A 57,671-nucleotide genomic window follows, 5' to 3' on the forward strand; every position below is an offset into this window, starting at 1 on the left:
CGGACGTTCGTCGATTACAGGTTCATGTTCAGGATTTTTGTCAAAGACGCGGATGGTCCATGGTCACGCTCATGCTCGAACGCGGTGAAAAACCAGCGTGGCCGGAAAATCTATCCGAACGGGGCTGGAACTGAGGCTGCCCTGCCATACGATGTGATCCCAAGGGCCGCATGGCGGTCAGCATGCCCGAGCGATGATTTCGGATTGGATCGTGCTTGCGGTGTACAGCGAGACATCCAGCGGCAGATTCCCAAAAGCAAGCTGACAAAGCAGGTAGTTGGCACCTGCCTCCTCCATCTGGTTAAGAAGGTCCTGTCGCACGGAAGATGGCGTTCCGACGACGCACAACTCACTCTCAAGTGCCGCATCGAAGGTCAGCGGCAGGTTAGGTGGTGTGGGAATGGCATTGAGCTCATAAAGAAATTTAAAGCTCTCCAGCCATCGTTGGTAAGCCGTTGCCGCCAAGGAGTAGGCGTCCTGGTGGTCGCGCGCAATCACAACCATGCGGAGCAACCCAAGGAATGGCTCCCGATCGCTCGCCTCAGCGCTGTGCGTTCGATGAGCTCGGAAGGCGTCCGTGACTGTTCGCACGATTGAGGAGGGACCTACACATGCGAGATTGGCGCCGTTCGCGGCCGCCCAAGCCGCCGACTCGGCTCGATTGCTGGCGATCCATGTCGGCGGATTGGGACGCTGATGAGGCCTCAGCGTCACAGGGATGCCCCTGAGTTCAAAATGCTGCCCCTGATAGGACAGTGAATGCTGTTTCATCGCGCTCGCAAGGATTTCGCTGGCTTCGTCATAGCGGCTCGGCGCGACGTCGGCGCCAATACCGAAATAGCCCAACTCGATCGGCACCGAGCCTCGTCCGATGCCGAGCTCGAGCCGGCCGCCGCTCAATTGGTCCAACATACAGACTTCTTCAAACGCGCGTAATGGATGATAAAGATTGAGCAGCATGACCAGAGGACCAAGGCGAAGGCGCCGCGTGCGCTGCGCGACACTTGACAGGAACAGATTCGGCGACGGACCTCTGCCGTGTGGGGTGCAGTGGTGCTCTGCCAGGTGATACGCGTAGAAACCAAGAGAGTCGCACTTCTCCGCCAATGTGAGACGGTCCGCGTATTGCTGAGCTGCGTCGCGGCCGTCGTCATCCAGATGGTCGAAGATGCCGCAGGTCAACTTTGAAGGAATGCCGTTGTTCATTCGAATTGTCTCCGATTGTAGGTTACTGCAGGCCGGCCCGATCCGCGCCGTCGAAGGAGCAGTGTTATCGACGTTCATGCATGCGACGGCTTGTCAGCATTCGTTGCCTCTTTGGCCGGTTGCACGATGCGCAAGCGCGAAGATGATCTCGGCCGCCCGCCGCCGTCACCCGGCGTTGGTTTCTACTTGTCGTCACTGTTTGCCGTTTGGACATCTGCACCCGCTGCATAACGTTCGCGCCTGGTTGCTGGCCGTCTTCAAGTGTGCGGAAATCGCGTGGACCGCGGCGAGAAACGCATCGATCTGGCTTGTTGTCCCGATACTAATGCGAATGCTGTTTTCCAGACCCTTGTCGGCAAAGAAGGCGACAAGGATCTTCTGCTTCTCCAGGGCTGCCTGCCACCATCTGCCGTCTTGTGGTCCCGGCACGCGGGCAAGCACGAAGTTTGCGTGGGACGGCGCCACGCAGAAGCCAAGCTGCGACAATTCGGCGCTAACTCTCTCCCGTTCTTGCTTGATATGCCGATGATTGGCTTCATAAGCGCTGCGATGTGCAAGAATGCTGATGCCAACCGCGTGAGCGATCACATTCATATTGAAGACGTTCTGGATGTTACGGAGTCTGCCAATGAGCTCGGGATGACCGATACCAAAGCCAACGCGAATGCCCGCGGCGGCATAGCTTTTCGAGAGCGTCCGCAGGATGAGAAGATTTGGATAACGGCTAAGGAGACGCAGGCCGTTGTCAGGAGCGAAGTCGACATAAGCCTCGTCCAGAACGATCAGGCGATCGGATTGGGCCAGCAGGCGTTCGATATCGGCGATCGGAATGAAGAGTCCGGTCGGATTATTCGGGTTCGCCAACAGAAGAAACTTGGCAGCTGTTGCAGGCCCGGACAGAAGCTGTTCGATCGGCAAACGCTGAGGAGCTGCGCATTCGACCTCTATCAATTGGGCAGCTTGCAACATGGCGAGCTTGCGGTTGAACGTGAAGCCTGGGGCGACCATTGCGATGCGGTCGCCAGAGACAAGGAAAGCCTTGTAGATCAAGCCGAGAAGTTCAGATGATCCGTTGCCAGCGATCACATGATTCGTCGGGACGCCGTAGGCGTTGGCGGCTGCCTCCCTCAAGCGGAGGTTGTCATGCTCCGGATAGAGATGCTGCCGTTCAAGGGCCGCTAGCGCGCCTTGCATAACAATGGCGGGCATGGGGAAGGGATTCTCGTTCATATCCAGCTTCACGTAGCTTGTGTCTGGAGCCGCCCGGGCAGTTGGCAGAACTTCCAATCCGCGCGCCACCGGGCTGAGGGCGGAAAGCACGCTTCGCAGTTTATCGTCCGACATGGTGTGTTCTCCCTATGAATAGCCAAGTGCCGGCGCAGCGTATGCGGGTCGATTGAGCTGATGAGACGTTGCAGGAGATTGATGATTGTTATTCGCGGACGACGCTGCAGGTAAACCAAAGCCTCGCAGCGAGGGGAGGTCGAACCAGGAGTCCTCGACGCGAAATGACCGATACCAGACAGACTGTGACGAGCTCGACTTGTCGGCGCGAAGCAAATCATGACTCGTTCCGCGAGGAAGCGCTTCCGCGCCTAATCAGCTTTGGCGTCAGTGTTCCGGGTGCGAATTCGTCGTTCGGCACATTGGCATCAGACAAGTCCGATAGCACGACAGCGAGCACAACGAACGCGATGATGATCGCGAACGCCACGACAATCGCGAGGATCGCAACGCCTAGGTCGAGAGGATGTCTCGTCATGCGATGGCCTTGCTCAATATCCAGGCGCTATTCGGATCGGGACGATCAGTTCTGCTCGGCGGCTTCGATGGCGTTATCGTGCCAGCGATAGACGACGAAGCCTGGAGACGCGTTGTCTCCATTGGGATCGAATCGGACCGGGCCGATCACCGTATCGATCGGCTGCGAACGAAGCGCAGCGGCCACCCGTGTCGCGTTGAAGGATCCGGACCGTTTCACCGCTTCGGCCCATGCTTGGACGGCTGCGTAGGCGTAAAGCGTGTAGCCTTCGACGGATGAATTCGAAGCTTTGAGCCTTGCCACGACGTCGGCTGCGCTCGCGTTCTTGGCGGGATCTGGCATGAAGGTGAACAAGGTACCGTTCCCAGCACTGCCCGTGATGGCCCAGAATTCAGAGGTCATCAGTGGATCGTTCCCCACCACCGTCAGGCCGGTACCAGCTTGTGCCGCCTGTCGCACAATCAGCCCGATTTCAGTGTGATAGCCGCCGATATAGGCAATCTGGATCCCGTCCTTTTTCAGTCTCGAGACGAGTGCCATGTAGTCCTTTTCGCCGGCCACATAGCTTTGCCGCACGACACTTGCGCTGCCGTCGCGAAGCCTTGCCTCGACAATATCGGCAATGCCCTTGCCAGCTGTACTCTTGTCGTCAAGGACAGCGATCGCCTTGTTCGGATAGTGCCGCAGGATGTATTCGGCTGCCACGATGCCTTGGTGGTCGTCGCGGCCGCAAATGCGAAAGACGGTCTTAAGTCCGCGCTCTGTCAGCCGCGGATGGGTGGATCCAGGCGAAATCTGAATAATTCCCGCCTCGGCGTAAACATCGGAGGCTGGAATCGACGAGGACGAGCAGAAGTGGCCGACGACCAGCCGGACCCGATCGATGGTCAGCTTGTTTGCAACCGCGACGGCCTGTTTGGGGTCGCACGCATCATCGACGACACTCAATACGATCCTGGTGTCGGCAAGCAGGCCCGATGCGTTTAGCGCATCGACGGCCGCAGTGGCACCATCGCGCATCTGCTTACCGAATGCAGCGCTGCTTCCACTCATTGGACCAGCTACCGCAATGGAGACATCGGCGGCAGACGCTGCGGAAGCCAGGGCACAACACAGGATGGCTGCGCTTGCAGCGCAACGGGTATGCCAACTCGACATTGTGGAGCTCCCGATGTTTGCCTTGTGCTGTCAGCCTGGTCGCTCCGATCATGGGCTGGTCGGTGCGATGGGCCAGGGTTATCCCCGATCGTTCGTCGAAGACCGTGGGACCCGGGTTAGACCGTACAATTTGACGCTAGGTGCGTTTCAAGCCCCTTATCGGGAGCGCGCGATCAATAAGTCAAAAATTCGTCGGCTGATGAAGCTACAGTAGAAAGAGATATGCGATAGCTCGCTCACCCCCCCCCCCCCGCGAAGGTCGGAAACCGGAGGTCAGTGACATCAGCATCAGGAGGCAGGTCGGCAGTCTCGTATGATCAGGCGGCGCCGCTCAGTACGGCTGATCCTCCAGGGCGGCGAGTGCGAGATCGAGATACTGCATGAGATTGGGATCCCAACCAGCAAGGCTCTGAGGCGCACTCAATCGCGCGAGCACTTTCAGGATTTTTGGGACGGTCGAATCGGCTCCTGCGATTTCGCCGATCAACTGGCGTGCCTCAAGAGCCACCGATCTTGTCCGCTCGCTGCATGGATGCTCGTCGCGATCCACACAGTCACGCAGTTCATCGCGGATTCGTCGCCACCGCTCCTCGCGATCCGCAGCCAGGGTGCACGTGCATGGTCGTGGCTCGGTGCGTTTCTCCACCCGCGCCATCGCATCCAGCGTGGCGGGCAGCTCATCTACACTGACGCGAACTTCGCCATCGGTTGTCATATTGCGTAAGCGGTCTCGCAACAGAGTCGCACGAGCAACTTGCAGCTCGATACGCTCCAGATGCTTGCGCAACAAGTCAGTAAGCGAGGTGCGTCCCTCCATTGCTCTGCGGATCTCCTGAAGGGAGAAGCCAAGCTCGCGCAGCGCTCGAATCTGATGGACACGTTGCATGCTTTCGCGATCATACATGCGATGACCGCCATCCGTGCGCCCCGAGGCGGCAAGGAGTCCGGTATGCTCATAGTGATGCAGCGTGCGTACCGTTACTCCGGTAGCATCTGCAAGTTCGCCAATGCGCCATCGACGCCTTCGTTGTGTAGCTTTGGTCATGTTCTTTCGATTTCAAAGCCTACAACCTGACGTCACGTGAGATTCAAGCTATTTCAATGACCTAGCTGAATCTTCTTCCATTCCGGCGCAAGCAAGGGGACGATCTTAGGGTGCCGCTCGATCAAGCGGCAGGGGAAATAGCGTCCATCAAGCTGATCAGGGACGCCAAGCCAGCTTCGCTCGTCGCTGCTCGCTCCAGAATGAGCTTTGCGATTGCCGTTCGGTTTTCAGGAGTGCGCATCGAGGCGGGCAGCGCAGTGACGGCTTTGTCAAACATCGTTCCCAGGACTGATAGATCCTCGGGATCGAAGATACCATTGTGCTGCTGCAACGTCGGGCTCCCTATTTGTCATTGTGCGAGGCGCGCGCCCATGGCCAAGACGTTTGGCTGCGGTAGGGCCAAAAGGAGACGGGCTGGCGGCGTGCAGCGGCGATGATGCGGTATGCCCTCAAGTGATGCCGTCGAGCAACACAATCGTGCATCGCTTTGTCTTGATGTCTCGCGAGCGATTGAGCGAGCCGTTCTTCGCACAATCTATCAGCTGACGACATTGGAGTGGCCGAGCAAAGCGAGAATAGCACTATATTGCTGCCGTCGGATGTTGGGCTCTGTTTCCTGAGCAGACTCTATTGCCGGCTGAGCGCCGTTGCTCGGGCGGGCGGCTCGATAGCAATTTGCGACGGGCTGCACAATAGGGTGGTGCAAGTGGTCAGTCTGAAAGCTGTCGCGCGCGAGACGACAATAGCAATCGGCAGAGTCCAAATGTCAGGCGGTTGAGGTGGCCAAATCCGGCATCCGATTCACGGGTGTGGCGCGCTTTATGGAATTGCGCTCACGATGAATGGGAGTCCGCCCTCACGAAGTATCCGGACGGGCGCTGATTGGTGGGAAGAATGGCTGAAGCGAGGTGCCGACTGGACTTCGAGCGTTTAGATGCTCGCGCGACGTCACGAGGAGGGGACATGCATGACGCTTCCTGTAACAGTATGTCTCGCATCCATATGCTTGCTGGATCACTATTGTGAAGAGCAGGCCACTGGACGGCTTCAGTGAATGCGGGAAGCGAGAACGGAAGTGTCACAATGCGCAGTGGCGTCGTTTTCTCGAAGTGCTTAACCAACCGTAGAGGCATCATTCCGATTCGGTCAGTACCTATCAGCATCGGTGGGATCATGCTGAAGCTTTGCACGACGAGGTCGACGCGGCGCTTGAGCCCATGTCTAAGCAAAAAATATTCTTCGATCGAGGGCTTTCGCGTCAGATCGCATCCAACGGCGACCTGCCCGATAGACATATATCTTTCGAGTGTAAGCCGACGCGATAGCCGCTTGTTCGTGTGACAGCCGACGCAGACGAGCCGTTCCTCGAATAGCGCTGCTTTAGGATGCCCGTTTGACATGAATGAATCCGGAAAAATCAGAAAGTCGACTTCCCCACGCCGGAGCAGCTGATCGTGGTCGTCGGCGACCGGCAGCAGTTCGAAGCTGACCGTGGGCGCTTCCTGCGCAACACGTTCCACGATCCGACGAAAAAACACCAGCGTGACGAAATCGGAAAGGCTGATCCTGAACCGGCGCTCCGATTGGGCTGGATTGAACGCCTCCCGCGAAATCACAGAAAGCTGGATGTGCAGCAAGGCCTCGCGAACGGGACCAGCAAGCGCTTCCGCTCGCGGTGTTGGGACAAGTGTTCGGCCGCTCATCGCAAACAAGTCATCGCGGAAATAGGCGCGCAGCCGGGCGACGGCAGCACTCATGGCCGGCTGACTGAGATTGATTCGGCGCGCTGCCGCGGTCAGGTTGCGCTCGGTCATCAGGGAATCGAGGGCGACGAGAAGATTCAGGTCAAGGCCCTTGAAACGCATATCTTTTCACCCCGCTGAAAGCGTTTGCGTTGCACTCCTTGAGCCGCAACGGTTAGGTCTGGAACGATCGCGCTAACCGTCCAGGAGGTCTCGATCTGGCGGCGCGATCGTGAGAAACAGCTCGCGTGTTTGGGCCAACAGGCTGATCGACCCGAGGTGGAGCGGGCGAGGAGCGTGTAACTCGGCGGTTTCGGACCTGATCGTTGCCGCACTCCGGCAACAACATCCCTCAGCGTGAAGACCATTCTAGGTAGAACGCTGGTGTTCACGCCGACAATGTCGCAAGTGCGCTATCGACATCCGTGTGACGGAGCGTTGCTCACGATTGCCAGCCTACAACCTGACGCAGTGTAAGGTTCAAGCGTTTTCGTTCCACTGCTGTTGTTATGGTCCGTAAAGTGGAGCGTTCCTAGGTCTCTGCCGCCTTCGGCGAAGGCGCACGGTCGAATCCAGAGCATCACCATCGTGCAAGAGCCGATCGTGGTGCTTGCTTGGCAAGGTCTGGCAGCATTGGCAGGCGGGAGGCGCCCGCCAAAACCGGCTTGAGATCTGGATGAGTGGGACGTCGGCACCGGAAAGCTCGGCGGGCACGTTGGGTCCGCGCCGCGGCTATCGTCCGATCGAAGCCGGCCCTGCCAAGATGCCGTGAACGCGGTCCTGCTGAAACGTCGCAGGTCAGCGACCGAAGGGCCTTCGAATGCTCTCAGGCGCAAATCAGTATCCCCGCCCGCAACGGCTTGCGAAGGTTCGCGATCAACCTAGCAGCGTCTGCGACGTGGTGGCGTCTCGGGTGGCAAGGTCATGCTTGACGCTTCCTGCAGCAATATCCGCCGCATCCAGATGCTGGCCGGATCGGTATTGTGGGTGGCAGGCCATTGGATGGCTTCGGTGAAGGCGGGAAGGGCCAGCGGTGGTTCGACGATCCGTAGGGGCACCAGTTTTTCAAAGTGCCGAGCCAATCTTAAAGGCATTGTTCCGATCCGAGTGGTGTCCAATACGACCGGGGGGATGAGGCTGAAGCCCTGCACGACGACCTCGATTCGTCTCTTGAGGCCGTGCTCAAGCAAATACCACTCCTCGATATTGGGCCTCAGGGCTCTGCCGAACTTGGCCGCGACATGTCCCATCGACATGTATCTCTCGGCCGTGAACTTGCGTGCGAGCTGCTTATTTGTACGGCAGCCGACGCATACCAGTGTTTCCTCAAACAGACTGGCCTTGGGGTGCGCGCTCGACATGAACAATTCGGGCACGACAAGGAAATCGACTTCGCCACGTCTGAGAAGCTCGCCGGGTTCATCTGAGAAGGGAAGCAACTCGAAGCGGACAGCGGGAGCCTCCCGAGCGACGCGGTCTATGATCTTTCGGAAGAATACGATCGTCATGAAATCGGAGAGGATAATCCGGAAGCGCCGGCTCGATTGAGCCGGGTCGAACGCGTCCCGCGAAATGATGGACAGCTGGATGTGCAGCAAGGTCTCCCGAATTGGAGCAGCGAGCCCTTCTGCGCGCGATGTTGGGACAAGTTCGCGACCCCTCATCGTAAATAGTTCGTCGCGGAAGTATGTCCGCAGCCGTGCGATCGCGGCGCTCATGGCCGGTTGACTGAGATTGATCTTGCGTGCCGCTGCAGTGAGATTGCGCTCGGTCATCAGAGCATCGAGCGCAACGAGAAGATTTAGATCAAGGCCCTTGAACCGCATCTTGTGACTCTATCCATCGTATGGATGTGTTCTATCAAAACAATCGATTTTACCCAATCATGCCGAATGTTGGATAGCAAACATCAGTTGGAGAAAGTGAATCAGGCATAGCAAGATGGCTGTCGCTCTTCGCGCCGTGGTTTCCGAAAACAGTTCCAGGGAATGCGCGCAGCGTCAGCCGGGCCACGCTGGGCCGGTCTGTCTTGCTGGACTATGCGAACTGAATTCCGTCAATTTGGTTCGGCGGGCGCTTGGAAAGATCGACAGGCACCTACTTTCGATAAACCTTGGTATGGTTTTTTCATGCCTTTCCATACCGGCGATTTACCCGCGTACACTTGAGGCAACGATCGTCATTGACTTAGGTTCGCGACGACACGGCAGACGCGGATCGCGCGCGCAACTCTCCGTACCACCTGCGAAATGGTTCGCGCGTCCATCGCGTTCAAAGTGTATCGAAAATGCAAATGACACTCATAGATCGGCGGCCTGCGGTGCAGGAGATTGCAACCATCGCCCGTGCCGATAGCTCGTTCGACAGACCGCGAGGCCGTCGAAACGCTTCCGTGCTTTCGGCGTGTGATTGCCGGTCGGGCGGACGTGGTTGGCGGACTGCTCACGTCACCGAGGCCGCTTTCGAGCCGCTGTCGAAGGAGAGCACGCCATGAATATTGCTGTTTCAGGCTCGACGGAAGGTGTTCCCATGCGCTCTCAAGTGCAGTGGATCGTGCGCTGGGAAAACGAGCTCCAGCTCGCCGACCATATCGAGCTGTCCGAATTCTTTCGAAAGAGCTACGGCCCGACGGGCGCGTTCAACGCGCAGCCCTTCGAAGGTGGTCGAAGTTGGGCCGGTGCGCGGCCTGAGCTGCGCATAATCGGCTACGATAACCGCGGCGTGGCGGCACATCTCGGCTTGTTGCGGCGCTGCATCAAAGTCGACGAAGTCGATCTGCTCGTCGCCGAACTGGGACTCTATGCTGTACGACCGGATCTCGAAGGACTCGGCATCAGCCATTCACTGCGCGTGATGTATCCGGTCCTCCAGCAACTCGATGTCCCATTCGGCTTTGGTACGGTTCGTCCGGCGCTCGAGAAGCATCTCACAAGACTGGTCGGCCGACAAAAGCTCGCGACCCTGACCCCTGGAGTTCGCGTACGGTCGACCCGTCCAGACGTGTATCTCAATGTGCCGCCCACTCGGATCGAAGAGGTCATCCTCGTCGTGTTCCCGATTTCACGCGCGATCAGCGATTGGCCGACAGGCACCTTCATTGATCGGAACGGGCCCGAGCTGTGAAGCGGCACGATTGCTTGTCCGTGGTGCGAAGCGAGTACCCGGACATTGACGGGAGTCGGAGCGTCTATTTGACGTTTGACGACGGCCCAAATCCGCTCTGCACACCGGCGATCCTCGACGCGCTGGCGGAGCACCAGTGTCCGGCGACGTTCTTTGTGATCGGCGTTCATGCAGCCGATCAGCCTGGGCTCGTCCGACGAATGATTGCCGAAGGGCATGAAGTAGCAAACCACACAATGACGCATCCCGACCTATCCCGATGCGAGCCCGCCGACGTGGAACATGAAATCGTCGCGACAAGCAGGCTCATCAATGCGGCGTGCCCGCAGGCTTCGGTCCGGCACGTGCGCGCGCCCTATGGCCGATGGACCGACGAGGTTCTCGCTCTGTCAGCTCAGAGCGGGCTTGCGGCCCTCCATTGGTCGGTAGATCCACTGGACTGGTCTCGACCGGGCGTTGATAGCATCGTGAACACGGTACTGGCAGCTGTCCGGCCGGGTGCAGTTGTGCTGCTGCACGACGGATGTCCGCCTGGTGAGTTGGAGCTGGACCATCAAGCTGGTGATCGCGACCAGACCCTCATTGCGCTATCGACTCTGATCCCCGCGCTGCGCACGCGCGGGTTTGCAATCCGTCCGCTTCCTCAACTCCACTGAACAGACTGGCTTCCTATGGATTTGCTCGCCGCAACCAGTACCGTCGCTGTCTCGTCTTATGCGCTGCTCTCGACGGTCTATAAGAGCGTACAGGCGCTCTATGCCACGCCGACAGAGACGCCATCTCCACCGCCCGGACTGCGGCAAACGGCTGCCGGTCTGCCGAGTGTAGATGTCATCGTGCCCTGCTTCAACGAAGACCCGCAAATCCTGTCGGCGTGCCTGCAGTCCATTGCAAATCAGGATTATGCCGGCAAGCTCCAGGTCTTTGTGGTCGATGACGGTTCGGCAAACCGGGATGCGGTTGGGGCCGTCCAGAGGATCTACGCCGATGATCCGAGGTTCAGCTTCATTCTGCTGCGCCAGAACGCCGGAAAGCGCAAAGCGCAGATCGCCGCCATACGCCGCTCATCCGGTGATCTGGTGCTCAACGTCGACTCGGACACTGTCATCGACGCCGACGTGATCACGAAACTCGCATCGAAGATGAGCGATCCTGAGATCGGTGCGTCCATGGGGCAGTTGACTGCCAGCAATCGGAATGACACCTGGCTGACCAGGCTGATTGACATGGAGTACTGGCTGGCCTGCAACGAAGAGCGGGCCGCACAGGCCCGCTTTGGCGCGGTTATGTGCTGCTGCGGCCCATGTGCGATGTATCGCAGGTCGGCGCTCGTTCTGCTGCTCGATCAGTACGAAGCGCAGTTCTTTCGCGGAAAGCCGAGTGATTTCGGTGAGGATCGCCATCTTACGATTCTCATGCTGAAGGCAGGGTTTCGAACCGAATATGTTCCTGACGCTATCGCCGCAACAGTGGTTCCGGACAGGCTTGCGCCGTATCTGCGCCAGCAACTGCGGTGGGCGCGGAGCACCTTCCGCGACACGTGGCTGGCGATGCGCCTGCTGCCCGGTCTCGATAGCTACCTGACGCTGGACGTGATCGGACAGAATCTCGGCCCCCTGCTTCTTGCTGTGTCGTTCCTGACCGCGCTCGCGCAGATCGCTGTCACGGGTACAATGCCATGGTGGACCGTGCTGACGATCGCATCGATGACCATGATTCGATGCAGCGTGGCAGCGTTTCGCGCTCGCGATATTCGATTTCTCGGCTTTTCGCTGCATACGCCGATCAATATCCTTCTCTTGCTTCCCGTGAAAGCGTACGCCCTGTGTACCTTGAGCAACAGCGATTGGCTGTCGCGTAAGGTCACCAGTCTACCGGCTGGCGGTGAAGAACGCCTCGCCGTTCATCAGGCCAACACTCGACGAAAAGCCGCAGCGGGCGCGGGCACTGACGACGCCGTTCGGCGGGTCGATCTTTCGCGCAGGCCGTCAGGCTTGGTGACGAGCGACAACGTTTGCAGCGGCGAGTGACCAAAAGACCGACAACTGGATGGGGTTTCTCGTGACGCAGGGCGCAATGTACCACTTGCTGGAGCGTGAGCTCGCGGCCGATGATCCGTGGCGGCTCGACGGTAATCCGTTCGAACACGAGCGTCACGCGCAAATGCTCCGGATGTCGCTTTCCAGAGGTGCAATTGCAAACGCACTCGAGGTCGGCTGTGCAGCCGGAGCGTTCACGGAAAAGCTGGCGCCCAATTGCCAGCGGCTCACAGTGGTCGACGTCATGCCCCGTGCGATCGCGCGTGCGCGTCAACGAATGAGCAGATGGTCGCACATCACGTGGGTCACCGCCAGCATCCAACTGTTTTCACCCCCGGAGCAGTTCGATCTGATCGTGGTGGCGGAGGTTCTGTATTACCTCGAAGACATACCCCAGATGCGCGAGGCCATCGCGAAGCTGGTGAAGATGCTGGCGCCCGATGGACGTCTGGTGTTTGGGTCCGCGCGTGATGCCACGTGCCGGCGCTGGGGGCACGCGGCCGGTGCCGAGACCGTCATTGACATTTTCAAGGAGACCTTGATCGAGGTCGAACGTCTGCACTGCCAGGGGGATCTGATCGACGAAGGCTGCCTGCTGGTCCAGTTCCGCAGTCCGATCCAATCTTCAGACCAATCGAATCGCCGCGACTAGGCAAGGGGGACGTATGCGTATCTGTGGTATCAAACTAACCCATGACGGGGCGATTGCTGTTGTCGACGACGGGCGGCTTGTCTTCTGCACCGAGCAGGAGAAGCGGAGCAACAATCCTCGCTACCAGCTCATCGACAACCTCGATGCAGTCGTGACTGCCCTCACCGAGCATGGTCTCGATCCGCGGGATATTGATCAGTTTGTCATCGACGGCTGGGACGGGGAAGTCGAGTCCAAATTCCAGGTTCTCAGCGGGGCGGTACCCATCACGCTCAAAGGGGGGCCCTATGTCGAGCGCCATGGCGAGGGACTGCTCGATTCGGTGGACGGCTTTGGCCTGATCCTGGCCAATAAGGTCTTTCCATATAAGAGCTATCCGCATGTCACGGGCCATGTCGCCTCCGCATACTGTACGAGCCCATTTGCCAAAGCCGGGCGACCCGCGTTCTGCCTGGTCTGGGACGGCTGCATCTTTCCGCGCCTTTACTATGTTGAACGCCGCGGCGCGCGCCTCATTGACTGCCTGCTTCCCATGATCGGTCACGCCTATGCTGTCGCAGGCCATCATTTCGGACCTTACAAGCAGGCGAACCGCAGCAATTGGGATTTAGGCGTCGCCGGCAAACTGATGGCTTACATCGCTCTCGGAGCCGTTGATGAAACCATCGTGGCGGTGTTTCAGGAGCTCTACGAAAAACGCTTTGCATCCGATACGGACGAAGCTCGTCGTTATCGTGCCGATATCAACAACGCGGAGTCCTCGCTTGCGGCTCTGCACGACTTCTTCGACGCATGTGCGCTGCGATTGGGCGAGAAGCGGCCGGAAGATGTACTTGCATCATTCCATGAGTTCCTCGAACGCCTGCTCGTGCGGGAAATTGCGCTTGTCTTGCTGCGGCACTCATCACTTCCGGGCGCACGAAATCTCTGCGTCGCCGGTGGATGCGGCCTCAATATCAAATGGAACAGTGCGCTACGCGCGACCGGTCTGTTCGATGATGTCTGGGTGCCGCCGTTTCCGAATGATAGCGGCTCGGCAATTGGGGCTGCTTGCGCTGCAATGGCGGCGCAGAATGGCTACGTTCCGCTCGAATGGTCAGTCTACAGTGGTCCGGCCCTGCAGGCCGGAGAGGTCGCCCCGGAATGGGAGGCCACGCCCTGCAGCATGCAGGAGCTTGCAGCCATTCTCGCCAGCAACAAGCCCGTGATCTTCCTTACCGGACGCGCCGAGCTCGGACCGCGGGCTTTGGGTGGCAGAAGCATCCTTGCAGCCGCAACGTCTCCCGAGATGAAGGATCACCTCAACGACATCAAGCGTCGCGAACACTTCCGACCGGTCGCCCCGATTTGCCTTGAGGACCGGGCACCGGAGATCTTCGATCCTGGAACGCCAGATCCGTACATGCTCTTCGATCATCAGACGCGAGCGGAATGGCGCCATAAGGTCCCCGCTATAGTCCATCTGGACGGATCTGCGCGATTGCAGACCGTTCCCAGGACATCGCAACACAAAGTCGCCGAGCTCCTTGTCGAGTACGAGCGCCTCACAGGCCTTCCTTTGCTTTGCAACACCAGCGCCAATCACCACGGACGCGGCTTTTTCCCAGACGCTGCCGCGGCCTGCCAATGGGGTCGCGTTGAACACATATGGTGCGACGGCCTGCTCTGGACCAAAGCGGTTGTCAGGAATCCGTTGTCGCCTGAACCGCTTCTTTCAGCCTAAGGTAAACATGTCGAGCGTAGCAATCGACCTTGCCGGCGTTAGAAAGTCATTCGACGACAGGATCGTTGTCAACGATCTGTCGTTCAGCGTGGCACGAGGGGAATGCTTCGGTCTGCTCGGGCCGAACGGCGCCGGCAAGAGCACGATTGCGCGGATGGTCATGGGGATGATGGCGCCCGATGCGGGAAAGATTACAGTCCTCAACGAACCTGTGCCGGCCCGCGCTCGGGTGGCACGCCTGCGTATCGGCGTGGTGCCGCAGTTCGACAACCTTGAACTCGAGTTTACGGTACGAGAAAATCTGCTGGTCTTCGGTCGCTACTTCGGCATGAGTTCACGTCAGGTCGAGGCGGCCGTGCCGGAACTGCTCGATTTCGCCCGCCTCCAGAGCAAGGCCGACGCGCGCGTCGCCCAATTGTCGGGCGGGATGAAACGGCGGCTGACGCTGGCGCGTGCGCTGATCAACGATCCGCACCTGCTGGTCATGGATGAACCAACCACCGGTCTCGATCCGCACGCGCGCCATCTGATTTGGGAACGTCTTCGAGTGCTGGTGGCGCGCGGTATGACGATTCTCCTCACCACCCACTTCATGGAGGAAGCCGAGCGGTTATGCGATCGGCTGTGCGTGCTAGAAAATGGAGTCAAGCTCGTCGAGGGCAAACCCCGCTCGTTGATTGATGAGCAGATCGGGTGCGACGTGATCGAAATCTACGGCGGCGACCCACACGACCTGCGTGCGCTGATTGAACCGTATGTACGGCACGTCGAAGCGAGCGGCGAGACGCTGTTTTGCTATGCGGCAGATCCAGGCCAGGTTCGCAGCAGACTGCAAGGTCGGGCGGGGCTTCGCCTTCTGCAGCGCCCGCCAAATCTCGAGGACGTCTTCTTGCGATTGACTGGGCGCGAGATGGAGAAATGAGGATGGTTCAAGGTTATGCGGCGACCTTGCCCGCCAACGCATATAACTGGATCGCGGTATGGCGACGCAACTTTCTGGCATGGAGGAAAGTTGCGATCGCATCCGTTCTCGGCAATCTCGCCGATCCCCTCACCAATCTGTTTGGTCTGGGCTTCGGCCTCGGCATCATCGTTGGTCGTGTCGAGGGTACCTCATACATCGCATTTCTAGCGGCCGGAATGGTCGCGACCAGCGCGATGACGTCGGCGACCTTCGAAACAATGTATGCAGCGTTCGCCCGCATGGACGCAAAGCGCACCTGGGAAGCGATCCTGTCCACGCAGCTTACGCTCGGCGACATTGTTCTGGGCGAATTGGCGTGGGCGGCGAGCAAGTCCGTCCTGGCGGGGACGGCAATCGGAATTGTCGCGGTCATGCTGGGCTATGCGCCGTGGCGCTCCGTTTTCTACGCAATGCCTGCAATTGCCTTGACCGGCGTCGTATTCGCGAGCCTAGCCATGGTCGTGATATCTCTCGCGCCCAGCTATGACTACTTCGTGTTTTACCAGACGCTCTTCATCACGCCCATGGTATTCCTGTGCGGGGCAGTCTTTCCCGCCAGCGAACTGCCGGGCGCATTACAACGCCTGGCGAGCTTATTGCCGCTGGCGCATTCGGTCGACCTCATCCGCCCGGTGATGCTTGGGCGGGCCGATGGTGGCATTGCCCTGCACATCGCAGCGCTGTGCGTATACGCGATATTGCCGTTCCTGGTTTCGACAGCACTGTTCCGTCGGCGCCTGATGCGTTGACCTCACGTGAGGCTGAAGGAAGAGGTTACAAAGGATGCGGCCTGCGGTTGGGGTCGCGGCACCTCGGAACGCCGCAGCATGACACGTCGGGCGCACACCTGTCTTCGGACGGACAATGCCAGTCAGTGCCAGGTCGCAGCCCAGGGCATGCCGTCTCGGCGCCACGAAGCAAGAGAGGCGCGATTGATTGATCGCAAGTCGCCAAGTCGGGCGAGACTTGTGAGGAGCTCGGTTGGGATGTTTGTCGCGCGGGTTTCAGGAGGACTTCGAGGGGACAGCCCAATTTATTGTGGGATAGGCAAATCCCGCTTCCGCGACGCCTTCTCTTATCCAACCCATATCCCGGAACGAGGCAAAGCAAATGCTCACTGGTAACTCGACGAACGATCGCTTCGTTGTTTCTCGACGACGCACAGGGTTCGGTGATTGCCTATGGTCCCTGGCCGCAGCGTGGCGGTATGCGCGGCGAACCGGGCGCACGCTTGCCATTGATTGGCGGGGCTCCTGCTATCTCGATCAACCATTCACCAATGCATTTCCAGTGTTCTTTGAGCCGGTTCAGGAGATCGCCGGTGTGCCGGTCATTTGCGATGATCGGATCAATCAGTTTGCATTTCCGGGCCCGTTCTTTCCGCAGTGGTGGAATAAGCCACCGATCGAGTGCGTTTATCGGCCAGATGAGCAGATTTTCCGAGAGCGCGACGAACTGGACAAGCTGTTCCAAAGCGAAGAGGACACCGACGCCAATACGGTAGTGTGTGACGCCTGTCTCATGTGGCGTTGCGATTCTGACGCCGAGCGGCAGATATTCCGGAGTGTCAAACCGCGATCGGAAGTGCAGACCCGGATTGACGCGATCTACCGCGAGCACTTTGAGGGGCGCAGCATCATCGGAGTTCACGTCCGTCACGGCAACGGCGAAGACATTATGGGACATACGCCCTACTGGGCGGACCCGACACTCGCTTTGCGCCAAGTCTGTGCGGCGATTGATAAAGCCAAGGCGATGCCTCACCCAAGACCCGTACGGGTGTTCGTGTGCACGGACAGTGAGCTCGTCCTTGAGAAGATAACAGGTATATTTCCTGATGCTTTCACGACCCCAAAGCGGTTCCAGGCGCCTCATGCCGGACCCTTGCATAGTGCAACACTCGGAGCAGACGGCGGCTTTTCGGCCCTCATCGAGATGTATCTCCTGGCGAGGTGCGAAACTGTGGTTCGGTTTCCGCCGACCAGCGCGTTCACCCGCTATGCCAGCCTGTTCGTCCCGCGTGTGATCGAGTTCGATCTAAATGACCCGAGCCGCTTGATCGTGATTGAACAGCCGGCGACGGAGTGTGCCGATTGATGGCGATCACAGCTGTGCATTTGTGAGCTCGGCAGCATCCGCGTCAGTCGCCCCGGCGATCCTCCATTGCGAGAATCTGTCCCTTCACAATAGATGACGCTGGGTGCAAGTGTGATTTTTGGCGGGGCGGTAGCTTGAAAGGCGACGGCCTCATCAAGCTGACGGAGTGCGAACAAATGGTCTTGCTTATGCATGGCGCGCGGCCAACGCGTGCGTACCAAGCGAGGCCGGAAAGACCAATCGCGACCCGGCCGATCTGACGGGTCTCCATCACGAAATCTTACGCATCGCGTCCGACGCCGGCATCCAAGAGCCTCAAGCCGGAGCGTCAACGTATCAATGGCCGGTTTCCGACGCCAAATCGGGGAGCGACGCTGTGCGTGCAACGGTCGTGCACACTCGTATGAACCGACGCGCAGTGTAGAGTTGTTGCGGGCGGATCAGCTTTACGACGTCTCCCTCGTTTCGTGGTGTTAGCGGCAGACCAAACTTTGCAATGTCATATCGATGCAAAGCGCAGTCGTAGGCAAACCTGACGTAGAAGCATGTCGCGTCAGATTTGTGCTTGCGATCGTGCGCGGTTGGAAGCTGCGGCGACGCGCCTTCTTGACGCAGCACTCCGATCCGGCCAGAAGTAGCTCGTCTGCGCTCTCACAACCAGCTTGCGGATGCGATCGGGCGAGGCCAACTCTATCGGGTCAATGAGCGTGGGCCGGCAGCCTGTCGGGCACGCGCGAATTATAGATGAGTTCGATAGCGCGCGACGGGCAAGATGTGTCGGTTAACGTCGGATGGATCACATGGCGCGCGCCGCCATGCTCAAGGGGAGGGCGCGTGCCCTACGGTTTGTCATTGTCAGAATGCAAACGCGCAATGTCTGGAACAGAACAGGCTGTGCGCGAACGCGACATTGGGCTGCAAAACCGACGCGGACATCGTCTGCCTTGCCGTGGCCCAAATCCTGCAATGCATTCGGGAGCAGGCTGAAGGATGGGGAGGCGTGCTTGAATCTCAATTTCGCAAATGCCGATCCGGCAGCCACCGCGCCTTTGGTGAGGGGCGTGGCTTGCCCGTTTCATGCCGATCAAGCGCGCGTCCGACCGGGAGAACAGAAAACGCTGTTGCTGACAGGGGCATCGCGCGGCATTGGCCATGCGACCGCCAAGCTGTTTTCGGACGCGGGTTGGCGTATCATTTCCTGCGCGCGCCAACCGTTTGATGGCAGCCGGTGCCCATGGGAATCAGGGACTGACGATCATGTCCAGGCCGACCTCAGCGACCATCGGATGCTCCCGCGCGCCATCGCCGAGGTCAAGGAGCGACTTGCAGGGACACCGTTGAATGCGTTGATCAACAACGCCGGCATGTCACCGAAGACACCAGATGGCACCCGCTTGACATCATTGGCGACGTCTATCGAAACCTGGATGCAGGTGTTTCATCTCAATCTGGTGGCGCCGATCCTGCTCGTACAGGGTTTGTTTGACGAGCTGAAATCAGCGTCAGGTTCGGTCGTCAACGTGACCTCGATCGCCGGCTCACGGGTGCATCCGTTTGCGGGCAGCGCCTATGCGACGTCGAAGGCTGCGCTTGCAAGTCTCACGCGCGAAATGGCGCACGATTATGCGCCACACGGCATTCGCGTGAACGCGATCGCTCCTGGCGAAATCAGGACCGAGATGTTATCGCCGGACACGGAAGCCCAGCTTGTGCCAAACATCCCGCTACGTCGGATAGGCACGCCCGAAGAAGTCGCCAAGGTCATCTTCTTCCTATGCTCAGATGCGGCAAGCTATGTCACGGGTACCGAGGTGCCGATTAATGGCGGCCAGCATCTGTAGCCGGCAGGATCCGGCAATTCATAACTTGATTTGAGCAGATCAATGGATCTCGCGTTCTCCGCCGATAACGTGCAGCGATCCACGAACATGAAGATGGCGGATCAACGCTTTGTGAAGTTGCTGTCGCGCCATGAAAGGATGTCATCTATCTATGTCATCTCGTCAAACTGGGCGCTAGATTGAGCATGACATGCAACACGAAGCTCGCAGACCCGAACAAGATGCCAGGCAGGATGATCATAACAACGGAGACCTTCGCATGCTGCATATGGCTTGCGCGCGCGAAAGATCACAGTCAGAGACAGACCGCGAGATCTGTGTTGAGCCGCGGCGCGAGAGTGCGCTGAGCGGCATCTTTGAAATATCGAAGGTGCTCGCCGCTCCGTGCCGGCTCGAAGTCACGTTGACCAATGTCGTGGATCTGCTGCAATCGTTTGTGCAGATGCGACACGGCATCGTCTCGCTGTTCGACGATGATGGCATGCCGGATATCACGGTCGGAGCCGGCTGGAGCGAAGGCAGTGATGAGCGTTATCGGATGCGTCTGCCACAGAAGGCGATCGATCAAATTATGGCGACGGACAGGCCGCTCGTCGCTCAAAATGTGGCTGCTGAGCCGGCCTTTACTGCCGCGGACCTGGAGGTGCTTGGGGCGTCCGACAATCAGCCGGTCTCCTTCATCGGTGTGCCCATTCGCATCGACGCAAAAGTCGTCGGGACCCTGACCATCGACCGCATTCTCGACGACAGGTCGGACGTTTTGCTCGATTACGACGTACGTCTGCTGACCATGATCGCCAATCTGGTCGGGCAGACAGTGAAGCTGCATCGCCTGTTCGCCTGTGACCGCGAGCGACTGATGACGGAAAAGGACCGGCTGCAGAAGCAACTGCTCGAGCTTAAGCCGCCCGCGCGGGAACGTAAGAAGGTTCATGTTCAGGGCATCATTGGCGACAGCCCGGCTCTGCGAGGCTTGCTGGACAAGATTGCCGTGGTTGCCAAGTCTAACAGCACGGTTCTGCTGCGCGGCGAATCCGGAACGGGTAAGGAGCTGGTCGCCAAGGCTATTCACGAGCTCTCGCCGCGTGCCAAGCGGCCCTTCATCAAGCTGAATTGCGCTGCCCTCCCGGAGGCGGTGCTGGAGTCCGAGTTGTTCGGTCATGAGAAAGGTGCGTTTACCAGCGCGTTCAGTTCGCGCAAGGGACGCTTCGAGCTCGCCGACAAAGGCACTCTGTTCCTTGATGAAATCGGCGAGATCTCGCCCTCGTTTCAGGCAAAGTTACTACGCGTCCTGCAAGAGCAGGAGTTTGAGCGCCTCGGCAGCAATCAGACCATCAAAGTCGACGTTCGCGTGATTGCGGCAACCAATAAGAACCTCGAAGAGGCGGTCGTAAGGAACGAATTCCGCGCCGATCTGTATTATCGGATCAGCGTGGTTCCTCTGCTGCTGCCGGCGCTGCGCGAAAGGCGCAGTGATATTCCGCTGCTCGCCGTTGAGTTTCTCGCCGCTTTCAACAAGGAGAACGGCCGCGCGCTGACGTTCGATACCAGCGCGATTGAGGTGCTGATGAACTGCGGATTTCCTGGCAATGTCCGCGAGCTTGAAAATTGCGTCGAACGCACTGCCACTCTGGCGCCGGGACCTTCAATCGTCAGGAGTGACTTTGCATGCTGCCACGGTCAATGCCTTTCCGCGATGCTGTGGAAGAGCAAGCCGGAAGAGGCGACGCCCCAACCGGGACTTGCTGCGCCAATGTCGGTGAGGCCGGCCACGCGGCCCACTGAAGCGGCTGCGCCGCTCGTACCTGTCAGCGATGATCGGCCTCCGCTGCCTGCTGCCGGCACAGCTCTCGTGGCGGGCGGGAAGACGGCCGATCGCGAGCGCGTCATTGCCGCGATGGAACGGTCGGGCTGGGTGCAGGCAAAGGCAGCACGGCTGCTTGGACTAACGCCGCGGCAGATTGGCTATGCATTGAGGAAATATGGAGTCGAGATCAAGCGCTTCTGAACGCAAGAGCGCGTCGCGACGGCAATCAAGTGAGGCAAGCGGTCGGCACAGAGCAAGGCTCAAGGGTTCGCGCGGACTCCTGCATATGATTAGTCGCAGCGGTGAAGCGCGTCAAAGGCTGCCCGTAGGTAGTTAACTGGACGCTGAGAGCGCCGCCAAAGCGGCGCGATCACCAACGGCCCACCACGTCAAACCTGTCGTCCGTTGGGCGCTGCGGCCTTGCTGCCGCTGCCGGACCAGCGTCGGGATTGGCGCCAGCAACACAGATTCCATTTTGAATGGTGCGCCGTAGCTGGCAGGTCAACTCCACATCAAGCAGGCCGAACCTGCTGTCGCACCCACGACGAATGTCGGAGTTCTGTCGTCGCCGGAGCTTGGGCTGGTTATGCTGGAATCTCATAAGTCGCTGTATTAATTGATCTATTCTTGGAGTCTGCAATGGTACGACACTTGCTGTTCCCGTTGGCTGTCGAAGCCTCCGGAGAACAACATGCACACCGTCGTCTGCATCAAGCAGGTCCCCGATTCCGCGCAGATCCGCGTTCACCCAGTCACCAATACGATCATGCGCCAGGGCGTGCCGACCATCATCAACCCGTACGATCTCTTTGCGCTTGAGGCCGCACTGGAGCTGCGCGATCGACTCGGCGGTGAGATCACGGTGCTTACAATGGGGCCGCCGTCGGCGGAGGATTCGTTACGCAAGGCGTTGACCTTTGGCGCCGACCGCGCCGTTCTGCTTACCGATCGCTGTTTCGCCGGCTCCGATACGCTGGCAACGACTTACGCGCTGGCGACTGCGATCCAAAAGATTGGTCAGGAATATGGCGCGCCAGACGTCATATTTACCGGCAAGCAGACCATCGACGGAGATACCGCGCAGGTCGGGCCCGGCATCGCCAAGCGGCTCGGCGCCCTGCAGCTGACCTACGTCGCCAAGATCAGAGATCTGGATTTGACAGCGCGTACGATCGAAGCGGAGCGACGCTCCGAAGGCGGCGTCCAAGTTCTGCAGACCAAACTGCCATGTCTCATTACGATGCTCGAGGCGACCAACCAGATTCGCCGCGGTGCAATGGCCGATGCATTGCGCGCCGCTCGCGCGTCAATCGTGAAATGGAGCGCGCAGGACGCCGGCGTCGAGGACCTCTCCAAATGCGGACTCAAGGGCTCGCCGACCGTCGTCAAGCGTGTGTTCGCTCCCTCTGCGCGCGCTGAAAAGGCGGCGCTGGTGGAGGCGGCCGAGCAGCCGGCGCAAGCGTTGATCGATGCCATTTTCAAGCACCAGCCAAAGCTTGAGACCGATCTTGCGACACTCGTCCGCGATGTCTGATCCGCAGGATCGTTAGGCGATGGGCCACGTTGTCGGAGCAGCGCGTTGCCGGCGAGTGAGCATACCCTCGTCAAAAGGGCTGTTCAGTGCGTACAGCGCAGCTCGCGGGTCGCGAATATTCTTGTATCGCATGACGGCTCGCTGAACTGTCTCCCCAGCAGAGCGCGTGTGGTATACCATCACATCACTTCAAGGTGGCGCGATACGTCGGCCCCTGATAATGAGTTCGCTCTGTTTCAGGCCGAGGATGCAGCCGGGTCGAGGCCGACCTCTGCGAGGTGAAACGGAGCGCCTGCCAGCCGAGCCACAGTCAGGTCAGAGGCCCAGCGATACCGATCCACGAATCTTAACCGGAGCAAGTCGATGATCGCGATGATGGTCGTGTCCTCGCGGCGCGGGCGTCAGCACCAGCAGTGCGCTGATGGCGATCGCGAGCGGGGTCGAGAGTCCATCCGCCAAGACGGCCCCTGACGATTCGCGTCAGGGGCCGTCATGACGGCCAAGCGATTGGGGCTAGCGCGGTGTGGCTTGCAAAGCCCCGGTGGGTCGTTCGGGCCGCGCCGGCTTCGTAACTCTCGAGGGCTTTTTGGTTCCGGGATAGACGGTAAGTGCCGCAATGATGCCGAGCAGGGCCGCGAACATCAGCCAAAAGCCGGGCGAAGCCTTATCGTCAGTTTGATTGATGAGCCAGGTCGAGGCAAATGGCGTAAAGGTGCCAAACAGGGCGGCCGCGAGCGCAAAGGCCAGGGAGAAGCAGGTGGTGCGCACATGCGTCGGTACGATCTCAACAAGCGCGCCCAACATGGTGCCACTGTAGATGCCGAAATAGAATGAGAACATCATCGCCACTGCCAGCATCTTGGCGAACGAGGGCGCGCTGACGAGCCAGGACAAGGCAGGATAGGTGGTCACCAGCGCGAGCCCCGCAATGGTCAGCAGAACCGGCTTGCGGCCGATTCGGTCAGAAACGGCGCCGCCAACCGGATTCCAGATGAAATTGGTGACGGCAACCAAGAGTGTCACCAAGAGAGCGTCCTGGCTGGACAGTTTCAAGACACTCTTGCCAAATGTAGGCATGTAAACCGTGACGAAATAGAAGGTCGTCGTGGTCAGGATTGCGATCATCATGCCGAGAATGACCACGCGCCAGTTGGCCAGCGCCGAAGCAAACACCTCGCGGGTCGTGGGATGCTTCTTCATGGCCAGAAATTCCGGCGTTTCCTCCAGCGTCCTTCGCAGGAAGAAGATTAGCGGAATAATGAGGCAGCCGAGAAAGAACGGGATGCGCCAGCCCCAAGCGGCCACCGTTTCGGCCGGAATCGATTCGTTCAGGACGTAGCCTATGATCGCTGCGACGAAGATCGCGACCTGCTGGCTGGACGACTGGAAGGAGGTGTAGAAACCGCGCCGGCCCGGCGTTGCGATTTCCGACAGATAAACCGAAACGCCGCCAACCTCGACGCCGGCAGAAAAGCCCTGCAGCAACCGCCCGACCAGCACGATGATGGGCGCTGCGATGCCGATTGTCGCGTAAGTCGGACAGAAGGCGATAATCACGGTGCCGATTGCCATGATCGAGAGTGTGACGATCAAGCCTTGCCGACGTCCGAGCTTGTCGATATAGGCTCCGAGCACGATCGCGCCAACCGGACGCATCAGGGCGCCGAGCCAGAACACGCCGAAGGTGTTGAGCAGCGAAGCTGTTTCGCTCTCCGAGGGGAAGAACGCCTTCCCAATGGCGCTGGCGTAAAAGCCGAACAGAAAAAAGTCGAACTGCTCGAGGAAATTGCCGCTGGTCGCACGCAAGATCGCGCCGATGCGCGACTTGGCCGTTGCATGCGAATTGGACGCTTGTGACACCGCGAGTTTCCTTCCCATCTGAAATGGCCGGTTGCGGAAGACCCTCTCGCCGGCCGAGCTGTAATTCGGGCCGGGAATTGCCATGATTGGGTATTGCCGACCGGTCGGACAGCGCCTGATCTTTTCGGCATATTTTCGGCGGTTGCCGCGTGGTTACACAGATTATCAAGACCAGTTTTTTTCTGTTACGTCAGGAACCAATCGCGGAGGAAGTGGCAGCTTTGGCCGTTGGTAGGCGCACATCATCGACCGCCCGCGCAAACTTCTCGCAGCTGCGCGATCGTCAAGCTGTTTAGCCGAATCAGGCCTGCCTGAGCAGGTCAAACCTCCAAGGCGATCGTGCATCTTGTGATGGACGGCGTGGATGTGACCGTTCTCGTCGATGACGTAGCTGCACACCAAATATGCAGGTGCAACCCAAGGTTCACGTCATCAATCGGCGATGTCCTCATATCGGCGGTCGAAAATCGAGAAGCCAACGGATGCGTACAACTTCACCGCCTTCGGACTGTCGAACTCGTCGGTCCGAAGCCAAATCCGGCCTGGCTGGCGAGCCCATGCAATTGTAAGGCATTTCGACAGAAAATAACGTCCAAGTCCTTGCCCTTCCAGTTGGGCATCGATGCCGAAGAACAGGAGCTCGACTTCGCGGTCGGATTGTTGGCGGAATTCACATAGACCGCGGGCAACATCGCTGACACGCAGCACGAGCGTCATCAGGTCGTGCGCGCTGATCAGCTGCGCTACCTCGGCCTCGGATGCCTTGGTGCGAAGGTCCCATTGAACGCGATCCCCGACCAGACGGAATAGGCGCAGGTAGTCCTTCACAGCAAGTCGCCGTCCGGTAATCGAGAGCGGCAGCGCTGGCGCTGGAAATCTCATGACCTTCGATGGATCTGTCATCTCAAGATAGGTAACCCACGCCTTCATTGGCTTCGACCGTGTGAGCTGACAACAAGCGGAACCTGGTCGTTCAAGGCAGAAGGCCCATCGTGGCGAACGATCGCAACGACAAGCACCGTCGCCGGAGGTGGGTTTTCTGGACCGCCTTGCTCGTCAACAGTCACCGGCTCGCCAAGGACATGATAGTCCGTTATCGGGAGGCTGGATCGCAATCCGATCTTCAGGTCGGCACCGCGCGAACTGCCGTTATAGGCTGAGACACTGGCCAACTGCGGCACGGCCAAGACCGACGATAGATCATCCCTGATCCGATGCTGACAAAGTCTGATCCGGGAAAACGAGGTGATGTGAAATGGAAGCAGGAGCGTGGTCAGTCCGCCGACGCCTTGGACGACCAGGTTCATCTGACTTGTTCGCTTTCGGGGGAGCGGTCTTTGTGCGGGCCCAAGCGGGCTGCGCGCGTGGTGTCTTTCGTCGCGCTCTGGTGGGCTGCGACGGCGTCGGGATCAATTGGGTGGGCGATTCAGTTCGTCTTGCTCTGCGGCTGTGAGCGGCTTTGCGATATTTCTCAGGATCGTGGCGCGGCACCTGGCAAGCATTTCCTTCGTGTACACCCGGCCGAAGTAGTCCAGAAGGAAGGTGCCACGATAAGTCGGATCATTGACGACGCCGCTGATCAGGCGATCGAGAATTGCGCCGGCTTCGCGAACGCGACCGCGATAGCGGGCACGGATAACATTAACAGCGTTCATCGAATGAACCGCCTCGTCGGCGATCAACTCCCTCAGCCAACAAACGAAGCTCTGGTTCTGAAATACGGCATAGAAATCCTTATCCGCAGCGTAAGCGCGGCAAGTACACATTTCATCGAATGCGATCACGACCATCAGTGCGAATTCGTCCTTCAGAAATTCGGTGATGTGACTAAAATCATGCGGTCGAGCGTCCAGTCGCTCCCAAAGATCCCTTTCGGATCCACCAGCGACCAGTTCAATGATGCGGATGAAGCCATTGGTGTGGCGCTCCTCGTCCACCGTCCAGGCATTAAGAAACGCCTCGGCTTCGCTGGTCGCAATCAAGTGGCGATTGGATAGCTCTGCCTGCAGATACCTTGCATCATATTCCGTGTACAGGTCTGGCCACAATTTGTCCCAGCGAGCGCGGACAACTGGTGGTTCGGCGGCGAACATCGCCGGCGTCAATGAATTGAATAACCCTTTCGCATCCCAATTCCGCCGAACCGGCGTGATCATCTGATTGCTCCGAACCGGTGCAGGCGATCTGCCAGACGCTTGTTATCTTGTTGAATGATCGCCGCGCATACTGTGCTACGCACAACATGCTGTCGCCTGTCGATTTGGGTGGGATGCAGCTTCGCATCGATGCTCGGTGAACGCGTCGGGCAGGCTTCCTGGATGAAGCAAGCATGCGCCAGATCGTCGCGAGCAATTTGGCGGGCACGGAACCGGTGCGGGCGTGACAGCGTCACTTCGCAAACCTGACCTACGAAGTCGTGACGTTCGATAGGGTTCAGAACCGCTTGCGAGCCGCTGCGACAGCTGCTGCTGTCCGAATGTGAACGTTCCTGATGTTTGGAATCCGCCAGGATGTTCGCGAACACGACATCAGGCAAGTCGGCCAGTTGCGTGGTCTATGGTTCTTGTAGAGGAGAAGAGTATGCAACTCAGTGGCAAAGGCCTGTCGATCCTGTTGTCCTTGCTTATGGCTGCAGCCGTGAGCCCGATCGCCAAGGCCGATGAACCATCGCCGAAATACGTTGAGGTGCTCAGTGCACTGCAAGCCGGCAAGAATGTGAAGCTGATCCTGGACCTCAGTCGTTGTGCCACCGTCGATGGGGGCAAGCCGGGGCCGGCCACGCAGGGAGGGCTGGTAATCAGTGCCTTCAGGGTGACCAGCCAGAATGGTATTAGCTTTGCCAATGCGCATCAGACCTTGGATAGTTCCGGACGCCCGGTGACGGAGTACATCCGCCACAGCCTCAGCCGCGAAGGCAGGCTCACCGTGCGGGCCGCTAAGCTGGCCGCGGGGGCGACCGAGGTCGTGAACCAGGGCGAATTCGTCTGCGAACTGCCGGACGGCGCCAAGTTTATCTGGTAATTGGAGAAGCACCGCGCACCCGACGGGTGCCGCTCTTCCAGCCTGATCCGCGAAACGTTCGTCGCAGCCATGTCTCGGTGGCCGCGATCGCAGGTACGTCCGGATAGTTTTTTGGCCTTCCTCTCGTGGCGGCTAGCCGCCACGAAGTTGGTTCAGTTTGGCGAGGCCGCACTCGACCAGGTGGTCCTCCGCATAGAGGTGTTTGTCGAGCGAGTATTGGACGGACCGCGCGGAGAGGGAGGTGGCATGAGCGTATGTCGGCTGCTGCGCCGCGGACGTCATCTGTCGCGACATCTGCGATAACTTCGGTTGGGCTCTCTCGAGCGACGAGTTCGCTTGGGGAGCGGCACCTTTTATCGGGATCTGGATCCCCTGTTGTCACTGGGAGGTGCGCGACTAGATTAATCTTGCCGCTTGCTCGCCACCAGGGCCGCTCCTCTAATCGTGCTCGTCGGCTGTGCGAGCTGCATGCCCAACAAATTGCTATTGATTGGCGGCGCCTTACAAGCGGGCGGCGACGGAAATATCCGTCGCTGCCCCATCAAATTGAAGGCAATCCGCCTCAGATCCGTGATGCCGTCAGATTGTCAAAATTGACGGAATTGCGAGGGCGCCGCGACGCTTGTGGCGGTCAGCGAAGGCAAATATCGCGCAATATACGCGCACTCTCGCAACACTGATGTCGTTTGCGGGTTCTTACTTTCCTCTTGCAAACCTGCCTTGTCCCGCGAGGTGCGCCGTATACCTATCCGGTTGATACCCGCACCAAGTCGTGCCACTGTTGTCACTGGAGACGCCGCAATGACCGAATCTGTTCGAAGCGCAGAAATGCTGCGGCTCGCGGCCAAATACGTCTGGTGGACGCCCCCCCGACATCGTCGTGTCCGAAGGAATGTCAAGGCTCGTTGCCAATGTGATGGAGATGGGTACGTGGGAAGACGGCACCGCGCTCATCGAATGCGTCGGAGTTGACGCGTTCAAGGAGGTTCTGAAATCTCCGCCAGCCGGCGTAATCTCCAATCGATCGCTCGCTTTTTGACATTTTCGATTGGGCGAATGTGGAACATCGCCGAGGTCGAGTCGCCGGTTTTCCTGAAACTGGACTTGCTCATCGTGCCACGGCGTCAGCCCGCAGCACCTGCAAGCGTGCCTCAACGAGTTCAGCTTCCGGTTCGGCTATTCTGTCCGTTAACGGCTTCCGCGCTCTGCTCGGGGTCGCTGGTGAAGCCGGCGCGCCGGCTTACGAAGCGCCTCATTGGGGCGAGGGGCATCCTACATATCGCCAGATGAGTGAAAGAAGCTGATCGGGCTCTTGCTCGTCGTGAGGGCGCAGGCGCTAAATTCACCGTATCTTGTTTCCCCATGAATGGCGTCCCCTGCGCCAGCAAGTGGACTGTGCGTTCATGTGTCCGATTCCTCGGGCTAGTTGGTGATCTGTGAGCAGCGCTTTGAGCACCACGATTTCAACTACCTCTGGTTAGCGGAAGTGGCAAACCGTCGCTTCTTAGCCGTCGCCATTGTTCACTTTCTGACCGCCCATCAATCCTGTCGGATTCAAAACATTTGGCGTGATCGGTTAGTTGCGCACCTTCAACGCATACTCAGTGTCTTACAATGTGAGGACGGGTTGGCACGGCGGTTGCTCTGAGCATGCTACAACGCGGAATGAGGCGAGGGCATGCGGAGGCGCGCCGCTTTCCTTCATCTTAATGCGTCTCACATGCGTGCAACTTTTCGCAAAGCTGCCGATAGGAGAGTAACATTGCTGCCTGCCGCTCGTCCCGATCTGCAAACATGCGGCACGCCGATAAGGAGGTCGAACTGACCAAGACGCTGGCCACGAAGCTCAGCCGCAACTCGCTGCAACGCGACAACGTCGTGAGACATGTGGACTTGCATCGCGCGATGCATGGGCCGACCGGGCGATCACAGCCGCAAGCACACATGTCGGACGACGTTCTACTGGTCTCTTTGGCTCACCACGATCTCTTGCCAACCGCCAGAGCTATTGAAAACGAAAGGCACCCATCTTGGTTAGCTCCTGTTTTGTGTCTTTCCCGCTTATCCAGGGAAAGCTCTCGTGCATAGTTGGGGTCGCATGACGTCGTCTCTCGCTTCTCACTCTAAGATGCAGCAACCTTCCGGGCTATCAGCCGGCGATCACCCGGTGCACCAAGCTCGGGCCAGGTTCGGCCCCCATCCGTTCGCTGCGGAGATGTCCAAAGAGCAGCTTGCGACCCTACTGCCTGAATACTTCGCGATGTCACAGGCGTTTCCGTATCTGCAATCGGGATCACAAAGCGATCTCATCTTCGATGCAATGCATCGCAATCGAAGCGTGCCGAAGGACGTTGAATTAACCAGCGTGGTCGCAAATTTCATCTGCTGGGACGAGACGGGAGGCCATGGTCGCGTTCTCAAAGGCGGCAACGCTGCGTTGCCCGATATTCTGGACACAGACAGCTTTCACGCCAATCTCTTTAGAAGAGACGCGTCGCGGCTGCTCGGCCGGCCGATACAGCCTAGTTACAGCTCCACGACGCGCCGGTACCTGCGAGCGCTGTATCATGGCTTGTCATCTACAGACGCCATAGTGCGTTGCGCCTACATGGTCGCGTTTGAGCTGCACGCTGCCGAGATGATCCAGGCGCTGTGGGGCAGTGTGGTTAAAACCTTTGATGTTCGCTCTGACGACCTTGAGTATTTCCGAATCCACGTCGGTGGAGAGGATCCCGCGGAGAAGTACCATGGTGAGATGACAAGCCGCCTTATCAGCGAACTGGTCCCCATCGACGCCTATAGCCGTTTCTCAGATGAGTACGATCGTGCGTACCGCCTCAACTTGGAATGGTGCCGCAACGTCGCTCGATCCGGCTCTCCTGGTGGAGACGATCGGCTCGAGATTGAGCATTACGGTCGCTGCCACTGCGGATCTGTCAAATTTTGCGTCCGTGCGCCGCAGGACGTAGCTGCAGTGAGCTGCAATTGCTCAATCTGCGATATGTCCGGATTTCTGCACCTGCTCGTTCCTGGCGACAAGTTCAGAATCGAGTGCGGCGAAGAATTCCTAACGACATACAAGTTCAACAGCAATATTGCTCATCACACCTTCTGTCGGATTTGCGGCGTAAAGCCATTTTACCGGCCGCGGTCAAATCCTGCAGGATTCAGTGTGAACGTTCGCTGCCTGGATAAGACCACCATCGAAAGCATCACAGTGGATGAGTTCGACGGTGAGAATTGGGAGCAGGCGATCCGCTCATGGCAGATACAGTAGGCTTCCCTAAATTCGAATCGTTGAATGAACCTGAAAGGCGTGCACAATGAACGATAAATCCAGCCTGCTTATAGAAGAAGCTCTCGCGAAATACCGAGGCGAGCTAAGAGATAAAGGTACCGTCCTGGTTAGTCCCGGGGTGCTCTTCACCCAAGACGACCTGGCGGAGATCAATCAGCTGCAGTCAGATATCCCTGAAGAGGTGGTTCTACAGGGAGATGCTGGAGACTCTCACAATCTGTTCGTGAGGCGGCTCCGCACAGATCACCCCGGCCGTCGTCCCAGCAACGTAAATGGGAAATCATCAGCGCGGATCATCGAACTTCTCGAAAGGAAGGACCGTAGTTCCGTGCTTAAGAAGATCTTCGGAGCATCGTCAGAGTACGTCGTCCGGCGATGCCAAATGCATCGCATGCCGCCTGGGTCCTTTGTCGGCATTCATTTGGATGCTGAGAGCGACCCAGACTTTGAGTATTCTGTGATTGTTCAGCTCGCGAAAGACTTCGAGGGTGGTGAGTTCGTCGTATATCCAACCGGGCGCGAGCCCGAAATATTTCGTCCATCGCTAGGTACGGTGGTTATCACCACGTGCAAGTTCCGCCACGAGGTCAAGCCCGTGCATAGCGGGGAACGCCGCTCATTGGTGTACTTTTGTTCGAGGCGCGGCGGTGCAAACCGCCGGATGATCGAAGACGTCGTAGTTGCCGGATAATCCAGGCCAGCTGAGAGGAACGGTCGGATTCGGATCCGGACGAGGACGATTGATGTATGCCGGCAATCTCTGGCATGCTGAATAGGCTCGAGCTGGGCCTTCAAGTCGTGCATGAACGCCGTACCGGTGTGCGAGCCACGGTTGCCCACATGCCAAGAAACGATCAGTTCGGAGTCTGGATCCATCGCGGTCCACGTCCAAACGTCGCCAGCATCGGCCGGGGCTGACTTGGCGAACTTGACATTCCTGGCCTTGGCGTAGCTGAACGACCAGATTTCATCACACTGGACGGGCTTTGAGGGCACGTTGCGCCGGTTGCGTCATACCCCTCGCGGATTTGGACGCGGGTTTGGAGCGACAGCTTGTTCATGCCCCGAGTATTTATGCTTAGCGTCAATGTGAAAATTCATTTACTTGACTTCCCGCAACTCCCTCTCTCCCGGACGGCTCTCCGGACCTGCTAGGTTCCAAATCAGTCCTTCAAGCTCATCAAGGGGCAAATGGAGGCTTTTTGCGATGTCGTTCTTCGTAGTTCTCTCGCTCCATAGCTGTGTAAGCACCTTTCGCCAAATTGCTGACGTTTCTCTTTGAATGCCATTCGGTTCTCCGTCGCGATATCCCCATTTGCCCAAGTCCATGATGATCGACTTGTAACGCCAGTCTGACAGCATGCCTAAGGCATGCAGACGATATGAGAGAGCCATCGCGGAAACGCGCCACCTGGACTTCGCTCCTAAGATCGCCTGCGTGGAGATTGGTCTTTGAACTTGGGCCCGCACATCTCTTGAAGGCATCAAAAATGCGGACGCGAAACCGTTGGCCTCTCGTTCGGCAGCTCTCGTTTCTTTAGGGTCACCGTGCTTGTGCATTACGAGATGGCCAAGCTCGTGAGCCGAGTCAAAAATACTGCTTTCCGCTGTCTTGAAATTGTTCAGGAAAATATACGGCTTATTATCTCGCCAGAATGAGAACGCATTGACTGACGCGGTGTTCTCGGCAAGGGAAAAAATCCGCACTCCTTTGGTTTCCAGAAGGGCCAGCATGTTGGCTATTGGGCGCTCGCCCAGTCCCCAGTGCTGACGAAGCGCCGCAGCAGCGGATTCCGGCTCGGTCTCATAGCTTAGATCTATCAAACTCGGCTGGGGAAGCTGAAAGCGCTCTTCTACCCATGCGCTCAACTGCAAGCCCATCGTGCCAGCGGCAATAGCCGCATCGCGCTCCTTCGCGCTCATTTTAGTGAAGCTGCGAAAGCTAACCGCGCCTGTGTCAATTTCTTCCGGATCACGGTCGAGGAAAAACTCACGCGGAAACTCTAAAGCCTGCACAAGTTTGTCGAATGTTGCGGCATCAGGCACGTTGGTGCCCTTCTCCAGCCGAGATATTGTTAACTCGGCTAGCCCTGTCTTTTCCGCAAGCGCTCGCGCTGTCAGCCTTCTGCGCATTCGCGCAAGGCTGAGCCTCCTAGGATTGAACATCTACTTACTCAGAGCTTGCGCGCAATCTGCGGATCAAATTCGACGGGCGCGTCCGGTGTATCTTGCAGGAGCCCAGTCCCATCGTCGTCAGCTCCGTAGGATAGATAGATGCGCTCGATCATGGCTGTGAATCCACCGCCTTTCACCACAGGCCTAGATAACTCAGCCGCCCCGTTTTCATCGACCATAAGGTAAAAGAACTGCCATTCCCCTTTGGGACGCGGCGCATACTGGGGAAGCTGCTCGAACAATCCGGGCTCGGATGCTCGCTCAACACCGCTTCCTTTCTTCGTTCTTGGTTGAGGTTTATGGAAATCCACGCAGGCAAGATCGACGTTGCAGAAACTCACCACCAGTTTGAGTCTGTCGTTCCGGATCGTTTCTACCCCATTGGTCCGATCCACTCGCCAATCGGCTCCGACGAAGCGGTGTCGGAGCGCCCAAATGCCGTGGTGATATGAGAACGTGCCGGGTGCGTTGGCGGCATGGAACGCCGTCGCATTGGCCCTTTCGTGCACTGCAATATCACGAACCTCTAGCAACTTATTCTTGTGGAGAGTTAGTTCCTGCAACCTAGGCGTCACTTCCCAAGGCTCGCGCAGTATGATGGCTTGGACGATATCCATAGAGCCCTCGATGTTGATTTTCTCGCCCTACAAGTAGGTCACAAAAATCAACATTACAAGAGGCCGCCACGAAACCCACGAAAACCGTTCCCACGTTGGGAATTTTTAAATTGATCCCATATTGGGAACATGCTATGGCAATGAACGTAATAGCGAGGAGGGCGCTCAAAGTCTTTTGGGAGCGGTACCCCCAAGCAGAGACCCCTTTGGGAACTTGGTACGAAATCGTTTCCAAAGGTAACTGGGGTGGCCCAGCAGACCTGAAGACGGCATTTGGGAACAATGTGGACTTTGTTGGAGATAATCGGGCCATTTTCGATATCGGCGGCAACAAGTACCGCCTCGTGGTCCATTTCTCCTACAAGTTCAAAACCGGCCTGATCAAGTTTGTAGGCACGCACGACGAGTACAACGGAATTAATGCGGAGACTGTGTGATGATGGACGTAAGGCCTCTCCACAACGAACAGGACTACGACTGGGCGATCCGCGAAGTAACCCGTTATTTCGAGGCAGAGCCCGCTCCAGGCACGCCCGATGGTGATCGTTTCGAAGTCCTTTCCTCACTTATTAAGGAGTACGAGGATGGGCACTTTTCCACGCCTCGCGGCGACCCGGTAGACGTTCTCCATTTTGCGATTGAGTCTATGGGCAAATCTCAAGCCGAACTCGGCAATCTTATCGGGCGCAATCGCGCATCTGAAATACTGAACCGAATTCGACCTCTAACGCTGGAAATGATCCGCACCATTAGCAAGGAGTGGAACATTCCAATTGATGCCCTGACGGCTCAATACGAACTAGCCCGCGCATACGCCTAAATTTTGAAGGCCCCGCTTAGGCGGCGCCCTTTTCTTAATTGGCCAAAATACTACTTGCCCCAACGCTTTGACGACCGGGGCCAGACAGATCAAGCAGGCACGACCCAGCGGTAGATACCCGATTTGTGGGCGTTCGTGCTCAACCTCGGAAAGAGTCGCCATGATCCAAATCGGATTATCTCGGTAGTCGATACTGCAAATTGCGAGCCGACAGCCTGTCGTGCGCGATCACCAGACACTCTACCGTGCCTGCATCTTGGTCGGCGGCGAGCGGAATGAGCCCTTCCTTGCGTGTGTCGTCGAACAGCCATCCCCTCTTGGCGAAATGGTCAATTGCAGCTCGCAGGGAGCTTGATCGAACGTCCCGTACAGACGAAACCACGCAGGAATCAGAATAGTCGGAACCGAGCAGCCGGGCTGCGATGCTGTGCAACACCGAGCCTCCACCCCACCGGCCGTTCGCCTCATTGAACAGCAGTCGACCGTCCGTCGAGAAGATGGCGTCGATGTTGATCAAGCCGCGGTACCCCAAGGTCCGCGCCAACTCTGCAAATCGATAGGCGTGAGCGTGAGCGATCGAGCGTTGACGATTGCTCATGTCACTTGGAAGCTCGAGTCCGGTCCAGACGAGAGCTCTTTCCGACCGATCTTTGCTTCGACGCAGACGGATGTCTCCACTATTGACGTATGTGATTGCACCTTTTTCCTCGATCTCGAACTCGAGGTAGAACATGGACCGAGCCAGGTGGTACGATTCAACAACCAGCGTCCTGCATGACGGTGTTGTCATCTCGGACCAAACTGCATCGGGATCAAACGTCGGCCAATGGACTCGCCGAGTTTCTCTTGCGCCGGGGAGCGGCGTGGTCTTCTTGCTGGTTAGGACGATATTCCCCGCGCCGCCGGCTCCGTTGTCCAGTTTTAGGATCACGTTGCCGGTCTCAGACCTCAGGCAGGTAACGGCTGCGAGGAGTTCGTCCGAGCTCGTCGCTACGCATCCATTGGCCAACGGAAGGGCGACACTCGTTGCCAACTGACGAAAGTGGCTCTTGCGATTCAGTAGGTCGGGCCCTCGCTGAAGAGCGAACTTGTCCCCGTCCTTGGCTATGCCGAGCACGGCGGCCAGCCGGGCAACACCTTCAGTTGCGTAGCAGGCGGATATCTTCCAATGTGTATTCTGACGAACGATGTGGCTTATTCGTTCGACAACAGCATCGGACTGTAGGGTGACATCACAAAGGACCGGATGGTCGTGCGCGCCCTCAGGAACAAACAGCAGCAGGCTCGCAGGATCGAACTTAAGCGTCGAGCCAACGAATGACAGCAGATCTGCTGGGATGGGGATCGGCGAGACAATCAAGTCACCCTCCTGTGCCAGCCACACCGAGCGCCAGGCCGACTTCGCGGCAAGCGAAAGCTGGATCGCCGTCAAGTCGGTCCCCGACATTTGAGCCGTACCGGCGTTCATGATGAGGATCTGAGGCATCAGCTGTCTCGGGCGCTTTTGGCTTTGTTGGCCGCAGAGGGCCGCCATCCGTGACGACAAACACCTAGCCGCAAATTCGCGTGGTCTTTTTGATCGCCGCGACTTTCATCGCGGCGAGAATGAACGTCGTCCGTGCCTGGTTGAGGGATGCCGTGCCGATTCCAGGTGACGGAGTTCAATTGTTATCGCCTTGCTGTGGTGATCGCGTACCGAGTTGCTTCAGCATGAAGTGCTGGACCTTACCCAGCGCCGTTCGCGGCAATTCTTCTGTGAAAATGATCTCGCGCGGCACCTTAAAGCCGGCGAGTTGCGATCGCAGATGGGCGATCAGCGCTTCAGCCTCAATTTGTGCTCCAGCTCGTTTGATCACATAAGCGACAGGAACTTCCTCCCAGCGTGGGTCCGGACGACCGACAACGGCGCAGTCCGCGACGTCGCCATGCTCCCTGAGCACACGCTCAACTTCGGCAGGAGAGATATTCTCCCCACCGGAAATGATCAGATTCTTCTTGCGATCTTGGATCCAAAAATACCCATCACCATCGCGTCGTCCGATGTCGCCGGTGCGATACCACCCGCCATGTAGGGCCGCCTCGGTTGCTTGTTTGTCACCCCAATATCCGCAGAAGACGTTGGGGCCGCGCACCACGATCTCGCCTGGGCTATCCGGGGGCACCGTGGTGCCGGCATCATTGATGATCGCTGCTTCACAGCATAGACCGGGCAAGCCGCTCGAACCCTCGTGCGCAGGATCGCCGCCAAGCTTCGTATAGACAGCAATGGGGCAGGTCTCCGTCGAACCGTAAACCTCCAGAACCGGCACCCCCCGCGCGGCAAAACGGTCGGTAAGATGCCGCGGCACCATCGTTGAGCCGGTGCAAATTGCTTTCAGCGAGGACAAGTCCGTCGTCGGCCATGATGGATGGTTTGTGAGGGCCTGAATCGCTGCCGGCACCAATGCCGCAAGCGTCGGCCGATCGCGCTCAAATGCAGCGAGCGTCGCCTCCGGCGTAAACCGCGCGTGGAGAGTGATGGTCGCGCCATTGTGCAAGGCTGGCGTTGTCTGGATATTGAGGCCGCCAACGTGAAACAGCGGCAATACTGTCAAGACATGATCCGACGAACTGAGGTCATGCATGTGCTGACTCATGACCCCATTCCACAGCAACGCGTCCTGCCGTAGCACGGCGCCTTTCGGCCGACCGGTGGTGCCGGAGGTGTAAACAATGAGAAGCGGGCAGGAGAGGTCCGCACCCGGATTGCGACCATCGCCGGGGGCACGGTCCAGCAGGCTGTCCCACTTGCTGCCGCCGGGAGGCGCAAAATCCAACCCGACAACGGCGGTATCAGGCGATTTCTGTGCAAGTGCGGGCAGCAGACCGTCGAACGCCTGCTCGAGAAGCAGCACCTTGGCCCCGGCGTCGGACAGGATGAAGAGCTGCTCGGTGACAGCAAGGCGCCAATTCAACGGCACGACCATGGCTCCGAGCCGTGCACAGGCATAAAGCAGCGCCAGATAGTCAGGCCGGTTGAAGCTGAGAATCGCGACCCGGTCGCCTTTATCCACACCGAGCCGGCTTTTCAAGGCGCCAGCGATCTGCCCGATCCGTTGATTGAAGGCCGCATAACTTAAAGTCTCGCCCTCGAAATGGATCGCCGGCCTGTTGGGAGCGAACGCCGCATTACGCTCAATCAGTGTTGCGAGATTCATTTCCGTTCCCCTGGATCGGTCCATGCGCGATCAGGCCCTTCCTGAAATTCTTTGGAAAGTCTGTTGATGGTGATGCTATTGTGTTGATAGGCATCTCAGATGCGGACGATCGTCAGACTGTCTCAGTGAATGCCAGTCAAACGATGTTACAATCGTTTCGGTGAAGGGCCCTCGAGAGCTGGTGATCCGGACGCTTCATTTCGCGCTGAGGGTTGCTCAACGGATGTTGAGTGCATCTGTCCGTAATGATAGGCGCACCACGACGAAATCTTCTTGCCCGGCTTTCTAAGTACAGGTTCGCCGCACATATACGCCTCTCTCTCATCCTCATCTTTGAAACCGACAATGGCCCGGCATTGCCCCTCAGTATGGTCGATCAAGAGAACCTTCCTGGCGCCATCGGGTTTTTTCACTTTGCTGCTCCGATCTGCCAAGCAATCGAAGCGCCGCTTATGCAGAGCGGCCCTTTCAACCTAACGCGGTTGAAAATCTCCACAGTAAGACCGATCGTCATGGATTTGCGCGATAGCAGCACCATACCATTGCTCATCGACCGCTGTGAGCGGCATGTTCGCCAAACTGGTTTCGAGGCGCACGTCGGCTGGCAAAGGTGCTTGTGTTCGGATGTGTGAAACGGTGGACCCGCGCAGAATCTCTCAGGCGATGCCGATCGCAGCGGGCATATGGCCTCGGTTCTGGATTGCCCTGTCTTTCACTATCGTTCGCCAATAACGGCGCCGCAGTTGACGATCGATGCATCACCATGTCGGCAAGCTCGATGTCGGGATCCAGTGTCAAGATGAGATCTCGTGGCGTCAGTCTTTCAATTTGGGGCATTCGGAATCCTTACCTCGATGCAAGTCAAAGACTGGCCACCTCAAGAACGTACAATTTAACGTTACGTGCGATTCAAGTCCCTCGGAGCTGGTCATGTGGAATATCTACAACCGGACGTGGGAAACGCGACAAGAAAGCTGGATGATCCCAACCCTTTGGCGCGAGCCCGAAGCAGTCCGTTCGCCGCTCGTGTGTGCTGGGACGGCGGTAGCGAATTCCAGGACACAACCGTGCACGATTTGCTGCGTAACCTGCGATGGTCAAAACGAGTGCTCGGCGGTCGTAAGTCAGGCTAGTCGCGACGAGCGAAAGGCACGTCGCCTTCTGGTGTTTCCCGCACTAGCGTCCGCGTTGTCCGGTCGTCCCCTGGGCGCGTCATGGTCGCCGGCATCGCGTGGAGCAGCGATCATCGCAGCGTCTGATAGAGGCGATGCAGGAGCCGCGCGCGCGGCTCGAGCGAGGAGATATAGAGCTGCTCGTAATGGGTATGCGCACCCTTGCCGTCGACGCCGAGACCGTCGAGGGTCGCGGTGTGCGGCGCGGTGAAATTGCCGTCGGAGCCGCCGCCGGTGAAGACATCGAGCAGATCGAAGCCGAGCTCGGCGGCGACCGTCCTCGCGTGCTCGTAGAGCGCGGTGCCGGAATTGCTCTTCTCATAGGGCGGACGATTGAGCTCGCCCGTCACCGTCACGGTGACGCCCTCGGTGCGCGATGTGATCCCGAGGATCTTCGACACCAGCTCGTCGGCGTCGGCCATGGTCGGCACGCGCAGGTCGACTTCGGCATAGGCCTCTTCGGCGATCACGTTCGGCTTGGTGCCGCCGCGGACCACGCCGACATTGACGGTGACGCCGCGCTTGAGATCGTTCATCGCCTCCAGCGTCAAGATCACGTTGCCGAGCTCGCGGATCGCACTGCGGCCTCCCTCGGGGGACGCGCCGGCATGGGCCGGCGCGCCCTTGATGAACACGTCGAACCGCGCGACGCCCTTGCGCCCGGTGACGATCTTGCCGCCGTCGCGCGCCGGCTCGGTGACCAGCACGTATTTGGCCTTGCGGCCCTCGGCCTCGATCAGCGCCCGCGAGGTCGGGCTGCCGACTTCTTCGTCGGAGACGTAAAGCTGGGTGATGCCGAGCGGCGCGCGTGCATCGTCGGCGCAGATTTGCCGGAAGGCGTGATAGGCGAGATAAGCGCCGCCCTTCATGTCGTAGATGCCGGGGCCGAACGCGCTGTCGCCATCGATCCTGAACGGCAGCCGTTCGATGAAGCCCATCGGGTGCACGGTGTCGAGATGGCTCAGCACTAGGATGCCCGGCGCTTCCTGGCCCCAGGACGAGCGTGCGACCAGGTGATCGCCGCGGCCGTCGCGCCCCGCGATACGTTCCACGGTGGCCGGCAGATCGCGATAGCTTGAGGCGACGAGGTCGGCGAGCTTGTTGACCTGATCGGGCCGTTCGGTCGGCGACTCGATCTCGACCCAGCGGCGGATGCCGTCGAGGATCGCGCCTGATTGGAACCGGTTGCTCGACATGGATGTTGTCGCCGCCTGTGAAATGAGATTGTCATTGCGGGCACGAGATCATGATACGATTCGCCTGGTCCCAACCATGATGTCCCGCGACGATACGTTCCGCTCGCAACCCGTTACCGGCCGAGAGTGGCCCTGTCGGCGGAAACTGATGTTACTTACTTGCCGGCAGGAACGGAGCTGTCAACGTTGGTAGGTGTCGACGCAAATCATGCAGGACAGATCTGACTCGCTCTCGAAATGAGCGATAGCGTCTCCGACCTTAGGACCTTCTTTCGATGTGTGCGCGAATCGCATCTGCGTCGACGTCAATCCAGCCGTACTCGCGAGCGCTCGCCACCATCTTGCCATAGGCCACTTGCCAGGCTTTGCTTTCCTTGGGGCAACCGGACAGCGTAGGCACCAAGTCGACAGGGACAAGCGCATTGCCTTTGTCAACGAGGGTGATGCCCCTCAAGGCTTGAGTGTTAGAGCAAGTGAGCCCTTCAGCACGAGTTTGAATCCGCCAAAGTCCAAAGGATCCACCAACTGTACGCCGCTTTCGGGTGAGTATTCTATGATCATTTGCTCCGGTCCTCATTGCGGTCTTCAACGTGATTGAGCCGGCTGCTCGTCCGCCTCTTGCGTGCAAAATGCATTCAATCTTCCGGTATGGTTCGAAGCGTACCGCGGAAGTTGATCAACGGATCGCCCTGGCCTGGCCGGGTCGCGACAATTCGTCCGACAAAGATGGTATGCGTGCCAATCCTCTTATGGTCATGCAAGATGCACTCGAGCGTAAACATCGCGCTTTGCAAAAGCGGTACGTCGAGAATACCCTGATTCCACTGCGCCGAAACGAAACGGTGAACTCCTTTCGCGCCATCCCGCCCCCCAAACCGCAGCGCAAGGTCTTCCTGATCGCTGCACAGAAAACTCACTCCAAAACTGTTGTTGGCGAATATCGCGTCATGCGTCTCGGAACTGGCGTTAATGGCGACCAGAAGACAGGGAGGCTCCATGCAGATCGAAGTCACAGAACTGACTGTTAACCCGCGCCGCCTGACGGCCGCTCCAGTCGTCACAATCGCGACGCCACTCGCCAGATTTCGCATAGCCTGGCGGAACTCGATCGCCTGGACCGACGGAATATCGTGCATCTTGAAAGGGGACCGGCAGCTCATGATGATTGGCCTGTAAAGGGGCGTCGAGTTGGCTGTCTCATTCGCCGCGCGGAGAGTGCCGTGGTGGCCGTTCTCGAACTCGCGGTTCGGCGTACGGGCTCATGACCGCCTTCTGGCGGCAATCGGCGTCAGAGCGCGCCTGCCAGGTCTGCAAGTGTTTGGCGGCGCCATGTGAGGCCGATTCCGATATTGGACCGCCGTTCGTGTTTCTCTTCGTATAAGGGGCATCATCGCACCGGTTGCGTATCCAGAACGCGCTGTTTTGCCGCGCACAGATGCTCATCGAGCGTGATGTGCAGCGTGCCCCGCAGCTCCGGCGGGATCGAGCCATCTGTATCGATCAGTTCTCGAAACTTTCGAATAATGTGTTCTATCTTCGCGATCGATCCGAGAACTTCCAGCGTTTGCCATGACATCGTCGATTGTCTCCTTTGACGCACTGCGTGTCTTTCACTAAGTTGTAATGGCTGCCATCGGCGCCAGCAGCGAACGTGTTGCGGTGCGTACATCAGCTTGCCGCATCAAGCTCTCACCGACCAGGAAGGTCGAAATCCCAACACGCGAAAGCCTCGTAAGATCGCCGGGCCCGAGTATGCCGCTTTCCGAGACGATCAGACGATCTTTCGGGATGAGCGGTGCCAGGGTCTCGCTCGTTGAGAGCGTGGTTTCGAACGTGCGCAAATTGCGATTATTGATGCCGATCATCGGTGAGCGAAGGGTGAGAGCACGGTCGAGTTCCGCGACGTCGTGGATCTCGACCAGCACGTCCATGCCGTGCGTTAGGGCAGCGGCTTCGATATCGCGCGCGGCAGCGGCCTCCAGCGCTGCCATGATGATCAGGATGCAGTCGGCGCCATGGGCGCGTGCCTCGGCCACCTGATAGGTATCGAACATGAAGTCCTTCCGCAGCACCGGAAGAGTTGTCTGGCTACGCGCCGCCACCATGAAATCGAGATGTCCCTGGAACGATGGCGTATCGGTCAGGACAGAGAGGCAGGCTGCGCCACCCGCCTCATAGGCTTGCGCGAGCGCAGGGGCGTCGAAGTCGCCACGAATGCAACCCTTGGAAGGCGAGGCCTTCTTGATCTCGGCTATGAGAGCATGCTCGCCGGAAGCCTGCTTATTGCGGATCGCGTCGACAAAGCCGCGGGGAGCTTGCGCTCGCTTCGCGAGTGCCTCGACGTCCGGCAGCGGTAACGCCCGTTTGGCAGCTGCAATTTCCTCGCGCTTATAGGACTCGATCCTGGTCAGAATATCGGACATCGGTCAGCTCGGCGGTTAAGCGTTGGAGACCGCTATCAGACGTTTCAATCGTGCGGCGGCAGCGCCGCTGTCAAGCGAGCGCTGGCCGAGCGCAACACCCTCCTCCAAAGTCGCAGCCCGGCCGGCTACGATCAATGCCGCGGCGGCATTTAGAAGCGCGACGTCGCGATAGGAGCCTGGTTTGCCGTCGAGCACGCCTTTGAGCGCTACCGCGTTGGCGTCGGCGTCGCTGCCTTTCAGTGAATCGACGTCACAGCGGGCCAGACCAGCGTCTTCGGGCGCTACTTCGAAGGTGCGGATCGCACCCGCATCAAGCGCGGCAACAAATGTGGAGCCAGTGAGAGTGATCTCATCGAGCCCGTCTGAGCCGTGAACCACCCACACCGACGTAGCGCCGAGGGTCTGCAACACCTGCGCCAAAGGCTGCACCCACTGGCGCGAGAATACTCCGACGATCTGCCGCTTGACCCCAGCAGGATTGGATAGAGGTCCGATCAGATTAAAGATCGTGCGGGTCCCAAGTGCGGTCCGAATTTGTCTAACGCGCTGCATGGCCGGGTGATGGGTCGGCGCAAACATGAAACCTATGCCGGCCTCGTGCATACAACGACCAACGGCTTTCGGCTTGAGGTCAATCTTCACGCCAAGGCGCGCCAAAACGTCCGCGGCGCCTGATCGCGAGGACACCGCGCGGTTGCCGTGCTTGGCCACCGGAACGCCGGCGCCGGCGACGATAAAGGAGGCGCATGTCGACACGTTGAGCGAGCTAGAAGCATCGCCACCCGTGCCCACGATGTCGACGGGATCGCCCGGTACGCTCACCGACAGCATTTTGCTTCGTATCGCTGACGCTGCCCCGGTGACTTCTTCCACCGTCTCGCCGCGCACCCGCATTGCCAGCAACAGTCCGCCGATCTGCGAGGGCGTCGCCTGGCCTGACATGATGATGTCGAAGGCGATCGCTGTCTCCTCGCGGGTCAGGGTGGCACCGCTGGCGACTTTGCCAATGATCGATTTGAGGACGTCCATCGTGCTCCAGAGCGTGCCTAGTTGTCCCAATTAGCCGTATGCGCATGCAGCCCCATCGACCGGCTAGCCCGCCTCATCTCCTGGTCCGAGACGGAAGTGGCGAGTTACCCGTCGCCCGAACATAGACCCAGCTGACGCGCCTTCGACGGATGCGTGGTGTTAGCTTGATCCCGGGAGCGCTGTGGAAGCTACAACCTGACGTCACGTCAGATTCAAGCCCTTCCATTCCAATCTGGCGGTGGGCCAGTGCAAAGCGCAAGGGTGGTCGCGAACGTTGCAATCTGATCCGTGGGATGGACTGGTGCCGTTCGAGTAAGTCATCATCCGACCGAGGTTGCCAAATGAAAATTGTGGTGCGCGGGCCGAAACGCAGAGGTGGATCATCAAGGCGGTGCCCGGCTTTCCGGTCTGACCGACGCCGGCTCTGCTGTGCCGGCGCGCTGCGAACGACCTCGCGACATTGCAGACAAATTGCAGGCACGTTCGACAAGCCGCGTAGGGATAGCTTGGCGACCCGTTTATCGCTGCATTCCGCCTGACGCATCGCCTCGCTGTTTCCGGCTCGTGGAGCTCTCGTCAGCTCAAAGGCTGATCGAGAGCGATCCGCAACAAGACGAAATCCGGAAATTCATAGATGAGCGGTTTCGCGCTGAGGTTGGGCCGGCACTTGGCGCTACGGATCCGCCACGCTCAACTGCGGCGCAGGCGACCGGACCGCATCACTGATGATCGCGCCCTATCATGGACCGTGGCGCCCTCGCGAACCCAAGGTCGCATCCAGCTGCACCGCGTACCCAGATCCGCCGCTACATTCGGAATACGCCGTAATGCGGTGCTTCAATTGGAGCACTTAACGAAGCACTCAGGGCAACCGCGAGCGCGCTTCTGGTATCGATCGGATCAAGAATGCCGTCGTCCCAGATTTCAGAGGTTGCATAGTAGGCGCTGGAACGCTCCCGATACTCTTCGAGAATCGGTTCGCGAATGGTTTCCAGCTCCTGCTCCGACAGACGACCGCCCTCGCGGGCCAATTGCCTTGCCTTGACATGAGTGAGCACGCCGGCCGCTTGCTCGGCGCCCATCGCAGAGATCTGAGCTTGCGGCCAAGTGAACACAAAACGGGGATCGAAAGCGCGTCCCGCCATCGCGTAAGTACCTGCGCCGTGTGAGCCATTGCAAATGACGGTCAATTTTGGCACCGACGCGCCGGACATCGCCATGATGAGCTTGGCGCCATCCTTGGTAATACCGCGCCGTTCGTACTCGCGGCCGACCATGAAGCCCGTGACATTCTGCAGAAAAAGCAGGGGCGTGCGGTTGCGGTCGCACAGCTGGATGAAATGAGCACCCTTCAATGCGCTTTCGTTGAACAAAACGCCGTTGTTTGCGATTACGCCAATTTGATAGCCATGAAGCCGCGCGAAGCCGCAAACCAGCGATGTACCAAAGCGCGGCTGGTATTCGTGGAATCGGCTGCCATCAACCAGTCGGGCGACGATCTCCCGCATGTCGAACTGGACACGGGGATCCTTCGGGATGATGCCATACAGTTCGCACGGATCGTAGAGGGGCGGCTCCGGGGCAGCTCGATCAATCGACGCCTTGGCGGGACGCTTAAGGTGAGCCACGATGTCGCGGGCAATTGCAATCGCATGCATCTCGGAGCTTGCGAGGTAGTCGCTCGTGCCCGACACGCCGGTATGCATATGGGCTCCGCCAAGCTCCTCAACCGATACATTTTCGCCGGTGGCGGCCTTCACGACCGGCGGGCCGCCAAGAAAAATCGCTCCCGTTCCTTCAACGATAATGTTGTAGTCGCTGAGCGCGGGGACATAGGCGCCTCCCGCCGTGCAGTGGCCCATCGCAATGGCGACCTGCGGTACTCCCATCTTGGACAGGATCGATTGATTGCGCAGAATTCGACCAGCGTGGTAACGATCTGCAAAGAACTCGGCCTGCAACGGCAGGAATCCGCCGGCGCAGTCGCATAGATGGACCACCGGCAAGCGATTTTCGATGGCTATGTCCAACGCTCGCACGATCTTCTTGACGGAGAGCGGATACCATGCCCCGCCCTTGACGCTGGCATCATCGGCGTGAACAATCACCTCGCGACCTGCTACGATGCCGATGCCGACCACCTGGGCTGCACCGGGTACCTCGCCCTCGTAAGCCTTGTTGGCGGCTAACGTCGAAAATTCAAGGAACGGCGTGTGTGGATCGAGCAACGCTTCGACCCGATCTCGAACAAAGAGCTTATTCTGGCGACGCAAGCGCTCGAGCTCTCGCTCCGGCCTCTGGAAGCGGGCAGCACGCTGCCGCTCCTTCAATTCGTCCGCAAGGCGTCTGTTGTGGAGCTCGTTGTTGCGGAATTCGTGCGAGTTGACCTTCAGAACAGAAGTGATCCGCTGCATGTCAGCGTCCTTCCTTGGTCAGCGTGACCAGCACTGCGTCCCGCTCGAAGCTGTCCCCTTCCTCGAAGTGAATTCGATCGACGACACCGTCCTGCGGGCAGCGTATGATGGTTTCCAACTTCATGCTCTCGATCATCATCAGCGCCATGCCCGCGGAGACCGATTGGCCCGGTGATACCGTGGTCGTTACAACCACGCCCGGCATCGGCGCGCGGGCCACAAGGGAATTGTCCTGTCCAGCTACGGAAGCGAGCGTTCGCAGTGGGTCGCGGTAGCGCAAGGTACGCGTCCTGCCGCGAATGAGAACGTGAATGACATCACCGTCGACGACGAAGCGGACTGGCTCGGCTTCGCCGGCAATGGTCAGCAGACCGCAACTGTCGTTGTGATAGACGAACTTGACCGGAGCAATCACCTGGTCAGTTAGGTGAAGACGGTACCCTTGCCGGCAGGGTGAAAGCCACAGCTTGTGGTCGACGCCATCAACCTCGAAAGTGTGATACACGTCAATTTCTCCAACTGCCGATTGCTGCGTGAAGATCAGGGATAGCATCGGCCGAATCACGGACGGTTCGCGTCAAAAGGGCTGCCGATGCCAGGAAGGCGGACAAGCCGTCAGAAGTATTGCCCACTGCGATGTGCGGGTTCTGTTCAAGGTATCCGGTATGGAATTGTCCGCCGAGAAATGCTTCGTCGGCGAGAATGCGGGCGAGAAAGCCGGCATTCGTCTCGCAGCCGAGAAGCACCAGTTCCTGAACCGCCCGATGGGCCTTTGTCACGGCATCCATGCGCGTCGGAGCATGAGATATAATCTTGGCAAGCATCGGATCGAATGCCGTCGTGATGTGCTGACCTTGCAGGATACCGCTGTCGATGCGCACGCCGTGCGGGTACTCCAGAAGCAGTACCTTGCCGGTCGTCGGAACGTATCCGCGCTCGGGAGCTTCTGCATACAGCCTGACTTCGATCGCGTGTCCGTCCGAGACTATGGCCGATTGCGAGAAGTCGAGTTCTCGGCCCGCGGCCGCATAGATCTGTTGGGCAACAAGATCTATGCCGGTGGCCATCTCCGTCACAGGGTGCTCAACTTGCAGGCGGGTGTTCATCTCCAGAAAATAAAACTCACCTCGGCCGAAAATGAACTCGACGGTCCCTGCGTTCTGGTAGTTCGCGGCGCGGGCGATGCCGACCGCGGTTTCGCAGATCCGCTCCCGCAATTCTGGTGACAGCGCTGGAGAGGGCGATTCTTCGATGATTTTTTGGAAGCGACGCTGGACAGAACATTCGCGCTCGAACAAATGCACCACGTTTCCGAAGGCGTCGCCAAGCACCTGAACCTCGATGTGCCGTGGGTCTTCGACATATCGCTCGACGTAGAGCCGGCCATCGCCGAAGTATCGCCGGCCCTCGCTCCGCGACAGGTCAATAGCGTCTTCCAGGGTATCGAGATCGCGCACGATCCGCATGCCCTTGCCGCCACCGCCTGCCGACGGTTTGACCAGCAGGGGCGCGCCGATAGCCCGCGCTTTGGAAACAAACGTCGCCGGATCATCCTCCTCAATCGCAGAGGGGGCGACCGGAAATCCGTTCCGCTGCACGAAGTTGCGGGCCCGGATCTTATCGCCCATGAGTTCTATGGTCTCGGGAGTGGGTCCGATGAACGCCATTCCGGCCTGTATCACCGCCCTGGCGAACTGCGCATTTTCGGAGAGAAAGCCGTAACCCGGATGTAGCGCGCCGGCGTTCGCCTTGCGGGCCGCGGCGATGATCTGCGCGATATCCAGGTAGGCCGCGATCGGCGTGCGAGCGCTGACCTCAATCGCTGCGTCGGCCATGGCGATGGCGGGAGTTTGCGCATCGATCTCGTGATAGACGATTGCGGACCGAAGTCCCAGCTTGCGTAATGTCTTGATAATTCGGACGGCGATCTCGCCCCTGTTGGCGATCAGAACCGTATCGAAGGGGAGTGTGTGCATTCGCCGTTCCGAATCAATGCGTGAAATCAGATAGTCCATTGGTTGCGAGAGCGGGTCGTTCGTCCCGAACGCCCGTGCCGGCGAGCAATCTCCGTCAGGCGTGGCTGTGGAGGAGCTCCCCGAACCGAAGGCGCCCGGAGATACGGGCTGCTCTGTCGCACTTCATCGGGAGTCAGCTTTTCCTTTGGTCGTGTCTCGCGTTGACATCACGTAGCGGCATTGGTGGCTCAGGCTCGCCTGCTTGGCCCTGAGACACGCAGTGATGGCGGCCCGATCCGGTATCTGGCTGCTGCATAGGCGGAAGACGTCCTCCATGCAGGCCTCTTTCTCATCCGCGGTCGGTGCCTGATCTCGCGCACTCACGCATCCGAAACCTAGAAAGGTTGCTGTAAGACCAGCAACAATCCCAATCGCACAGCGATTGGCCTTGGGGCGCGAAGACCCATGCGTTCGTCGTTGTTGATTCACGATATCCTCTTTGGATGGTGGTGTCTGCGGTAGCGGTTTTCCTGCGCGAGGCGCACTGTGACCTGACTACCGATAACAGGCCGAAGTCATTGAAGGTCTCGACCGTCGCGATCTTTCTGCGGGCTTACCGCGGTGGCGGGTCGGTTGTTGGTCGCTGCTCGGCCACGGCGTCAGCCGCGATTGAAGCGGAATCAGATCCGCTGGAGTTGCAGCAAGGCTCGCTGCGCAATTGATAGGGCGACCTTCCGATGTGTGCACTTGGTTGTACCATGGCTTTGATGTGTAGCTTTTGTCGTCACACGCCGGTCGCTACCGGAAATCGTAGGCGATCCGATGAGATCATCGACCGGAACGCAAAGTGAGACTTGCGGTCCCGATGGGAGACGGTCGCGACGGCGGAGAAGCGAAGGCGATTAGCGCTGGTTGCCCGCGAGGCGCCACAGGGATGGCTCGCGATTAAGCGGAGCGCCCTGAAGCAGGAGTGAACGCTCGATCGAGGGCCAATGCAGTCGGCAGTTCATGATTGACGTCGTCCAACGTCGCTCAGCATGCTTGAGAATGGTGATTGAGCTTTCAGGTGTGAGACATTCGCAATTCTCATTGGCTGTCATGAATCGTCTGGATTGTCCGGGGTGGCTCCCAATTGTCCTTGATCGTACAATCTGACGCTACGTGCGATTCAAGCCCATTCGCGATGGTCGTGCGAATATATTCGCACTTACATATGTTCGAGATGAACCTCGCACAAAGCGAGGGCGGAAGGTCACAAGCGGAATTGCGCGGCTCGCTCTCGCTCGACTGGATGGCTGAGCGATGGTGCGCGATACGCACGATAGCTCTGGTATAGCGGCTCGGCGTAAGCGATAGAAGATCTCGTGGCTTGTAGGCGTGCGATCCGGCTCATTTGCGCATGGCCGCTCACAGGTCTGTTGCTGATCGCCGGACGTGAACAACGATCCGAACGAATGCGCGTCGAATCAGCCACTCTCGTTTTGCGAGCAACCGCGCACCGCCTTGCTGGTGAGCACACGGATCGACCGTCACAACGCTGCAAGAGCGTGCAAAGCTCGGACGTCATTTCGACAATTCGTGTTGCGAGGGAAGGCGCTTACGTAATCGTACGGAGCCCACATGTCGCATTACTTTGATCCGAAGACTGCATCTTGGTCGACATGAATCCGAAGAGTAAACTCTACGATCCCGACCATTGGCGAGGCCGTGCGCGAGCAACGCGAACCAAGGCCGAATCGTTGGCGAATGGCAGGCCCCGAGACAAACTCCTCAGGGTTGCCGAAGAATACGAGAAGCTGGCCCGGCGTGCCCAAGAATGGCAAGCGCGCAGAAACGACGACGAGCCAGATCCTGGTCAGGAGTTCTGATGCTTCGCTGCGTCTGGGCTAAGTGAGAGTTGGGCGGGCCGACGCTCGGTCGGAGCCCTTTGGGAAGGCCAGCCGGCCTTGTTCGATATCGGGTTTACGCACATGCGAGCGTGGCTGGTCGAATTCGCAAGGCCGAGAAGGGGAGCGATCTCGATCTATTCCAGTGACAAGCGAGGGGTTGAGCCCGAACCAAGTGCTTGGACGCTTCCTTGCAAACGAGAAGGTCGCCTTGATGGTGCGGTCAAGCGATCTGCCGAATGGCTCGGCACGGCATTTGCAAAAGCAAATATGGGCATCGCGATGGCCGTGCGCCGGGAAGCGCCACGATGGTCCACTGCCTCGCCGATGCCCTGAGCGGCTCGACGCACATTGATCTCCTGCAATGTGCGCCGGGTCGGCTCATCTTGCCCGAGCCAGCTCATCACGCGCTCCCAAGCATCCCATCTGGGGGCGCATGTTCCCGACAGGTCGTGAGGCGCGTGTTCGGTCGACAGCCCGACGCGCGTCGATCCGTGGCTCCGACGACAGGCTTGCATGTGCGCTGGCTTACGACGTTCGGTGGCTTGTTCCGGTCAAAAGAACACGGCGAAAGCCCAGGCGATGGCCCAGCAGATCAAAATCCAGAGCAGCGCGTTGAGGAGGAGCGCCGCAAGCGGCCAGAAGTTCCAGACGGTCCGCGATTGTGAAGCGCTGAGGTCCGATGCGCGGTTGTCGTGTTTGATCACGGAATGTCTTGATACGCGCCAGTGTGTCATCCGTACGCTTTCTTACCCTGCCGTCGTCACGAGCCATGGCTTGGCTTATGGTCGAATAAGGTCACTCAAGGCCATAGCTCGTCCGATGCCTGGGATCAGGGTCGTGAGGACGAAGTCATGCGGTGGGCCTTGGTTCCCGCATCTTCATCTGAGCAATCGCCATGCCACGAGTGAAACGTGCCGAGCGTCGCTATAAATGAGAAACGAGCGTGTTCGCCGCGGGGCGGCGGAATGATTTAACTGCGCAATCGTCGCATTCGCTACGACGACGTCTTAAATACAACGCGACGCTTGAGAACTGGGCGGCCCCTCCCGAACAGTCCGCGGCTCTTTCGCTTGAAATGCGCATGCGCATCGTGGTCTTCAGCGATGATCTCCTTTTCATAGCGGCTGCGCGACAGACAGTTCGATTGTCGGATCCGTGCGCATGGAATTAACTTTGTTCCGCGAGGGAATCATCCAGGAGCTCACGAGCAGCAGCGGCGTCGGGCGGTTCTGGGTCGGTGAACGAACAACCCATGCGCCCCGGCAAGGGCGCCGAATGAGGATCGCGGTCTGGCGCTGCGTTCTGGCCAGAGCTGAACGGGGCGCATCACGCGGGACGATATCGGTTGGCACGACTTGACTTCCAACGAGCTCGCGATGGGCGCGCTAAGGAGAGAATCGGTGTCTGCACGATGGTGAGGGGCAGCGCGAAAGCGGATACCGTTGGCGTGGGCGCAGGTGGAATGCCCAAGCGCGTCGTAGACCTGCGAAGCGGCTGGCCTGACGTTGTCGGAGGCTCCGACGGCTCGCGCTGCGCCCCGCGTTCAGGCTTTGGATTGGTTCCATGTCGTCCGAATGCCAGCATCTTGTCGCAATCCTCCCGGGATTGGCTCCCGGCTTGCGCGCGAGGTTTGCGAATGCGCCCCAGCACGGCGGAATTGGACGGGCGTGGCTCATCAGTGAGCCAGAGCGCGCCAGCCGCAGCCGAAGTTGAAATGGTCCGGATGTACCTGCGCTACCGGACGTCGTTGTGGCCGGCTCAAGATGCTCGCAGCAAGAGATGCTCGGCCCGCAGTGGGCGATCGCTGGGAAGCCAAGCCCACGCCAAAAAGTGACCCAGGCGATCACGCACGCGCCAGCGTCTTGCGATCAGCTGACCAGTCCAGGTTTGGACAGCCCTTTGATCAATCGCAGGCCTTAGCTACGCGGCTCGTCTGCATGCGAAGCAATTTGGCTGACGGATCGGTCAATGCGACGACCACGGCTGAGGGTGTGCATACGCGTCAGCCTGCCGAACATGCGCGGCTCGCGTTGCGAGTATCTTTCGTCCAGAATGCTAGCTGGCTTTCCCTGAAATCGATTCCAACTGTATTCAGAACACCCTTGCACGAAATATGGGAGCGGTCGGCTGCTCCGGTGCTGGCCCGAATCCTGCACCATCGTCTGCGCGTCAGAGAAGACGGCTGCGGCAATGGAACGGGAGTCGCGTTTGAGCCTCGATCTGCCAATGGACGATGCGGTTGCCGGTCAAATGCCGACTTCGCAGGCCGCCCATGCGCATGCTGGAGTGAACACCGAAGAGCCTTGCGCTCATCAAAGCATCCCGCAGCGCTGGCCTCACTGCCGGAAAGCCACTTTCGAAACTCCGTTGGCACATCGTGATCGGCATATCGCGTCGCTTCGACGGCGCGCGATGTCGGTCGAATGGCGGAGCCAATCATCGGCCAGCACCAGTGGTCGCCGAGGTCATGGAGCGACCCGCGGCCGCCGCGTTACGGGCACCGATCGACAATGCCCGGATTTGGCTCCAGGCGCGGGGCGGTATCCAGCTGACGTCCTCGACGGCCTTAGCCCAAAGCTGAAAGACGCTATTCCGTCCCTGGTTGCCGACGCTGATTCTGCTCCGGGAAAAAAGCTTTCAGGTACTGAAGGCGACCTCGGAATCGGTCGTCGACAAGACTGCAGCCCACGGCTGGGGTGCCCGCCTATGGCCCGCTCACGCCAAGGCCGCTCATGCCAAGGCTGACGGTTGTTGCTCTTCTGAGGCGGGTCGTCACAACATGCTCGATGAACTGGATTTGCGAATCTTCACGCTGCATCCGCAACGCGACGCCGCCCTCGGTGAAGTGCATGCCCGGCCTTTCATGCGCCTCGTTTCACCATTCACCGTGGTCCACTTTGCTCTTCTAGCGCAGGGCGAGGTGGCCGCTAGCGATCGTCGCCGCTTCCTTGAATTCTGCCGGCAGAATAACCTTCCCGTGCCCGAGCTATCGGCGAAACATCATGAGATAGGGATCGGACCTATTGTGCTGCGTTGGGAGCAGCATTCGGAATTTGCGACATTCACCTTGATCTGGAGTACCGCGACCAGTCCGACCGCTCACCAATTCGACCCAGCCGGAGGTACGGTCCAGTCGCTGATGCGCGCGCTGCGGCAGGATGGACAGCTGCTGGTCGCGATCAAGTTGGAGGCGGAGCGCGACGCGTTTCCGACTAAACGTGCGGAACAGATGTTTGACAAGAATAGCCTGGCTATGGTCCGTATAAGGGGCGGTGCAGCCGTGGTGGCCTCGGACTTTCGTGTCGACGACAAAGGCTTCACCAAAATCCGCATTTGCGATCTCGGACTGACGCCGCACGACCTCGGCGCGCTGGTGCAACGGCTCGTGGAAATCGAGACCTATCGTCCGCTAGCACTGCTTGGCCTGTCGGCCGCCCTTGAGCTGTCGCCGACAGTCGATCGCATCGATAAACGTCTTGTTGAAGTGCTCGAAGAAATGCAAGGCGCGGAGGGATTGAAGCTCAACAGCCATCTGCTTGCGGAATTGACGGCTCTGGCCTCATCTTTCGAGCGAAGCGCAACCGGCAGCCTGTTTCGATTCGGCGCCAGCAGGGCCTATAACGAGCTGGTCCAATCGCGCCTGTCCATCATCGAAGGCAACGAGGTTACGGGTTATCCGACCTGGTCGTCGTTTCTGGCGCGCCGCATGGCGCCTGCGATGCGAACCTGCGCAACAGTGGAGGATCGTCAGGCGACATTATCGATCAAGCTGGCCCGTGCTGCCGATTTGTTGCGCACCCGTGTCGATGTTGAAATCGAACGACAAAATCGTGACCTGTTGCGCGCCATCAATGATCGCACGAAGCAACAATTGCGGTTGCAATGCACGGTAGAGGGATTATCGGTTGCGGCGATCGGATACTATGTCGTCAGCCTGTTTAGCTACCTTGCCAAGGGCGCGCACGATGTCGGACTTCGTGTCGAGCCGTCGTACTTGACCGCGGTCTTCGTGCCGATCGCCGTCGGCGTGATCTGGCTGGTGAGTTACAATATCCGAAAGCGTCACCTCAAGCATGAGGACGTGCCTTCCGGCGCCGGCGACTAAACGTCCTTGTGTCGGATGTAGCAATTGCAAGCAGGCGGCGAATAGCGATCACTTCCGTTGTCGGAGCCCTGGCGCCTGGAGTTGCGCGACAGCCGCAGGCCTCAACCCATGCCTCGTTGCCGATCGGCGAGTTCTGTTGCGCTCTCAGGTCAGCGGCCATCAGGCGTCACGTGGCCAGAATCGCTGTTCACTTTGTTCGGCGAGCCCAACCGCAGTCGGACTATCGGACGATTGCGGAATAAACGATGTCCTGGACCTGCTCACGGTAATACGTCCGGATTTCTCCGGGAGCTGCCGTTCCCACCACGACGACGAGACGTTCCTTGGGATCACAGAAGAATTGCGTACCGTATGCGCCTGCCCAGGTGAACTCGCCTGGATTACCTGGCACTGCCGACAGACCCTCATTCGTCCGGACCGCCACTCCGAGCCCGAACCCGAAGCCAGCACGATGTGGCTCCACATGAGCGACGTTATTCTTGATCTCCGGCCCAAGATGATTGGAGATCATGTGATGCACCGTCCTGGGACCGAGAATGCGCCGTCCCTCGAGTTCCCCGCCGTTTAGCAGCATTTGTGCAAAGCGCACGTAGTCACCGACCGTCGAAAATGCGCAGGCTCCCCCGCAATCGAACTTCGTTGGCGTGTCGAGCAGCTCAATCGCCTGTGGCTTGCCGGTCAGCGGATCGTGCGGAAATGGACGCGCGAGACGTTCACGTTGCCGCGCGGAAGGGTGAAACGTGGCATCGTGCATCCCGATCGGATCCCACAGGGCCTTCGTAAGGTACTCCCCCAATCGCTGTTCAGTGACCAGCTCGACGACGGCGCCCAGCACATCGATCGAGCAGCCGTATTGGAATTCCGTCCCCGGTTGGTGCGCCAGTGGAAGCCTGGTAATGCTGTCGATGAAAGCCTCTTTATCGCCTCTGATCGCTGGAGTTGCAAAATCCGGATAGAGGCGCGCGACCTGGTTCGAGCTGTCCGGCCGCCCACCATAGGCGAGGCCTGACGTGTGGCGATAGAGATCATGAATGCGGATCGGCGAGGCCTGCGATTTGAACTCCAGCGATTCGTCAAACCGCGGAACGCCCACTTTCATGTTAGCGAATGTCGGATAGTAGTCCGTAAGCTTGGCCTGCAGGGGCAGGCGGCCTTGTTCCATGAGCGTAAGCCCGGCAACCGCCACCATCGGCTTGGTCATGGAGGCAAGTGCGAACACTGCATTGAGCGGCATGGGCGTGCCTTTTGCCGGATCGAGCTGCCCGTACGCCTTGTAGTGAACCAGCTTGCCGTCTCTGGCGATGGCGACCACCGCCCCTGGCACGCGCTGGCCCGCGATCTCGCGCGCGAAGAACTCATCCAGCCTGGTGAGCCGCTGCTGCGAAACTCCGACGTCATCGGCCTTGACCTCAGGTAGAGGCGCGGCCTGCCCCGAATTGAGGCCGATTACCGCTGCCGCCGCGCCGATGATAAGCTCCTTCATGGGCATCTCCCTCACAGGATGGATGGATCTTTCGTCGTGCAACCTGTCCCTCGTGTTTGCATGATCGGATCACATTGTTTATAGCCCGGTTGTTCGCCTTAAAAACGTGCGGCCATCCGGCCCTGCGCAGAGCGCGGCCTTTACACGACGAGCCGCGTCGCATCCGCGGCGCCGTCCCTACCTGCCTTGATCCGACCGCAGGCCGGCATCTTGAGCGATGTCTGCCTTGACCATCTTTGCGCAAATGGTCCGAACATCGAACAAGCGGTCGTGGATTGATGGATGCGCGAAAAGACCGCGTCTGTCGATGTTTGGCCTCGCCATCGATTGCGGAGATCGGCGCCGAAACGCTCCAGCTTCGAGGATGAATCCGGACCTTGGTGGGTCGCGGCCGAGCCGGTCTGAAGATCGCAGCCTGGCCGCCGGCTGCCACATTGAGCCCCATCAAGCCGAGATGCTGCTGCCTCGGCTGCTAGGGGCGATCCGATCCGGCGTGGGGCACCTGTCCTCAACTGCCCCTCTTTCCACAGTATTTGTCGATCACGCCTAGGCTGAGGAGCACTGCAAAGGCGAACAGCACCATGCCGCCGGCGACCCAGCTTGCTTCCTGCCAACGCGACGCTTGAACATATTCCAAAACATAGGCCGACACCACTTTGGTGCGCCCAGGAATGTTGCCGCCGATCATCATCACGACGCCAAACGTCCCGATCGTATGAGCAAAGCCTAGCACAGCTGCCTTGAGACATTCCGGCCGAGCCAACGGCAGGGCGACTGCGAAGAACGAATACATCGCAGAGGCGCGGCGAGCCGCCGCATCTTCCAGCGGGCGGTCACCCATTGCGACGAAGGCGTTTCGGATTGGCTGCACCACAAGCGGTAGCGCGGAGAAAACCGAGCCGACCACGACACCAACAAAGGTGAAGGCGAGCGTGTGCTCGCCCCACAGAGAGGCCAGAAAGCCCCCTGGACCGTTCGGACCGAGCAGGATAAGCACGCAGAATCCGAGGACGGTCGGTGGCAGAACCAGCGGAAGCGCAACAATCGTCGCGATTGCGCTGGCCAAAGCGCCTTTCGAGCGCGCCAACCACCACGCGAGCGGCGTGCCGAAAATCAAGAGAATTGCGGTCGTTATGCCCGCAAGCTCGATTGTCAGCGCGACCGACTGCCAGATCTCGGTCGAAAAGGCATCCATCCACGCTACCCCAAGGTTGACGGCAGCAAGCCGGGTCGCGCTACGACCGCCTGGACATCAAGCTCGCTGGCAAAAACGGCAAGGATGCCCATCGCCGTCGTAGCAGCGTCACTGAGCAAGGACGCGGCACCCATCCAGCTCGGATCACTAAACTGCTCTGCTTCCGTCCGGTGCGTGCTTTCGCTGCTTGGTCGTAACGGAGCGGCGGGGCCAACATCGGCGCCTGCGATCTCCACACGTCGACGAAGCTCAGTGGTGGCTGCCAGCGCAAAGAGCGTCTGCCGCTCCGCATCAGGTGTTGCGAACGCATTCATCGTCTGCATCTTGCCTGCGCCGTCATATCTCACGGCGCGGTCGCGGATACTCAATGTTGTGACAGCTGTCATGACCAGTGTCCTGGCACCATCCATGACGTCGGAAATCGAACGCGACGGGCAGAGGTCGCCAAGCGTAGGCATGAAATGGACCTTCGCAGCCGTATGGGTGTTCTCGATGAGCTGGATCGGGCGGACGTCGCCAGGCGAGAGCGACACCTGAAATGCCACGGCGTTGGTGAATTCTCTGTAAGACCTCTCGCTGGAGCGCACGTTCAAGGCGATCCTTGGGCCGGTTTGCCTGCTTCGACGACCCCGCGGGCGCGTTGGCCAACACAGGAACGTTCGGGACGACCGGTATATTGATGTCCGACGCGTCCGCGCTTCCAAGCAGGAGAGGAATCAGAACCGAATTGACAAGCATCAGTTGAGCGAGCCTCATCGAAATCTCCTGAGACAGCGTCGCCTCTAGCGCTGGGCCGCGGCGACTCATTGCTCCCCATCCAGCAATCGCCGTGCCGCTCGCGAAGCACGGCGCGTTCCGTGCCCAACGAGCACGAAACGGGGATAGATGCCCGCGCTACTCTGGAATGGACAGAACCCCGTTGTCAGGTTTCCGGCCTGCTTTGTCCTCAAACAGACGCCGATGGTAGGACGACCCCAAGTGATGCCGCTCAAGTTCGAGCATCAAGCGCAGGATCTGGACGTCGCCCCCGTGGCGGCCGCCGCGTTGCGGCTTCGGCGTGCCAGACAACCCCGGGCTCGCGGCCGATCAAGGTCGCTTGACGATCTGGCCCTCGGCGCGCCGTCAGTTT

General features: G+C 59.0%; 47 protein-coding genes and 1 pseudogene. 19 read left to right on the plus strand and 29 right to left on the minus strand.

Annotated features, from left to right (window positions below; genetic code table 11):
* Nucleotides 1-177: 177 nt before the first annotated feature.
* The 7 genes from P6U30_RS11550 to nodD1 all read right to left on the minus strand — a co-directional run bounded on the left by P6U30_RS11550 (nucleotide 178) and on the right by nodD1 (nucleotide 8,739).
* On the minus strand, nucleotides 178-1,206 hold the full coding sequence (locus P6U30_RS11550) for an LLM class flavin-dependent oxidoreductase (protein ID WP_407151222.1): 1,029 nt from the start codon (nucleotides 1,204-1,206) through the stop codon (nucleotides 178-180).
* A gap of 192 nt (nucleotides 1,207-1,398) precedes the next feature.
* Nucleotides 1,399-2,550: a histidinol-phosphate transaminase gene (hisC, locus tag P6U30_RS11555; RefSeq protein ID WP_280973101.1), complete on the minus strand. Its 1,152-nt coding sequence runs from the start codon at nucleotides 2,548-2,550 to the stop codon at nucleotides 1,399-1,401.
* Between the two features lie 463 nt (nucleotides 2,551-3,013).
* Nucleotides 3,014-4,021 (minus strand): branched-chain amino acid ABC transporter substrate-binding protein, encoded by a 1,008-nt coding sequence (locus P6U30_RS11560; protein WP_407169218.1) that lies wholly within the window; start codon nucleotides 4,019-4,021, stop codon nucleotides 3,014-3,016.
* Nucleotides 4,022-4,457: 436 nt separating this feature from the next.
* Nucleotides 4,458-5,171: a MerR family transcriptional regulator gene (locus P6U30_RS11565; RefSeq protein WP_280973099.1), complete on the minus strand. Its 714-nt coding sequence runs from the start codon at nucleotides 5,169-5,171 to the stop codon at nucleotides 4,458-4,460.
* A 121-nt stretch (nucleotides 5,172-5,292) separates the two neighbouring features.
* On the minus strand, nucleotides 5,293-5,502 hold the full coding sequence (locus P6U30_RS11570) for a hypothetical protein (RefSeq protein ID WP_280973098.1): 210 nt from the start codon (nucleotides 5,500-5,502) through the stop codon (nucleotides 5,293-5,295).
* Nucleotides 5,503-6,004: 502 nt separating this feature from the next.
* Complete coding sequence (locus P6U30_RS11575; RefSeq protein ID WP_280980509.1) at nucleotides 6,005-7,036, minus strand: LysR family transcriptional regulator; 1,032 nt, start codon at nucleotides 7,034-7,036, stop codon at nucleotides 6,005-6,007.
* Nucleotides 7,037-7,794: 758 nt separating this feature from the next.
* A complete protein-coding gene (gene nodD1 / locus P6U30_RS11580) occupies nucleotides 7,795-8,739 on the minus strand; it encodes a transcriptional regulator NodD1 (RefSeq protein ID WP_280973096.1) in 945 nt (314 codons plus the stop codon).
* A gap of 664 nt (nucleotides 8,740-9,403) precedes the next feature.
* On the opposite strand from nodD1, the gene P6U30_RS11585 reads away from it, so the two are divergent.
* The 11 genes from P6U30_RS11585 to P6U30_RS11635 all read left to right on the plus strand — a co-directional run bounded on the left by P6U30_RS11585 (nucleotide 9,404) and on the right by P6U30_RS11635 (nucleotide 22,693).
* Nucleotides 9,404-10,036: a NodA family N-acyltransferase gene (locus tag P6U30_RS11585; protein ID WP_407169219.1), complete on the plus strand. Its 633-nt coding sequence runs from the start codon at nucleotides 9,404-9,406 to the stop codon at nucleotides 10,034-10,036.
* The gene (gene nodB / locus P6U30_RS11590; RefSeq protein ID WP_280973094.1) at nucleotides 10,033-10,692 is read left to right on the plus strand and encodes a chitooligosaccharide deacetylase NodB; all 660 of its coding nucleotides are present in this window, start codon (nucleotides 10,033-10,035) and stop codon (nucleotides 10,690-10,692) included. Before P6U30_RS11585 ends, nodB begins: the two co-directional genes overlap by 4 nt.
* Before the next feature lie 15 nt (nucleotides 10,693-10,707).
* Nucleotides 10,708-12,066: a chitooligosaccharide synthase NodC gene (nodC, locus tag P6U30_RS11595; RefSeq protein WP_407169220.1), complete on the plus strand. Its 1,359-nt coding sequence runs from the start codon at nucleotides 10,708-10,710 to the stop codon at nucleotides 12,064-12,066.
* A gap of 19 nt (nucleotides 12,067-12,085) precedes the next feature.
* Nucleotides 12,086-12,727: a nodulation methyltransferase NodS gene (gene nodS / locus P6U30_RS11600; RefSeq protein ID WP_407169221.1), complete on the plus strand. Its 642-nt coding sequence runs from the start codon at nucleotides 12,086-12,088 to the stop codon at nucleotides 12,725-12,727.
* A gap of 13 nt (nucleotides 12,728-12,740) precedes the next feature.
* A complete protein-coding gene (gene nodU / locus P6U30_RS11605) occupies nucleotides 12,741-14,450 on the plus strand; it encodes a nodulation protein NodU (protein ID WP_280985599.1) in 1,710 nt (569 codons plus the stop codon).
* 7 nt (nucleotides 14,451-14,457) lie between these two features.
* On the plus strand, nucleotides 14,458-15,372 hold the full coding sequence (gene nodI / locus P6U30_RS11610; protein WP_280980504.1) for a nodulation factor ABC transporter ATP-binding protein NodI: 915 nt from the start codon (nucleotides 14,458-14,460) through the stop codon (nucleotides 15,370-15,372).
* A gap of 2 nt (nucleotides 15,373-15,374) precedes the next feature.
* Entirely contained in the window at nucleotides 15,375-16,163 is a 789-nt protein-coding gene (locus tag P6U30_RS11615; RefSeq protein WP_280973089.1) for an ABC transporter permease, read from the plus strand.
* Nucleotides 16,164-16,524: 361 nt separating this feature from the next.
* Entirely contained in the window at nucleotides 16,525-17,511 is a 987-nt protein-coding gene (locus P6U30_RS11620; protein WP_407169222.1) for a nodulation protein NodZ, read from the plus strand.
* A gap of 1,049 nt (nucleotides 17,512-18,560) precedes the next feature.
* On the plus strand, nucleotides 18,561-19,352 hold the full coding sequence (locus tag P6U30_RS11625; RefSeq protein WP_280978199.1) for an SDR family NAD(P)-dependent oxidoreductase: 792 nt from the start codon (nucleotides 18,561-18,563) through the stop codon (nucleotides 19,350-19,352).
* Nucleotides 19,353-19,620: 268 nt separating this feature from the next.
* Nucleotides 19,621-21,360 carry a nif-specific transcriptional activator NifA gene (gene nifA, locus P6U30_RS11630; protein WP_407170434.1) on the plus strand — a complete coding sequence of 580 codons (1,740 nt, stop codon included), beginning with the start codon at nucleotides 19,621-19,623 and terminating at the stop codon, nucleotides 21,358-21,360.
* A gap of 490 nt (nucleotides 21,361-21,850) precedes the next feature.
* Nucleotides 21,851-22,693: an electron transfer flavoprotein subunit beta/FixA family protein gene (locus tag P6U30_RS11635; protein WP_280973086.1), complete on the plus strand. Its 843-nt coding sequence runs from the start codon at nucleotides 21,851-21,853 to the stop codon at nucleotides 22,691-22,693.
* Between the two features lie 513 nt (nucleotides 22,694-23,206).
* On the opposite strand, the gene P6U30_RS11640 is transcribed toward P6U30_RS11635, so the two are convergent.
* From P6U30_RS11640 to P6U30_RS11660, 5 genes are all read right to left on the minus strand, one after another.
* A complete protein-coding gene (locus P6U30_RS11640) occupies nucleotides 23,207-24,571 on the minus strand; it encodes an MFS transporter (protein WP_407169223.1) in 1,365 nt (454 codons plus the stop codon).
* Nucleotides 24,572-24,985: 414 nt separating this feature from the next.
* The gene (locus tag P6U30_RS11645) at nucleotides 24,986-25,381 is read right to left on the minus strand and encodes an N-acetyltransferase (protein ID WP_280980500.1); all 396 of its coding nucleotides are present in this window, start codon (nucleotides 25,379-25,381) and stop codon (nucleotides 24,986-24,988) included.
* Between the two features lie 98 nt (nucleotides 25,382-25,479).
* On the minus strand, nucleotides 25,480-25,860 hold the full coding sequence (locus P6U30_RS11650; protein WP_280973084.1) for a hypothetical protein: 381 nt from the start codon (nucleotides 25,858-25,860) through the stop codon (nucleotides 25,480-25,482).
* A 102-nt stretch (nucleotides 25,861-25,962) separates the two neighbouring features.
* Complete coding sequence (locus P6U30_RS11655; RefSeq protein ID WP_280973083.1) at nucleotides 25,963-26,709, minus strand: hypothetical protein; 747 nt, start codon at nucleotides 26,707-26,709, stop codon at nucleotides 25,963-25,965.
* Nucleotides 26,706-27,089 carry a hypothetical protein gene (locus tag P6U30_RS11660; protein WP_280973082.1) on the minus strand — a complete coding sequence of 128 codons (384 nt, stop codon included), beginning with the start codon at nucleotides 27,087-27,089 and terminating at the stop codon, nucleotides 26,706-26,708. Before P6U30_RS11660 ends, P6U30_RS11655 begins: the two co-directional genes overlap by 4 nt.
* A gap of 44 nt (nucleotides 27,090-27,133) precedes the next feature.
* Between P6U30_RS11660 and P6U30_RS11665 the strand changes: the two genes are divergently transcribed.
* From P6U30_RS11665 to P6U30_RS11675, 3 genes are all read left to right on the plus strand, one after another.
* Nucleotides 27,134-27,574 (plus strand): VirK family protein, encoded by a 441-nt coding sequence (locus tag P6U30_RS11665; protein WP_280973080.1) that lies wholly within the window; start codon nucleotides 27,134-27,136, stop codon nucleotides 27,572-27,574.
* A 2,215-nt stretch (nucleotides 27,575-29,789) separates the two neighbouring features.
* On the plus strand, nucleotides 29,790-30,851 hold the full coding sequence (locus tag P6U30_RS11670; RefSeq protein ID WP_280973079.1) for a GFA family protein: 1,062 nt from the start codon (nucleotides 29,790-29,792) through the stop codon (nucleotides 30,849-30,851).
* A 46-nt stretch (nucleotides 30,852-30,897) separates the two neighbouring features.
* Complete coding sequence (locus P6U30_RS11675) at nucleotides 30,898-31,563, plus strand: 2OG-Fe(II) oxygenase (RefSeq protein ID WP_280973078.1); 666 nt, start codon at nucleotides 30,898-30,900, stop codon at nucleotides 31,561-31,563.
* Nucleotides 31,564-31,652: 89 nt separating this feature from the next.
* Here the strand turns inward: P6U30_RS11675 and P6U30_RS11680 are convergent.
* The 3 genes and pseudogenes from P6U30_RS11680 to P6U30_RS11690 all read right to left on the minus strand — a co-directional run.
* A pseudogene (locus tag P6U30_RS11680) lies at nucleotides 31,653-31,874 on the minus strand (IS1 family transposase); the annotation flags it as partial.
* Nucleotides 31,875-31,973: 99 nt separating this feature from the next.
* Nucleotides 31,974-33,038, minus strand: a complete 1,065-nt coding sequence (locus tag P6U30_RS11685) for an ImmA/IrrE family metallo-endopeptidase (RefSeq protein ID WP_280985596.1) — start codon at nucleotides 33,036-33,038, stop codon at nucleotides 31,974-31,976.
* An 8-nt stretch (nucleotides 33,039-33,046) separates the two neighbouring features.
* The gene (locus P6U30_RS11690) at nucleotides 33,047-33,664 is read right to left on the minus strand and encodes a hypothetical protein (protein ID WP_280973077.1); all 618 of its coding nucleotides are present in this window, start codon (nucleotides 33,662-33,664) and stop codon (nucleotides 33,047-33,049) included.
* Between the two features lie 140 nt (nucleotides 33,665-33,804).
* Here P6U30_RS11690 and P6U30_RS11695 point away from each other — a divergent pair, with 140 nt between their 5' ends.
* Both P6U30_RS11695 and P6U30_RS11700 read left to right on the plus strand, forming a co-directional pair.
* Nucleotides 33,805-34,101, plus strand: coding sequence for a type II toxin-antitoxin system HigB family toxin (locus tag P6U30_RS11695; protein ID WP_280978196.1), 297 nt, complete (start codon nucleotides 33,805-33,807; stop codon nucleotides 34,099-34,101).
* Nucleotides 34,101-34,484: an XRE family transcriptional regulator gene (locus P6U30_RS11700; RefSeq protein ID WP_348637516.1), complete on the plus strand. Its 384-nt coding sequence runs from the start codon at nucleotides 34,101-34,103 to the stop codon at nucleotides 34,482-34,484. The genes P6U30_RS11695 and P6U30_RS11700 overlap by 1 nt, the downstream gene beginning before the upstream one ends.
* A 175-nt stretch (nucleotides 34,485-34,659) precedes the next feature.
* Here P6U30_RS11700 and P6U30_RS11705 read toward each other — a convergent pair whose 3' ends face one another.
* Together P6U30_RS11705 and P6U30_RS11710 are read right to left on the minus strand one after the other, a co-directional pair.
* The gene (locus P6U30_RS11705) at nucleotides 34,660-35,970 is read right to left on the minus strand and encodes a hypothetical protein (RefSeq protein ID WP_407169224.1); all 1,311 of its coding nucleotides are present in this window, start codon (nucleotides 35,968-35,970) and stop codon (nucleotides 34,660-34,662) included.
* Between the two features lie 175 nt (nucleotides 35,971-36,145).
* Complete coding sequence (locus P6U30_RS11710) at nucleotides 36,146-37,681, minus strand: class I adenylate-forming enzyme family protein (protein WP_280973075.1); 1,536 nt, start codon at nucleotides 37,679-37,681, stop codon at nucleotides 36,146-36,148.
* A 230-nt stretch (nucleotides 37,682-37,911) separates the two neighbouring features.
* Here P6U30_RS11710 and P6U30_RS11715 point away from each other — a divergent pair, with 230 nt between their 5' ends.
* Complete coding sequence (locus P6U30_RS11715) at nucleotides 37,912-38,313, plus strand: hypothetical protein (RefSeq protein WP_280980496.1); 402 nt, start codon at nucleotides 37,912-37,914, stop codon at nucleotides 38,311-38,313.
* A gap of 611 nt (nucleotides 38,314-38,924) precedes the next feature.
* Here the strand turns inward: P6U30_RS11715 and P6U30_RS11720 are convergent.
* The 8 genes from P6U30_RS11720 to P6U30_RS11755 all read right to left on the minus strand — a co-directional run bounded on the left by P6U30_RS11720 (nucleotide 38,925) and on the right by P6U30_RS11755 (nucleotide 47,930).
* On the minus strand, nucleotides 38,925-40,049 hold the full coding sequence (locus tag P6U30_RS11720; protein ID WP_407169225.1) for a M20 family metallopeptidase: 1,125 nt from the start codon (nucleotides 40,047-40,049) through the stop codon (nucleotides 38,925-38,927).
* Between the two features lie 635 nt (nucleotides 40,050-40,684).
* Nucleotides 40,685-41,185, minus strand: a complete 501-nt coding sequence (locus P6U30_RS11725; RefSeq protein WP_407169226.1) for a flavin reductase family protein — start codon at nucleotides 41,183-41,185, stop codon at nucleotides 40,685-40,687.
* A gap of 251 nt (nucleotides 41,186-41,436) precedes the next feature.
* Entirely contained in the window at nucleotides 41,437-41,625 is a 189-nt protein-coding gene (locus P6U30_RS11730; RefSeq protein ID WP_280973071.1) for a hypothetical protein, read from the minus strand.
* Nucleotides 41,626-41,662: 37 nt separating this feature from the next.
* Nucleotides 41,663-42,472, minus strand: a complete 810-nt coding sequence (gene trpC, locus P6U30_RS11735) for an indole-3-glycerol phosphate synthase TrpC (RefSeq protein WP_280980494.1) — start codon at nucleotides 42,470-42,472, stop codon at nucleotides 41,663-41,665.
* Nucleotides 42,473-42,487: 15 nt separating this feature from the next.
* On the minus strand, nucleotides 42,488-43,501 hold the full coding sequence (trpD, locus tag P6U30_RS11740; protein ID WP_280980493.1) for an anthranilate phosphoribosyltransferase: 1,014 nt from the start codon (nucleotides 43,499-43,501) through the stop codon (nucleotides 42,488-42,490).
* A gap of 806 nt (nucleotides 43,502-44,307) precedes the next feature.
* Nucleotides 44,308-45,915 carry an acyl-CoA carboxylase subunit beta gene (locus tag P6U30_RS11745; RefSeq protein ID WP_280980492.1) on the minus strand — a complete coding sequence of 536 codons (1,608 nt, stop codon included), beginning with the start codon at nucleotides 45,913-45,915 and terminating at the stop codon, nucleotides 44,308-44,310.
* Between the two features lies 1 nt (nucleotide 45,916).
* The gene (locus tag P6U30_RS11750; RefSeq protein WP_280985595.1) at nucleotides 45,917-46,468 is read right to left on the minus strand and encodes a biotin/lipoyl-containing protein; all 552 of its coding nucleotides are present in this window, start codon (nucleotides 46,466-46,468) and stop codon (nucleotides 45,917-45,919) included.
* Nucleotides 46,422-47,930, minus strand: coding sequence for an acetyl/propionyl/methylcrotonyl-CoA carboxylase subunit alpha (locus P6U30_RS11755; protein WP_407169227.1), 1,509 nt, complete (start codon nucleotides 47,928-47,930; stop codon nucleotides 46,422-46,424). The genes P6U30_RS11750 and P6U30_RS11755 overlap by 47 nt, the downstream gene beginning before the upstream one ends.
* Nucleotides 47,931-48,373: 443 nt before the next feature.
* Here P6U30_RS11755 and P6U30_RS11760 point away from each other — a divergent pair, with 443 nt between their 5' ends.
* The gene (locus P6U30_RS11760; protein ID WP_407169228.1) at nucleotides 48,374-48,592 is read left to right on the plus strand and encodes a hypothetical protein; all 219 of its coding nucleotides are present in this window, start codon (nucleotides 48,374-48,376) and stop codon (nucleotides 48,590-48,592) included.
* A 1,718-nt stretch (nucleotides 48,593-50,310) separates the two neighbouring features.
* On the opposite strand, the gene P6U30_RS11765 is transcribed toward P6U30_RS11760, so the two are convergent.
* Nucleotides 50,311-50,463, minus strand: coding sequence for a hypothetical protein (locus tag P6U30_RS11765; protein WP_407169229.1), 153 nt, complete (start codon nucleotides 50,461-50,463; stop codon nucleotides 50,311-50,313).
* A gap of 2,075 nt (nucleotides 50,464-52,538) precedes the next feature.
* On the opposite strand from P6U30_RS11765, the gene P6U30_RS11770 reads away from it, so the two are divergent.
* Nucleotides 52,539-53,864 carry a DUF3422 family protein gene (locus P6U30_RS11770; RefSeq protein WP_407170435.1) on the plus strand — a complete coding sequence of 442 codons (1,326 nt, stop codon included), beginning with the start codon at nucleotides 52,539-52,541 and terminating at the stop codon, nucleotides 53,862-53,864.
* 220 nt (nucleotides 53,865-54,084) lie between these two features.
* On the opposite strand, the gene P6U30_RS11775 is transcribed toward P6U30_RS11770, so the two are convergent.
* From P6U30_RS11775 to P6U30_RS11785, 3 genes are all read right to left on the minus strand, one after another.
* Entirely contained in the window at nucleotides 54,085-55,347 is a 1,263-nt protein-coding gene (locus P6U30_RS11775; protein ID WP_407169230.1) for a serine hydrolase domain-containing protein, read from the minus strand.
* A 508-nt stretch (nucleotides 55,348-55,855) separates the two neighbouring features.
* Complete coding sequence (modB, locus tag P6U30_RS11780; RefSeq protein ID WP_280973061.1) at nucleotides 55,856-56,542, minus strand: molybdate ABC transporter permease subunit; 687 nt, start codon at nucleotides 56,540-56,542, stop codon at nucleotides 55,856-55,858.
* Between the two features lie 5 nt (nucleotides 56,543-56,547).
* A complete protein-coding gene (locus P6U30_RS11785) occupies nucleotides 56,548-57,135 on the minus strand; it encodes a hypothetical protein (protein ID WP_407169231.1) in 588 nt (195 codons plus the stop codon).
* Nucleotides 57,136-57,671 lie beyond the last annotated feature (536 nt).

The sequence above is a fragment of the Bradyrhizobium sp. ORS 111 genome, from assembly GCF_045571485.1.
In the GTDB taxonomy this organism is placed as follows: domain Bacteria; phylum Pseudomonadota; class Alphaproteobacteria; order Rhizobiales; family Xanthobacteraceae; genus Bradyrhizobium.

Coding starts and splice junctions, on each gene's coding strand:
- P6U30_RS11655 (WP_280973083.1), bottom strand. CDS start 26,709: ATGATCACGCCGGTTCGGCGGAATTGGGATGCGAAAGGGTTATTCAAT.
- P6U30_RS11755 (WP_407169227.1), bottom strand. CDS start 47,930: ATGGACTATCTGATTTCACGCATTGATTCGGAACGGCGAATGCACACA.
- nodI (WP_280980504.1), top strand. CDS start 14,458: ATGTCGAGCGTAGCAATCGACCTTGCCGGCGTTAGAAAGTCATTCGAC.
- nodD1 (WP_280973096.1), bottom strand. CDS start 8,739: ATGCGGTTCAAGGGCCTTGATCTAAATCTTCTCGTTGCGCTCGATGCT.
- P6U30_RS11700 (WP_348637516.1), top strand. CDS start 34,101: ATGATGGACGTAAGGCCTCTCCACAACGAACAGGACTACGACTGGGCG.
- P6U30_RS11730 (WP_280973071.1), bottom strand. CDS start 41,625: ATGTCATGGCAAACGCTGGAAGTTCTCGGATCGATCGCGAAGATAGAA.
- P6U30_RS11770 (WP_407170435.1), top strand. CDS start 52,539: ATGCTCGATGAACTGGATTTGCGAATCTTCACGCTGCATCCGCAACGC.
- P6U30_RS11725 (WP_407169226.1), bottom strand. CDS start 41,185: ATGCACGATATTCCGTCGGTCCAGGCGATCGAGTTCCGCCAGGCTATG.
- P6U30_RS11675 (WP_280973078.1), top strand. CDS start 30,898: ATGAACGATAAATCCAGCCTGCTTATAGAAGAAGCTCTCGCGAAATAC.
- P6U30_RS11670 (WP_280973079.1), top strand. CDS start 29,790: ATGTCCAAAGAGCAGCTTGCGACCCTACTGCCTGAATACTTCGCGATG.
- P6U30_RS11585 (WP_407169219.1), top strand. CDS start 9,404: ATGAATATTGCTGTTTCAGGCTCGACGGAAGGTGTTCCCATGCGCTCT.
- P6U30_RS11635 (WP_280973086.1), top strand. CDS start 21,851: ATGCACACCGTCGTCTGCATCAAGCAGGTCCCCGATTCCGCGCAGATC.
- P6U30_RS11565 (WP_280973099.1), bottom strand. CDS start 5,171: ATGACCAAAGCTACACAACGAAGGCGTCGATGGCGCATTGGCGAACTT.
- P6U30_RS11760 (WP_407169228.1), top strand. CDS start 48,374: ATGGTGGTGTCTGCGGTAGCGGTTTTCCTGCGCGAGGCGCACTGTGAC.
- P6U30_RS11775 (WP_407169230.1), bottom strand. CDS start 55,347: ATGAAGGAGCTTATCATCGGCGCGGCGGCAGCGGTAATCGGCCTCAAT.
- trpC (WP_280980494.1), bottom strand. CDS start 42,472: ATGTCCGATATTCTGACCAGGATCGAGTCCTATAAGCGCGAGGAAATT.
- P6U30_RS11695 (WP_280978196.1), top strand. CDS start 33,805: ATGAACGTAATAGCGAGGAGGGCGCTCAAAGTCTTTTGGGAGCGGTAC.
- P6U30_RS11745 (WP_280980492.1), bottom strand. CDS start 45,915: ATGCAGCGGATCACTTCTGTTCTGAAGGTCAACTCGCACGAATTCCGC.
- nodU (WP_280985599.1), top strand. CDS start 12,741: ATGCGTATCTGTGGTATCAAACTAACCCATGACGGGGCGATTGCTGTT.
- P6U30_RS11750 (WP_280985595.1), bottom strand. CDS start 46,468: ATGCTATCCCTGATCTTCACGCAGCAATCGGCAGTTGGAGAAATTGAC.
- P6U30_RS11615 (WP_280973089.1), top strand. CDS start 15,375: ATGGTTCAAGGTTATGCGGCGACCTTGCCCGCCAACGCATATAACTGG.
- P6U30_RS11550 (WP_407151222.1), bottom strand. CDS start 1,206: ATGAACAACGGCATTCCTTCAAAGTTGACCTGCGGCATCTTCGACCAT.
- P6U30_RS11720 (WP_407169225.1), bottom strand. CDS start 40,049: ATGTCGAGCAACCGGTTCCAATCAGGCGCGATCCTCGACGGCATCCGC.
- P6U30_RS11710 (WP_280973075.1), bottom strand. CDS start 37,681: ATGAATCTCGCAACACTGATTGAGCGTAATGCGGCGTTCGCTCCCAAC.
- nodC (WP_407169220.1), top strand. CDS start 10,708: ATGGATTTGCTCGCCGCAACCAGTACCGTCGCTGTCTCGTCTTATGCG.
- nodS (WP_407169221.1), top strand. CDS start 12,086: ATGGGGTTTCTCGTGACGCAGGGCGCAATGTACCACTTGCTGGAGCGT.
- P6U30_RS11640 (WP_407169223.1), bottom strand. CDS start 24,571: ATGGGAAGGAAACTCGCGGTGTCACAAGCGTCCAATTCGCATGCAACG.
- P6U30_RS11575 (WP_280980509.1), bottom strand. CDS start 7,036: ATGCGTTTCAAGGGCCTTGACCTGAATCTTCTCGTCGCCCTCGATTCC.
- P6U30_RS11665 (WP_280973080.1), top strand. CDS start 27,134: ATGCAACTCAGTGGCAAAGGCCTGTCGATCCTGTTGTCCTTGCTTATG.
- P6U30_RS11685 (WP_280985596.1), bottom strand. CDS start 33,038: ATGTTCAATCCTAGGAGGCTCAGCCTTGCGCGAATGCGCAGAAGGCTG.
- nifA (WP_407170434.1), top strand. CDS start 19,621: ATGGCTTGCGCGCGCGAAAGATCACAGTCAGAGACAGACCGCGAGATC.
- P6U30_RS11705 (WP_407169224.1), bottom strand. CDS start 35,970: ATGCCTCAGATCCTCATCATGAACGCCGGTACGGCTCAAATGTCGGGG.
- modB (WP_280973061.1), bottom strand. CDS start 56,542: ATGGATGCCTTTTCGACCGAGATCTGGCAGTCGGTCGCGCTGACAATC.
- P6U30_RS11690 (WP_280973077.1), bottom strand. CDS start 33,664: ATGGATATCGTCCAAGCCATCATACTGCGCGAGCCTTGGGAAGTGACG.
- P6U30_RS11650 (WP_280973084.1), bottom strand. CDS start 25,860: ATGAACCTGGTCGTCCAAGGCGTCGGCGGACTGACCACGCTCCTGCTT.
- P6U30_RS11560 (WP_407169218.1), bottom strand. CDS start 4,021: ATGAGTGGAAGCAGCGCTGCATTCGGTAAGCAGATGCGCGATGGTGCC.
- trpD (WP_280980493.1), bottom strand. CDS start 43,501: ATGGACGTCCTCAAATCGATCATTGGCAAAGTCGCCAGCGGTGCCACC.
- P6U30_RS11620 (WP_407169222.1), top strand. CDS start 16,525: ATGCTCACTGGTAACTCGACGAACGATCGCTTCGTTGTTTCTCGACGA.
- hisC (WP_280973101.1), bottom strand. CDS start 2,550: ATGTCGGACGATAAACTGCGAAGCGTGCTTTCCGCCCTCAGCCCGGTG.